This is a genomic window from Myxococcales bacterium (assembly GCA_016717005.1).
Lineage (GTDB): Bacteria > Myxococcota_A > Polyangia > Haliangiales > Haliangiaceae > UBA2376.
This window is the reverse complement of the sequence record JADJUF010000024.1, coordinates 1-57,671: the sequence shown is the minus strand read 5'-3', so window position 1 is coordinate 57,671 and position 57,671 is coordinate 1. Positions and strand designations below refer to the sequence as shown.

Here is a 57,671-nt window from a genome sequence, read left to right as displayed (position 1 = left end):
ACCTGGCCACGCTCGGCGGCAACCTCCACGCCGACACCCGCTGCCGCTACGTCAACCAGACCGCGCTGTGGCGCGACGCGCTCGGCGGCTGCCTCAAGTCCCACGGCGATCGCTGTCACGTCGTGCCCGGCGGCCAGCAATGCGTCGCGGCGCTGTCGAGCGACTGCGTGCCGGTGCTGATCTCGCTCGACGCACAGCTGGTGCTGCGCGGCCGCGGCGGGGAGCGCACGATCGCGCTGGTCGACTACTACCGCGCCGACGGCACCGCCCACACCGCCCGCGCCCCCGGCGAGCTCGCCACCGAGGTCCGGATCCCGATCGCGCCCGGGCCGCGGCGCGCCACCTACGTCAAGTGGACGGTCCGGCGCAGCATCGACTTCCCGCTCATCTCGATCGCGCTGGCGTTCGACCTCACCGCCGACCTGCCCGACGCGATGATCACGCGCGCCCGGGTGGTCGTCGGCGCGCTGGCCGCGACGCCGCGGGTGCTGCGCAAGACCGACGCGGTGTGTGGCCAGCCGCTGTCGGCGCCGGCGACCGCCGACGTGCTGGCGGAGCTGATCGCGCGCCAGTGCCGGCCGCTGCCGAACCTGCCCTACGATCCCGACTATCGCCACCAGGTCCTGCCGGTGCACCTGCGCCGCGGGCTGGCGACGCTGATCGCCGGGGCGACCTGAGCCAACCTGGGCGCGACTTGATCGCGATCAACTCGCGGGCCCGCGCGCGGTCGTTGTCGTCGGGCCGTGCCGGAGTCGTGACGTCATCCTGACGTGCGGACGCGCACCGTGGCGGCATGCGCATCCTCCTCGCTCACCCGGCGTTCCCGATCACCTACTGGGGCTTCCAGCACGCGCTGCCGATCATCGCCAAGCGCGCGACGTTGCCGCCGCTGGGCCTGATCACCGTCGCCGCGCACCTGCCGGCGTCGGCCGAGGTCCGGCTGATCGACCTCGCGGTGACGCCGCTCGACGACGCCGCGCTGGCCTGGGCCGACGTGGTGCTGATCGGCGGCATGCGCATCCAGCTGCCGTCGATGCTCGAGCTCATCGCGCGCGCGCGCCGGCTGGGGCGTCGCACGATCGTCGGCGGGCCCGCGGCCACGACCGCGCCCGACGACCTGGCCGCGGCCGACGTGGTGTTCTGCGGCGAGGTCGAGGGCCGCGACGACGAGCTGTGGCAGGCGATCACCGGCGTCACGGACGGCGTCGTGCCCGCGCCGAGCGCGCGCCCGGCCCTGGCCCAGACCCGGCTGCCGCGCTACGACCTGCTCGACCTCACCGCCTACGCGTCGATGAGCGTGCAGTACTCGCGCGGCTGTCCGTTCCGGTGCGAGTTCTGCGACGTGATCGAGATCTTCGGTCGGGTGCCGCGGGTCAAGGCGCCGGCGCAGGTGCTGGCCGAGCTCGACGCGCTGGACCAGCTCGGCTGGCGCGGCACGGTGTTCCTGGTCGACGACAACTTCATCGGCAACCGGCGCGAGGTCGCGACGCTCCTGCCGGCGCTGACCGCGTGGCAGGTCGCGCACGACTGGCCGCTGGCGCTCTACACCGAGGCCAGCGTCGATCTCGCGGGCGAGCCCGACCTCGTGCGCGGCATGGTCGGGGCCGGGTTCGGCGCGGTGTTCCTGGGCATCGAGACGCCGTCCGAGGAGGCGCTGCGCGGCGTCGGCAAGACCCAGAACCTGCGCATGGCGCCGGCCGAGGCGGTCGCGATCCTGGCCCGCGGCGGGCTCGAGGTCATGTCGGGCTTCATCGTCGGGTTCGACAGCGACGACCTGAGCGCGCTCGCGGCCCAGCGCCGGTTCCTCGCCGCGGCGCCGATCCCGCTGGCGATGGTCGGCCTGCTGACCGCGCTGCCGGGCACCGCGCTGTGGCGCCGGCTCGCGCAGGCCGGTCGCCTGCGGACGTCGGGCGGCGGCGATCAGTACGCGCACACCAACTTCGTGCCGATCATGGACGAGCGGGCGCTGCTCACCGGCTACGCCGACCTGCTGGCCGAGATCTACTCGCCCGACGCCTACCTGGCGCGCTGCCTGGCCCACCTGGCGCTGGCGCCGACCCCGACCGCGCGGGTCCGCGCCGGCGGCGCGCGCATCGCCGCGCGGGCCGTCTGGCAGCTCGGCGTGCGCGGCGGGCGCCGGCGTCAGTTCTGGCAGCTGCTCGGCGCGGCGATCCGCAAGTCGCCGGCGTTCACGTCGTGGGCGATCGAGAAGGCGATCCAGGGCGAGCACCTGATCCGCTACACCGCCGAGCAGGTCGTGCCCCGCATCCGCGCCGCCGCCGAGGCGATCCCACGCCCGACCGAGGTCGCCGTCGATCTGCCGGTGCCGCCGGGCCCGCGGGATCGCGCCCGACCGCGACCGGCCCCGACGGCGTGACTCGACGCGCCCCGAGACCGCCACACCCACACCCGGCCCACCGCGGGTGCTACCCGGCCCGCACCCCACCCCGGGGCTTTCGGGCCGCCCGCGACCGGGGCTACAATGGCCAGTGATGAGCATCCGGGGGACTGCTGCGCGCGTCGTGTTTCTGTCCGGGCTCGGTGGTGCGGCGACGCTGGCGCAGGCGCAAGCCACGCCGCCGTTCGACCCGGCCATCGACGTCCAGCTGTTCGACTACGCGATCGGCCCCAAGACCTTCTTCACGGTCGCCGACGCCTCGCTGATGGCGCCCAAGCAGGTCACGTTCGACTTCCTGGTCACGTTCCTGTCGAACCCGTTCACGGTCTACGACGTCGACGACAGCGACGACACGATCACCGGCCAGCGCACCGCGGTCGTCGAGCGCGTGCTCGCGGGCGATCTGTCGGTGGCCTACGGCCTCAACGACCGGTTCCAGCTCGGCGTCAGCCTGCCGATGACGTTCCAGATGTCCGGCGACGGCCTGATGCCGACCACCGCCGCGCCCGACCCCGAGGGCCTGAAGATCAGCGGCACCGGCGATCTCCGGGCCGAGGTCAAGATGCAGGCCTACCGCCAGGGCGCGCTGGGCCTCGCCGTCGCGCTCGGGACCACGCTGCCCACCAGCTTCGGCACCGGCGGCTCGAAGTTCATCGGCGACGACCTGCCGACCCTGCGCGGCCGCGGCATCGCCCAGTGGACCTCGCCCGACGGCAAGCTGTCGGCCGGCGCCAACGTCGGCTTGATCTTCCGCAAGCCGCGCACGATCTACGCGAGCACCGTCGGCCAGCAGCTCACCTGGGGCGCGGCGCTCAACTACCGCCCGGTCGATCGGTTCGCGCTCGTCGCCGAGACCTTCGGCCGCACCGGGCTCGAGGGGCTCGATCTCGATCAGAGCCCGGTCGAGGTCGAGGGCGGCGCCCGGATCAACGCGACCCAGGCGGTCGCGGTCGTCATCGGCGGCGGCGCCGGCGTGGTCCGCGGCATCGGCTCGCCCGACCTGCGGCTGTTCGTGTCGGTCGGCTACGCGCCCGACACCCGCGACAGCGACGGCGACGGCGTCGCCAACAACCGCGACCGCTGCCCCAACGCCGCCGAGGACAAGGACGGCTTCGAGGACGGCGACGGCTGCCCCGACGACGACAACGACGGCGACCGCCGCGACGACGCCCACGACAAGTGCCCCGACGTCAGCGAGGACTTCGACGGCTGGGACGACGACGACGGCTGCCCCGAGTACGACAACGACGGCGACGAGATCAAGGACCTCGAGGACAAGTGCCCGATGGACCCCGAGGATCACAAGGAGCCGTTCCCGACCGACGGCTGCCCGTCGGACAAGCACGACGCCGATCTCGACGGCCTGATGGACACCGTCGACCAGTGCCCGGTCGACCCCGAGGATCTCGACGGCTTCGAGGACGACGACGGCTGCCCGGATCCCGATCAGGACGGCGACGGCGTCCCCGACGACGAGGACCAGTGCCCGCTGTGCGCCGAGGACAAGGACGGGTTCGACGACGCCGACGGCTGCCCCGAGCTCGACAACGACGGCGACGGCATCCTCGACGCCGACGACCAGTGCCCCAACGAGATGGAGTCGATCAACGGCTTCGATGACTTCGACGGGTGCAACGACGACGGCGGCGCGCTCCTGCTCGAGGTCAGCGACGACCGGATCGGGTTCCTGCGGGCGCCGAGCTTCGACCGCCGCGGCCTGGATCGCGGCGGCAACCTGATCGTCGACCAGCTGGCGCTGACGATGCTGCAGCAGCGCCAGGTCACGAAGTGGACGATCGCGGTGATCGCGAAGACCAAGGCCGAGGCCGACCGCCAGGCCGCGGCGATCCGCGATCGCGTGGTCAGCCGCGGCGTCAACCCGGCCGCGCTGACGCTCCTGACCGACGCCGGCTCGGCGACGATCGGCGTGCTGATCAGCGAGCGCGCCGACGCCCCGCCCGGCCTGACCTGCCCGGCCGGCACCGAGGTCCAGCCGCGCAGTCGCCGGGGCGCGACCAGCGCGCCGGGCACCAGCGCGCCGGTCACCACCGCGCCGGGCATCGCCGACAGCCTCGGCAGCCAGCCCGAGCCCGCCGCGATGCCGCCGCCGCCGCCGGCCGACAGCGACGGCGACGACATCGCCGACGCCAACGACACGTGCCCCGACGAGATGGAGACCAAGAACGGGTACCAGGACGAGGACGGCTGCCCCGACTCGGTGCCGGCGCCGCTCAAGCAGTTCAGCGGCACGGTCAAGGGCATCAACTTCAAGAAGGGCTCGGCCGAGATCGAGCGCAAGTCGTTCAAGCTCCTCGACAAGTCGGCCAAGGCGCTGCTGGGCTTCCCCGACCTCAAGGTCGAGATCCAGGGCCACACCGACGACGACGGCGACGATGACTCGAACCTGGCGCTGTCCCAGGCCCGGGCCGAGTCGGTGCGGACCTACCTGATCGGCAAGGGCGTCGACGCGGCGCGCCTGACCGCCAAGGGCTACGGCGAGACCGCGCCGGCGGTGATGATCGACGGCCTCAAGCGCTCCAAGCTGAAGGCCGCGCGCGCGAAGAACCGCCGGGTCGAGTTCAAGCTGCAGTAGCGGGGGGCGGCGGGCGGGCGGGCGGCGGCGGCGGGTTCCGGCGCGGACTCCTGGTCAGACGCCGGTCTCGGCGCCGGGTTCTGGTTCCGGTTTCCGAACGCCGGCTCCGGCTCCGACTCCGGCTCCGGTTCCGGCTCCGGTGCCGGCTCCGACTCTGGCTCCGGCTCCGGCTCCGGCTCCGGCCCGGCTCCGGCTCCGGCTCCGGCTCCGGCTCCGGCTCCGGCTCCGGCCCGGGCTCGGCTCCGGCTCCGGCTCCGGCCCGGCTCCGGCCCGGCTCCGGCTCCGGTTCCGCTTCCGGCCGGCTCCGGATCGGGCCCCTCCGCCCCTTTGATCGTGTCAAGAATACGCCTTGCATTGTGTCCAGATGACACTAACATGAAGCCATGCTCGGTATCGCGTACCTCAAGGCTCCTCCCACCACCTACGTCCTCCACTACAAGGGCGGCCGCGTGAAGCGCCAAGGCGCCGGGCTGTCGTTCCTGTACTACCGGCCGACCTCGACGGTCGTGCTGGTGCCGGCCGGCAGCGCCGACATCCCGTTCGTGTGGAGCGAGACCACCGCCGACTTCCAGGAGATCACGATCCAGGGCCAGCTCACCTACCGGGTGAGCGAGCCCGGCAAGCTGGCGGGGCTGCTCGACTACTCGGTCGACGACCGCGGCCGCCACCGCTCCGACGACCCCGACAAGCTCGAGGAGCGCCTGGTCCAGGCGGCGCAGGTGCTCGGGCGGGCGGTGGTCGGGCGCCTGAGCCTGCGCGAGGCCTTGACCGCGACCGAGCGGCTGGTGCGCGAGGTCACCGAGGGCCTGCGCACGTCACCGGCGGTGGCGATGCTCGGCGTCGAGGTCCTGGCGCTGTCGGTCCTGGGCGCGCGGCCGAGCCCCGACATGGCGCGCGCGCTCGAGGCCGCCACCCGCGAGCAGCTCCAGCGCGAGGCCGACGAGTCGATCTACGCCCGCCGCAACGCCGCGGTCGAGCAGGAGCGCATCATCAAGGAGAGCGAGCTCGAGACCGAGCTGGCGGTCGCGGCCAAGCAGCGCGAGCTGCGCGAGCGGGCCCTGGCCGCCGACATCGCGATCGAGGAGCAGCGCACCGTGCTGATCGGCACCAAGGTCGCCAACGACAAGCAGGACGCCGACAGCAAGGCCTACGCGATCGACGCGCTGCTGACGCCGATCAAGAGCGTCGACTGGAAGACGCTGACGGCGATCTCGGCCTCGGGCGGCGACGCGCGCACCTCGATCGCCCTGGCCTTCCGCGAGCTGGCCGAGAACGCGCAGAAGATCGGCGAGCTCAACATGAGCCCCGACCTCTTGCGCACGCTCATGGGCAAGTGAGGAGGACGCCGTGTTCGAGAAGCTGGTCGTCGTCACCCGCAAGACCCGCCTGGCCCAGCTGCTCGAGCGCTGGGGCAGCCGCGGCCAGGCCCGCTACGCGATCGAGCGCACCGGCGGCGACTTCGCCGACTACCAGCGCGAGGACGACACCTACCGCGGTGCGCTGGCGACGATCGATCGCGGGCTCGACGAGCTCGGGCTCAAGCAGCAGCACCTCGAGCGCGCGGTCGTGCCGACCTACCTGTTCGCGCCCAGCGACCTGATCGTCACCGTCGGGCAGGACGGCCTCGTCGCCAACGTCGCCAAGTACGTCGGCGACCAGCCGGTGGTCGCGGTCAACCCCGACCCGGCGCGGTTCGACGGCGTGCTCTTGCCGTTCGCGGTCGAGCAAGCCCGGACCGCGGTCGCGCGCGTGCTCGGCGGCCGCGCCCGCACCCGGGCCGTGACGCTGGCCGAGGCCCGGCTCGGCGACGGCCAGCGCCTGCTCGCCTTCAACGACCTGTTCGTCGGCGCGCGGTCCCACGTCTCGGCGCGCTACGCGATCGCCGTCGGCGGTCAGCCCGAGGTGCAGTCGTCGAGCGGCGTGCTGATCGCGACCGGCGCCGGCTCGACCGGGTGGCTGTCGTCGATGTTCACGATGGCCCGGGGCCTGGCCGCGTTCGCCGGCGGCTCGGTCGGGCCGGCGCCGTCGCTCGGCTGGGACGATCCGCGCCTGGCGTACGTCGTGCGCGAGCCGTACGTCAGCAAGGCCTCGCACGCGACCGTCGTCGCCGGCCTCCTGCCGGCCGGCGCCAGCCTCACGATCGAGTCGCACATGCCCGAGGGCGGCGTGATCTTCTCCGACGGCGTCGAGCGCGACGCGCTGGCCTTCCCGAGCGGCGCGCGGGTCACGATCGCCGCCGCCGCGCAGCGCACGCGGCTGGTGGTCGGGTGACCGCGGCGGCGGTCCACCTCGCCGCCGCGCCCCAGCTGGTGGTCGGGTGACCGCGCGGGAGATCCACCTCGCCCCAGCGCCCCCAGGTGCTACGGTCGCGGGGCGACGGAGTCGCGCCAGTGAATCGAGATCTAAGCGCGATCGTGGCCAGGCACCACCACGACCGTGGCCGCCTGGTGCAGGTCCTCCGCGACGTCATGGCCGCGCACGGCCACATCGCGCCCCACGTCATCAGCGACCTGGCCGAGGCCCTGACCCTGCCGCGCGGTCACGTCGAGGGCGTCGCCGGGTTCTACGGGTTCTTCGCCACCGAGCCGCGCGGTCGGTTCTGGGTCCGCTTCAGCGACAACGTCACCGATCAGCTCGCCGGCAGCCAGGCGCTGATGCAGCGCCTGCTCGACGGGTTCCACGTCGAGCCCGGCCAGGTCAGCCGCGACGGCCAGATCTGCGTCGAGCTGACCTCGTGCACGGGGCTCTGCGATCAGGGGCCCGCGCTCCTGGTCAACGACCGCGCGATCGGGCGCCTCACGCCGCAGCGGATCGGCGCGATCGCGGCGCTGATCCGCGGTGGTTCGCCGGTCGCGCAGTGGCCCGAGAACCTGTTCCGCATCGACAGCCACATCGAGCGCCGCGACCTGCTGCTGGGCACACCGTTCGCCGCCGGCGACGGCATCGCCGCCGCCATCGCGCGCGGCCCGGTCGGCGTGCGCGCCGAGGTCCGGACGGCGGGGCTGCGCGGCCGGGGCGGCGCCGGGTTCCCGACCGCGACCAAGTGGGACGCGTGCGCCGAGGCGGCCGGGCCCAGCCGCTACGTCGTCTGCAACGCCGACGAGGGCGAGCCCGGCACGTTCAAGGACCGCGAGCTCCTGGCGCACCACCTCGACCTCGTCCTCGACGGCATGACCGTGGCCGGCCTCGCGGTCGGCGCCAGCCGCGGCCTGATCTACCTGCGCGGCGAGTACCCGTTCTTGATCGCGCCGATCGAGGCGGCGCTGGCGAGCCGCCGCGGCCGCGGCCTGCTCGGCGCCGACGTCGCCGGGCGCGCCGGCTTCGAGTTCGACATCGAGCTGCACGTGGGCGCTGGGGCCTACGTGTGCGGCGAGGAGTCGGCCCTGCTCGAGTCGCTCGAGGGCAAGCGCGGCATCCCCCGCAACCGGCCGCCCTACCCGGTCACGCACGGCTACCGCCAGCGCCCGACCGTCGTCAACAACGTCGAGACCCTCGCCGCCGCCGCGCTGATCGCGGTCCACGGCGGGGCCTGGTTCCGCGCGGTCGGCACGCCGAGCTCGGCGGGCACCAAGCTCCTGTCGGTGTCGGGCGACGTGGCGCGCCCCGGGCTGTACGAGTACCCGTTCGGCGTGACCGTGCGCGAGGTCGTGACCGCGGCCGGCGCGGTCGACGTCCAGGCGGTCCAGGTCGGCGGGCCCTCGGGCACGCTGCTGGCGGCGGCCGAGCTCGACCGCGCGATCGCGTTCGACGATGTGCCGTCGGCCGGCGCCGTGATGGTGTTCGATCAGCGGCGCGACATCCTGGCCGTGGTCGCGAACTTCGCGCGGTTCTTCGCGCACGAGAGCTGCGGCTTCTGCACCCCGTGCCGGGTCGGCACGACCCTCAACCACCACCTCATGACGCGCATCTGCGCCGGCCACGGCGGGCGCCGCGAGGTCGACGATCTGATCCGAGTGTCGCGGCTCATGCGCGCGACCAGCCACTGCGGCCTGGGCGCCACCGCCGGCAACCCCGTGCTCGACGCGCTCGCCAAGTTCCGGCCGGCGTTCGACGCCCGCAACCGCGATCGGGCCGGCAGCCCGGCGTTCGATCTGGATGAGTCCCTCGCGCCGGCGCGCGAGGTCACCGCCCGCGACGACGCCGGCGCGCACCTGGATCGAGGCCCGTGATGACCGCCCCGCCGCTCCCGACCTTCACCCTCGACGGCGTGGCCGTGCCGTTCACGCCTGGCCAGACCGTGGTCCAGGCGGCGTTGGCCGCCGGCCACTACGTGCCGTACCTGTGCTTCCACCGCGAGTTCGCGCCGCACGGCAGCTGCAAGGTGTGCACGATCGAGGTCAACGGCCGTCACGCCACCGGCTGCACCACGCCGGCCCGCGGCGGCGACGTGATCGCCGCGCGCACCCCCGAGCTCGACGGCCTGCGCCGCGAGCTGGTGCAGTTCCTCTTCACCGAGGGCAACCACTTCTGTCCGTCGTGCGAGCAGAGCGGGGCGTGCACGCTGCAGGCGGTCGGCGCCGAGCTCGGGGTCACCACCGGCCACTACAACCCGCTGTTCCCGACCCGACCGCTCGACGCGTCCCACCCCGACGTGTTGCTCGAGCGCAACCGCTGCATCCTGTGCGAGCTGTGCGTGCGCGCCAGCGCCCAGGTCGACCACAAGGACGTGTTCGCGCTGTCGGGGCGCGGCATCACCAAGCACATCATCGCCAACGCCGAGTCTGGCCGCCTCGCCGACACCGACCTGTCGGTCGACGACAAGGCGATGACGGTGTGCCCGGTCGGCGCGATCCTGCGCAAGCGCCGTGGCTTCCTGGTGCCGATCGGCGAGCGCCGGTTCGATCACCAGACCGTCGCCGAGTACGCCACCGCGCCGACGCCCGAGGAGCCGTGACGGTCGACGCCCCGGCCCGCAAGCTGCGCGTCGCGACGGCCTCGCTGGCCGGGTGCTTCGGCTGCCACATGTCCCTGCTCGACATCGACGAGCGCCTCGTCGATCTGCTCGAGCTGGTCGAGCTCGACGCGTCCCCCCTGACCGATCTCAAGCACCCGGCCCGGTGCGACCTCGGCATCATCGAGGGCGGGCTGTGCAACGCCGACAACGTCCACGTGCTGCGCACGTTCCGGCGCCAGTGCGACGTCCTGGTGGCGTTCGGCGCGTGCGCGATCACCGGCGGCCTGCCGGCCCAGCGCAACCACCTCGACATCCGTGACTGCCTGCAGACGGTCTACCTGACCGGGCTCGGCGTCGAGCGCGGCTTCATCCCCAACGATCCCGAGCTGCCGCTGCCGCTGGCCCAGGTCCACCCGCTCCACGACGTGGTCGAGATCGATCACTTCCTGCCCGGGTGCCCGCCGTCCGCCGACATCATCTGGCAGTTCCTGACCGACCTCATCGCCGGCCGCACGCCCCACCTGACGCCGGCCCAGCTCCGCTACGACTGAGAGCCAGAGGGTTCGTCGCCGAACCCTCCCCCATCGGGGGCAGGCCCCGACGGGGCCCCCACCCAAGACGCGAGATTCCCGGCGCGCGACTCGGTGCTCAACCGAATACGCTACAAGCTCTGAGTCTCAGAGGGCCTGTCGCCAGGCCCTCCCCCTCACGCTGCTGCTCGACGAGCACCACCGCGTCCGCCAGGCCCGGCTGCACATCGTCGAGTTCCGCGGCTTCGAGCGCTTCATCCAGGGCCGCCCGTACTGGGAGGTGCCGGTGATGGTGCAGCGGCTGTGCGGCATCTGCCCGGTCAGCCACCACCTGGCCGCGGCCAAGGCGCTCGACCACGTGGTGGGCGCGGTGCGCCTCACCGCCACCGCCGACGCGGTCCGGCGGCTCATGCACTACGGCCAGATCCTGCAGTCGCACGCGCTCCACTTCTTCTACCTGGCCTCGCCCGATCTGGTGCTGGGCTTCGCCAGCGAGGTCGGTCGCCGCAACCTGGTCGGCGTGCTCGCCGACTACCCCGACCTGGCCCGCCACGGCATCCTGCTGCGCAAGTTCGGCCAGGAGATCATCCGGATCACGGCCGGCAAGCGCGTCCACGGCACCGGCGCGATCGCCGGCGGCGTCAACAAGGCGGTGACCGCGGCCGAGCGCGACCTCGTGCGCGCGGCGGTGCCGGAGACGTTGGCCTGGGCCGAGGCCGGCGTCGACCTGATCGCCGCGCTGCACGCGCGCGACCCCGACACCTACGCGCGGTTCGGCACCGTGCGCAGCAACCTCCTCTCGATGGTCGGCCACGACGGCGAGCTCGATCTGTACGACGGCGTGCTGCGGGCGCGCGACGCCGACGGCGCGCTCATCTTCGACGGCGTCGCCGCCGTCGACTACCACGCCCGCCTGCGCGAGAACGTCCGGTCGTGGAGCTACATGAAGTTCCCGTTCATCGAGGCGCTCGGCCCCGACGACGGCTGGTACAAGGTCGGCCCGCTGGCGCGGCTGCAGAACTGCGACCGCATCGGCACGCCCCGCGCCGAGGCCGCGCGGCAGCGCTGGCTGGCCACCAGCCCCGGCCGAATCATGCACGCGCCGCTCGGGTTCCACTGGGCGCGGATGATCGAGCTGCTGCACGCGGCCGAGGTCATCGCCGAGCTGCTCGACGCGCCGGCGCTCCTGGGCGACCGGCTGACCACCAGCGGCCCGCGCGCGACCTCGGGCGTCGGGATCATCGAGGCGCCACGCGGCACGCTCATCCACCACTACGAGGTCGACGCCCAGGATCTGGTCACGATGTGCAACCTGATCGTGTCGACCACGCACAACAACCAGGCGATGAACGAGGCGATCCGGCAGGTCGCGCGCGAGCACCTCGACGGCCACGAGCCGACCGAGGGCCTGCTCAACCACATCGAGGTCGCGATCCGCGCGTTCGATCCGTGCCTGTCGTGCGCGACCCACGCGCTCGGCAAGATGCCGCTGGCCATCGAGGTGATCGACGCCACCGGCGCCGTGGTCGGGCGCCGGGTGCGCGACGGCGAGCACCTGGCGTGATCGCGCCGCTGCTGGTGCTGGGGATCGGCAACCCGTCGCGCGGCGACGACGCGCTGGGGCCGCGCTTCGTCGAGCTCGCCGCCCTGGCGCTGGCCGATCAGATCTCCGCCGGCGCGCTCGAGCTGCTCACCGACTTCCAGCTCCAGATCGAGCACGCCCTCGACCTCACCGGCCGGGCCCGGGTCGTGTTCGTCGACGCCAGCGTGCGGGCGGCGCCGCCGTTCGAGGTGACGCCGGTGGTGGCCGCGGCCGATCGCCGCGCGCTCACCCACGCGCTGGCCCCGGCGGCGCTCCTGGCCGCCCACGCCGACGCGTTCGGCCCGCCCCCGCCAGCCTGGGTCCTCGCGATCCGCGGCCACGGGTTCGAGCTCGGCGACGACCTGTCGCCGGCGGCCCGCGCCCACCTCGACGCGGCGCTGGCGTGGTTCGTGACCTTCGCCTACACCGCGCCCGCGGCGTGAGCCCGCGCGCCGACGCAGCTCGGTCGGCGGCCGGCGCGGCTCATCACCGTCGACGATCGCCGCGGCCACCGACGCGCGCGCGCGCGCGCAATTTTTTCAGATGGTCAATCGTGGTGCGTTGACTATTCTAGGTCGGTGAAGAAGTACACCTTGGCGGGCCCCGCCACGCTGGCGGCCGTCGCCCTGCTGAGCGCGAGCGCCGCGGCCGATCCGATCACGCGCGTCGCGACCACCACGCCCGCGCTCACCGACAGCGCCGCGCGGCCCGCGGCCTCGGCCGATGACGGCGGCGCCGACGACGGCACCGACGCGCCCGCGCCGCCGACGCGACGCCACGCCATCTACCTCGAGGGCATGGGCCGCGGCGGCCTCGGCGGGCTCGGCTACGGCTACCAGCTCGATCGCCGCTGGGGCGTCGGCGCGGTCGCGTCGTTCAACCTCGTCGACGGCCAGCGCCTCTACTCGCTCAGCCCGTTCGTCACGCTGTACCCGGTCGGCGGCGGCGCGCGCCACCGCTGGTTCGTCGAGGCCGGCCCGCACCTGGCCCGCCTGGTGACGCCGTCGCCGGTGCCGGAGTGGAGCGGCACCAGCTCGAACGGCATCGGCGGTCAGCTCGCGAGCGGCTACGAGTACCGCCACGGCGTGCTCGTGCGCGTGTTCGGCATGGTCGAGGCCGGCCGCGGCGGCGTCGCGCCGTGGTTCGGCGTCGCGCTCGGGTGGACCCTGTGAGCGCGACCGCACGCCTGCGCGGGTGCGCTCACCTGACCGTCCTGCTCGCGCTCGCGCTCGCCCTCGCGCTCGCGTGCGGGTGCGGCCTCGAGGTCGGCCCGTCGGCCGAGTGGGTCGAGGTCGAGACGATCACCGGGCGCCTCGCCCCCAAGGTCGGCGCGCCGGTCGACGCGATGATCCCGGTGTCGCGACCGATGACCGTGCGGGTCGTCACCTTCAACGTCGAGATGGGCGGCGACCCCGAAAACCTCGCCGCCGCGATCCGCGGCAACCCGGCGATCGCGAGCGCCGACATCTACCTCATCCAGGAGGAGGAGGACTACCCGACCGAGCCGGCGGCGCGCGCCAGCGGCTGGGCGAGCAGCTCGGGCTGCGCTGGCTCTACGTCCCGGGCCGGCCCAAGGCCGACGGCACCCACGGCCTCGCGATCCTGTCGCGCTATCCGATCACCGCGCCAGCGGCGATGTGGCTGCCGATGATCGAGCACGGCCAGCAGCGCATCGCGCTGCGGGCCGACATCCAGCTCGGTGACGTCACGCTGCCGGTGGTCGACGTCCACCTCGAGACCCGCCTGAACATCACCGACCGCATCCTGCACCTGCGCCCCGCGGTGATCGATCTGCCGCCGACCGTGCTCGTGGCCGGCGACGTCAACACCAACCCGTACCTGTGGCAGGACGGCACGGTGCCGCTGGTGCCGACCGCGCAGACCGTCGACACCGACCAGGCGCCGATCCTCGACGACTACATGGCCAGCCTCGGCTTCGACGCGCCGGCGGCCGACGTCGGGCCGACCGAGCGCAAGTACGGCGTCGAGTCGCGGCTCGACGCGATCTACACCCGCGGCCTCGTCGTCAGCCCGGCCCACGTCGAGCGCAGCGTCGCCGGCTCGGATCACTGGCCGGTGTGGCTCGACGTGACGCTGCCGTGACCCGGTCGCCGGCGCCGCCGCGCCTCGACCACGCGCCCTCGCCCCGCGGCGGGGATCGCCCCAGCCGGAGCGTCCTGGCCCGCCCCCGCCAGCGCGATCAGCGCTCGATCGCGAGGCCGACCTCGAGGCCGAGGTCGCGCTGGCGGCGATCGTACTCCTGCCACGTGCCCCGCCGCAGCGACGCCTCGAGCGCCAGCGTCAGCCGGGCCCACGGCGCGACCGTGAACGCCCGCCCGAGCGTCAGCCGGCCCCGCGCCCGGGTGTCGGTGACGCCGTGCGGATCGTCGGGGCCGCCGTCGAGCTCGAAGCGATCGTAGCCGTCGATCGACCACAGCTGCCCGGCGATCCCGTCGAGGTCGAGCGACCACGGCGGCACCGCCATGCGCAGGCGCGCGGTGACCGACGCCCCGGACCCGTAGTAGTAGCCGCGCGTGCGCAGCACCGCGGTCTGCGGCAACGGCGCGAACGGCAGCGTCGGCCCGAACCCGTACGCCTGGATCGCGCCGACGTCGTAGTAGCCGGCCAGCTCGAGCGCCAGGTAGCGCTGGGGCCCGGCCCAGCGCCCGGCCGTGAAGCGCGGGCCCACCAGATGGAACACCGCCTGGCGATCCCACTCGCCGCCGTCGAGCTGGCGGGTGTCGTAGTGGAACCCGCCCGCGACCTGGATCGACCAGCTGGTGCCTCGGCCCTCGGCGTCGATCGTCCGCGTGAGCCAGCCGACGTAGTCGGTGAGCGTGTCGAAGCGGGTGTTGGTCAGCCCGTCGGCGCCGACCCGCACCGACGCTGCCGCCGACGACCAGCCGGCGGCGCGGATGCGGGTCGTGCCGGTGCCGGGCGTGGTGTGGTGTGGGGCTCGGAGCCGGTCGACCTCGACGCCCAGCCGAGCCTCCCGCCGCACGCCGTCCCCAGGCGCGAACGCGCCGCCCGCCAGCTCGAACTCCAGGCGTCGCCACGAGTTGCGCCGCTGCCGCCACGACCGGACGCCGGTGCCGACGTGGAGCCGGTGCACCGGCGACGCCAGCGCGCCGACCGCGAGCCACGCCGAGTCGTCGCCGTCGTCCTCGCCGATGAAGCCGATCTGGAACATCGGCTCGCCGATCAGGAAGCCAGCCGCGGTGTTGGTCACCACGTCGTTGAGCGAGACCTGCTCCTGGTACTCGACCAGGTACTCCCAGATGATCGTCACCGCGACGTCGGCCACGGTCGAGCCGATCGGGGTGAAGCCGTTGGCCCGGGCCATCTGGTACGCCAGCGCGCCGTGCAACGGGTGGCGGAACGTGTTCGAGGTCCAGTTGCCGGTGTCGAGCGAGACCGCGTCGAACGAGGTCAGCTTGGTCTTCCAGCTCGGCCAGTCCCACGCCAGCTCGAAGTCCTCGCGCTGCAGGTTGGTCGTCGCGAAGTAGTAGGTCGCCGGCACCGCCAGCACCGCGAACTCCTCGGCCAGGAACCGTGGCCAGCGCCACGAGGTCGGGAGCGGCCGGTCGATCTCGTCATCGGTCGCGCCGACCTGCGGCGCCGGGTGTCCCTCGTCGAGCCACAGCGGCGCCTGGGCGCTCGCGACGCGCGCCGCGCTCGGCAGCAACGTCGCCGCGATCACCAGGGCGAGGCACCTGCGCACGGTCAGAGGGTCTTCACGATCCGTGCCGGCGCAAGGGGCCGTCGGGAAGAACCCAGGCGCGCAAGGCTTGCGGCTCGGCGCGAATCAGGGCGGCGCGGTGATGATCTTGGCGCCCGCGCGGGTCAGCTCGAGCGCCTGGTGCGGACCGCCGTAGAGCTTGGCGAGGCCGACGTCGATGCGCCAGACCTTGTCGTCGCACGCGCTCGAGATGCCGCTCGGCTGCACGGTGTGCCCGACCACCATGCGGGCGACGCCCAGCTCGGCCAGGGCCTGGTCGAGCGCGGCGCAGTCGGGCGTGCCCTGGGCGTACGATCGATCCCACAGCGGGCCCTCGTCATCGGTCAGCGCCCGCGGCGGCGCGCCGTCGCCCGCCAGCCAGCAGCGCGCGCCGCTGGTGTCGGCCGGGATGCCCGCGGCCTTGCCGGGCCGGATGCCGCCGTGGACGAACACCGTGTCGCCGACCACGACCGCCAGGCCCTGGCCGGCCATGATCTTGGCGTACGGCCCGCCCGGCGCCAGCGCCGCGACCCGGGCCCGCGCCTGCGTCGGCACGTCGGCGAAGCGCGCCAGCGGCAGGTCGGGCACGTCCTCGAAGTCGCGGAAGCCGCCGGGCGTCACGTACCGGAGATCGCCCGCGGCGTTCATGAGCTCGTGGTTCCCGAGCAGCCACACGAACCGACCGCCCGCGGCCGCGGCCCCGACCTCGAGCCGCTCGAACCAGTCGAGGATGGCCTGCTCGTCGTCGCCGCGATCGAGCACGTCGCCGGTCTGCACGACCCAGGTCGCGCCGCCGATCCACGCGCCGGCGCGGTCGACCACGCCCGCGGCCTCGAGCACCGCGGCGATCGCCGCGAGATCGCCGTGGACGTCGCCGATGGCCACGACCCGCGGCACCGCCGGATGACGCCAGGCCAAGGCCGGCAGGCCGCACGCCGGCGCGACCGCGTCGGCGGCGACCGCAGGCGCACCCTGGCTCGGCCCCGGCGTGCCCGGCGGCACCGGCCGCGGCCCGGTCACGACCGCCTCGGGCGCGACCTCGCGCTTGGCGTCGCGCCCGCACGCGCCGATCGCCAGCGCCGCCAGCGCCAGCGCGCGCCCGCGCCGGGTCACGGCGGGCCCGCGTCGTTGGCCGCCAGGACGACGATCACCGTGCAGTTGTCGTCGCCGCCGCGCTGGTTGGCCAGATCGACCAGGCGCTGGGGCGCGCGCCGGAACCAGGTCGACGCCAGGATCCGCTCGAGCTCGCCGCTGCCCAGGTGGTTCGACAGCCCGTCGGAGCACAACAGGAAGCAGTCGCCGGCCTCGACCGCGATCGTGCGGGTGTCGGTCTCGACCTCGCGCTCGAAGCCGACCGAGCGCGTGATCACGTGGCGGTAGCGCGACTGCTTGGCCTCGGCCTCGGTCATCGTGCCGCTCTTGACCTGCTCCGCGATCCAGGTGTGGTCGTCGGTCAGCTGGCGGACGGTGCCGTCGCGCATCAGGTAGCAGCGCGAGTCGCCGGCGTGGCACAGGTGGACGCGGTCGTCGGCGAACAGCATCGCGGTCAGGGTCGTGCCCATGCCGCGCAGGTGCGGGCTCCCCAGCGCGGCGTCGAACACCGCCCAGCTGGCGCGTCGGGCCGCGTCGCGGATCACCGCGACCGCCGGCGGCACGACCATCTCGATCAGCGGGCTGGTCGGCGTGTTGCCGCCCCAGGTGTCGCCGTCGCCGCCCGCCGCCATGCGCTCGATGATCTGCTCGCGCCGCTCCTGCTCGATGGCCTTGGCCGCGGTCACCAGATCGCCGCGGGCCTCGGCCACGCGCTGGTACAGCACCTGGAGCGACAGCTTCGACGCGTGCTCGCCGCCCTGGTGGCCGCCCATGCCGTCGGCCACCGCGAACAGCCCGAGGTCCTCGGCGACCAGGTAGCTGTCCTCGTTGTGGTCCCGCTTCTTGCCGGTGTCGGTCTTGGCCCAGGCCAGGAGTCGCATCGCGTCCGCCTAGCCCGGGTACTCGGCTGACTTCTCGGTCAGCGTGTCGCCGTCGCACCGGAGGACCTTGCCCTTGCCGTCGACGCGGGTCAGCAGGTTGACCGGGCGGGTCCAGACCCGGGCCAGCGCCCGCAGGGTGTCCTTGGCCTGCCCGAGGTCGAGGTCGACGCCGTCGTGGCGGTGGCGCAGGAGCAGCTCGGCCTTGTTGTCGTAGTTGCCGTCCTCGACGTAGATGAACGGCTGGCCGCGGTTGGTCAGCGAGCGCAGGAGCTGCTCCTTGACCTTGGCGAACTCGCGCGACTGGATCTCGTAGCTCGACGACTTCTCGTTGTAGCCGACGCTGTAGAACTTCTGCTCGACGCAGAAGTCGAAGGTGAAGAACTCGTCGAGGAACGTGATGTCGTTGTGCAGCCGGCGGACCTCGAAGATCTTGCGCTGGCCCAGGCCGAGGCGGCGATCCCAGTCGCGCTTGACGTCGAGCCGGTCGCACTCGTCCCAGTCCTTGCCGAACTGGCCCTTGTTCCACCGCTGCTCGATGTGGCGGAACAGCTCGACCCCGAGCTTGTAGGGGTTGAGCCGGCCCGGCGCCGTCGCCAGCACGCCCGAGCAGGCGTCGGCGTAGTCGATGATCTCGGCGGTCGTCAGCGCCCGCTCGGTCATGATCTTCGAGTGCCAGTACGTGGCCCAGCCCTCGTTCATGATCTTGGTCATGGCCTGGGGCGCGAAGTAGTAGGCCTCGCTGCGGACGACCTCGAGCACGTCGCGCTGCCACGGCTCGAGCGGCGCGTGGGCCAGCAGGAACGCGAGCACGTCGCGCTGCGGCTCCTCGGGGAACCGCCGCCGCGCCTTCTTCTTCTCGTCCTCCTTCTTCTTGCGCTGGGCCTCGAGGTACTCGGGCGGGTTGATGAACTTGTCCATGTACTGCTTGGCGCGCAGCCGCGGCACGTCGTCGTCGGGCTCGTCGTCGGGCCGGGGCTCGCGGGCCCGGGCGATGTACGGCGACATCGGGTCGATCAGGTTCTCGAGCGACAGGCACGTGTCGATGAAGTCCTCGACCAGGTCGCCGCCGTGGCGCTCCATGTGGCGCCGGACCAGCGCCGCGTGGTTGGCCATCCCGTCGATCATCTTGCGGTTGGTCTTGCCGAAGTAGTAGTTGTGCTTGAAGAAGTCGACGTGGGCGCAGACGTGCGCCATCACGATCTTCTGGTCGACCAGCGAGTTGCCCTCGAGCAGGTAGGCGTAGGCCGGGTTGGTGTTGATCACCATCTCGTAGATCTTCTGCAGGCCCCACTCGTAGCCCTTGGCGAGCTGCTCGTAGTCCATGCCGAACCGCCAGTGCGGGTAGCGGATCGGGAAGCCGCCGTACGCGGCGACCTCGTTCATGGTCTTGTAGTCGAGGACCTCGTAGATGATCGGGAAGAACTCGAGGCCGAAGTCGCGGGCGTGCCCCTCGATCGCCTCCTGCATCTCGCGCAGGTACTCGGGGAAGCGGCGCGGGCCGGCCACGCTACTTGCCCTTCCCCAGGAACTCCTTGATCGAGTCCATGATGGCGTCCTTGCCCTTGATGTCGCTGGTGACGACGCGCTCGTCGTCGCCGAAGTGCTCGGCCAGGTCCTTGATGAACTGGCCCGAGCCGTAGGGCGACTCGACCTGGCCGTACGCGAACAGGTTCACGTGCGGCAGGATCTTGGACTTGAGCAGCTCGACGCAGGTGTGGGTGTCGTCGATCGACCAGTTGTCGCCGTCGGAGAAGTGGAACGGGTAGATGTTCCACTGGGCCGACGGGTACTCGTCCTCGATCATCTTGGCGCACAGCTTGTACGCCGAGCTGATCATCGTGCCGCCCGACTCGCGGGTCCGGAAGAACGTGTCGCGATCGACCTCCTTGGCCATCGCGTCGTGGATGATGTAGCGGCTCTCGATGCCGTGGTACTGGGAGCGCAGCCAGGTGTCGATCCAGAAGCTCTCGATCCGGACGATCTCCTTCTGCTCGTCGCCCATCGAGCCCGACACGTCCATCATGTAGATGATGACGGCGTTGGACTGCGGCAGCGGCTCGCTCTTCCACGACCGGTAGCGGCGGTCGTCGCGGATCGGGATGATCACCGGATCGGTGGGCTTGTACGTCCCGACCGCGATCTGGCGCCGCAGCGCCTGCTTGAACGTGCGGCGGAAGTGGCGCAGCGACTCCGGCCCGGTGGTGCGGATGCCGGTGTACTTGTCCTTCCACGCGACGATCTTCTCGGTGCCCTTGGGCTGGATCCGCGGCAGCGCCAGCTCCTCGCCCATGATCTCGGCCAGCTCGGCCAGGCTGACCTCGAGCTCGACCATGTGCTCGCCGGGGCGCTCGCCGGCCGGGCCCGGGCCGGGCGGGCCCTGCCCCGGCTGGCCGCCGAGCGGATCGCCGACGTCGCCGGCGCCCTGGCCGACACCGCCCTGCTGCTTGTCGCCCCAGCGGAACCGGGGCAGGTCGACCTGCGGCAGCGGGATCGAGACCTTGTCGCCGCCCTTCTTCGCGATCATCTCGCCCTGCGAGATGTACTTGCGGAGGTTCTGCTTGATCTTGCCGCGGATGATCTGACGGAAGCGGCCGTGGTCGAGGTCGATGCGCTGACTCATGCGAACCTCCGGCCGAGCGGCGCCTTCAAAACACGACCTCGGCGGCCTCGCCGCGCTCGTTGACGAAGCACAGCGAGCCGCCGCCGCGGCGGGTGCGCTGGGCCAGGTCGTAGAGCCCGAGCGCGCGCGACAGGACGCCCAGGTAGTCGTCGGTGCCCTGCTCCGCGCACAGCCGGGCCAGGAGCTCCGCCAGCGTGGGGTTGAGCTCGATCGCGACCGGGGCCTTACCGCGTGGATCCATCGGCCCGGGCTCAGCTCTTGACGTCGCCGCGCGCGAAGATCGACGCGACGTAGTTGAGCACGTCGGTGGCCGAGACCTCGTCGTAGCCGAAGTTCTTGATCAGCCGCTGCTTGACCACGTCGATCTTGGCCTGGGTCTCGCGGTCGACGACGCTCGACACCAGCGACGTCAGCTTGATCGAGTCCTTCTGATCCTCGAACAGCTTGGCCTCGAGCGCCTTGTGCAGCCGCTCGTTGGTCTTGTAGTCGAAGGTCCGGCCCTCGACCGCGAGGTAGCCGATGTAGTTCATGATCTCGCGGCGGAAGTCGTCCTTGCGGCTCTCGGCGATGTCGATCTTCTCCTCGATCGACCGCATCATCCGCTCGTCGGGCTCCTCGTCCTGGCCGGTGTACGGGTTCTTGACCTTCTCGCGCTGGGTGTACGCCTTGATGTTGTCGATGTAGTTGGCGCACAGCTTCTGGATCAGATCCTCGTCGGCGGAGATGGCGCGCTGGACCTCGTTCTTGACGATGTCGTCGTACTCCTGCTTGACGACCTGGAGCAGGTCGCTGAAGCGCTTGCGGACGTCGTCCGACGAGATCAGCGAGTGGTGGCGCAGGCCGCTCTCGAGCTCGTTGATGACCATGAACGGGTTGACCGCGCCCTCGCCCTTCTCGGACACGAGCGCGTTCGAGATCTTGTCCTGGATGTAGCGCGGCGAGATGCCCTCCATGCCCTCGCGCGCGGCCTCCTTGCGCAGCTCCTTGATGTTGTCCTGGGTGAAGCCGGGCAAGGTCTTGCCGTCGTAGAGCTTGGCCTTCTGCAGCGGGCTGAGGTTGCCCTTCTTGGGGTCCTCGAGCCGGGTCAGCACCGCCCACAGCGACGCCACGTACAGCGTGTGCGGCGCGATGTGCTTGCCGACGCGATCCGAGGTGTAGTCCTTGGTGTAGATCTTCACCTCCTCGGACACCCGCGTGATGTACGGGATGTCGACCTTCACGGTGCGGTCGCGCAGCGCCTCCATGAACTCGTTCGACAGGAGCTTCTTGTACTCGGCCTCGTTGGTGTGGCCGAGGATGACCTCGTCGATGTCGGTCTGGGCGAACTTCTTGGGCTTGATCCGGCGCTCCTGGGTGGCGCCGAGCAGGTCGTAGAGGAACGCCACGTCGAGCTTGAGGATCTCGACGAACTCGATGATGCCGCGGTTGGCGACGTTGAACTCGCCGTCGAAGTTGAACGCGCGCGGATCCGAGTCGGCGCCGAACACCGCGATCTTGCGGTAGTTGATGTCGCCGGTGAGCTCGGTCGAGTCCTGGTTCTTCTCGTCCTTGGGCTGGAAGGTGCCGATGCCGACCCGGTCCTGCTCGGACAGCAGCAGGCGGCGGACCCGGACGTGGCTCATCACCTTCTCGAAGTCGCCCTGGTGGTGGCGCATCAGCTCCTTGAAGATGAGCCGACAGGCCGGGTTGACCTCACCCTCGATCTTGACCTTGAAGTCCGAGTTGCCGAGCGTCAGGCGCTTGATCGTCTCGGCCCGCCACTCGTGCGGGATCAGCCGCAGCGGCTCGTCGTGCATCGGGCAGTGGAACGTGTCCTGGCCACCGGCCAGCTCGCCCAGCTCCCCCGGCAGCGACCAGTAGTACGTGTAGAGCGCGCCCTCGGGCGAGCGCGAGTACTCCTCGACGCCCTTCTTGAGCAGGCGCGCGATCGTCGACTTGGCCGAGCCGACCGGGCCGTGCAGGAGGATGATGCGGCGCTCGGTGCCGTAGCCCTGGGCCGCGCTCTTGAGCACGTTCATCAGGCGCATCAGCGGCACGTCGAGGCCGAAGATCGCGTCCTTGCCGCCGTGCTGCTCGTCCTTGAAGAAGCGGTAGCGCACCAGCTTCTTCTTGTTGTCGATGTACTCCTCGACCCCGTGCGACAGGACCATGTCGTACAGGCGCTGGTAGGCGTTGCGCGTGACCTGCGGCCGACGCCGGACCAGGTCCAGGTAGTCCTCGAAGGATCCCTCCCACGCCAGCTCCTTGTAGACGTCGTAGTTCTGGAGCGACGCGATCTGACCGACCAAGCTCATGGGACAAGGCTACCACGACCCTCGCCAGCGTCGCCCCGCCGGCGCCGGCTCCGCCCAGGCTGTGCCTCACGCCCCCGCGACCGATCGTCGCCGTCGATGGACACCGCGATCGCCTTGACGTGCGCGCGGGTCGCGGGCTGCAGGTCCGCCAGCGCCCCCCCGGCCCGCGTCGGCGCCGACCGCGGGCCCCGCCGCGCCCGCGACGCCGCCCCCGGCACCCGCGTCGCCACCGCCGCGTCCGCCCGTCCGCGCTCAGCCGCCGTGGACGGCGATCTGCCCGGCCGGATCGACCGTCACCGAGAACGCCAGCGGCACCACGTGCTTCGAGCTGGTGAAGTACGTGTGGTGGCCGGTGACCCGGACGCGGTAGCCGTCGGGCCCGTCGTGCTCGTCGGTCAGGCACAGCTCGGCGCCGATGTGCACGTAGGTCGCGATCACCCGCGCGTGCAGCAAGAACTTCACCAGCGCGCGGCCGCCGATCTTGCCCAGGCCCAGCTCGGTCAAGCCGCCGACCGGCGCGTCGACGCCGGCGTCGAGCCGGGTGGCGTCGACCACGGCCAGGTCCGACAGCACCGCGGCGTTGACGACCGCGGCGGTGCGCCCGACGTTCCACCACAGGAGCGGCGTCGCGCCGATCTGGTAGGCCCGCACGGCCTCGACCGGCACCTGCACGTCGGGGTCGAGGTACGCGGCGGCGAACGCGGTCTGGAAGTCGTCGGCGCGCGGACCGACGCGGCGCTGCTCCGACAGCACCGAGGCGCTGTGCTCGACCGCGAGCTGCTCGAGACACGCGGGCGCGGCGGGTGGCTGCATGGGTGGTCCCTCCGAGGCCGTGATGGGCGCCGGCGCCGGCGCTGACCGACACGCGGCGGCGAGCGCGACGAGCGCGAGGATCGGGCGCGACATCGCCGCGAGCGTACCGCACCTGGCCCGGCCCCGGCCGCGACCCGACGCCGCACGCTTGCTCCGCCGGGCCGCGACGGCAACAATCGCCGCATGTCGCCCGCGCCTTGCGCCCCGCGCCGCGCCGTGGCCCTGGCCCTGGCGCTGGCCGGCGCCGGCTGCGCCCACCGGCAGCACAGCAACCGCCAGGTCGCTTCGGGCGCGATCGCGGTGCTGGCGGTGATCGGGATGATCGTGCTGCTGTCGTTGCAGTGCAACGAGCTGACCGAGACCTGCGAGTAGTGCGGTCAGCGGCCGAGCAGCGGCCCGGCGTCGAGCGCGCGGTCAGCGGCCGAGCAGCGGCGGCCCGGCGTTGAGCGGGGCCGGCTGCATGCCGAGCGCGAGCCGCTCCCAGGTGGTGGCCCAGGCCTCGGTCGCGATCGGCTCGCGGCCGAACAGCGCGTGGTGGCCGCCGAGCTTCGGCGCGTCGTGGCTCCAGGTCGGGCCGTAGACCGCGGCCGGCTGGCCCGGCGCGGTCAGGTCGTAGACCAGCTCGACCTCGAACTTCGCGCCCGGCCACACCACCAGGCGATCGTCGGCGAGATCGTAGGCGACGCCGGGCAGGCCGCCGTCGGCGAGCACCGCCTCGAGCTGCTCGCGCACGAGGTCGATGCCCGACAGCTTGTAGAACCCCGCCAGCGCGATCTCGACGACGCGCCGCTGGTCGCCGTCGAGCGCCGCCAGCCAGCCGCGCTGCGGCACGCTCGCGACCAGCCAGCCCGACTGCTCCTCGATCGCGATCGTCGCCCGGCCCGGGCCGACGCTCGGGCACGCCAGCTCGATCCGCAGGCGGTTCGAGCCGACCTCGACGTGGGGCACCGCGACGTCGGTGGCGCGGAAGATCAGGTCCTGGTTGAGCAGCGCGACCAGCTGCCGATCGACGAAGTGGCGGACGGCCTCCTCGGCGTGGTGGACGCCCTCGCGGGCCTTGGCCACCGCCCGGGCGTCGCCCTTCCAGGTCGCGCGCCGCAGCCGCGCGAACAGCTTGGGCAGCGTGCCCGAGTGGAAGCCCGGCCGCAGCAGCGCGCCCATGGTCTCGCCGTGGCTGCCGATCTTCTCGGGCTCGAGCACCGCCGGGCGGTTGGCCTGGTAGAGCTTCCAGTTGCTGTTGAGCTCCCAGGCCAGGAACCCCGCGATGCCGGGCAGGACCAGCACGGTGAACGCGGCGAACGACGCGCCCAGGGTCGGGCCGACCACCGCGCCGATCGGCCCGGCGATCGCGGTGGTCATCTGCGGCAAGAACGGCAGGATCAGCTTGGCGGCGACGGTCACGACCGGGAAGTGCTTGACCGGGTTCACGGTCGGCTCGATCAGCAGGTTGACGTAGATGCGCAGCACGTACGCGATCGCGAACCAGATCGTCGCCAGCACGCCCTTGATGATCGCCATCCGCCGCGACTGGTTCGGGCGGAACCGCAGGGCCTCGTCGACGCGGTAGATGCCGCGCTCGACCAGCTCGATCAGCCAGCCGAAGAACTCGAGGCTGTACTTGACGAGCCCCGGCAGGATCCGGTGGGCCAGCTGCCGGCTCGAGCGCAAGAGCCAGTCGCTGACCACCTCCTCGGCCGCGGCCGAGTTGATGAACGCGGCGGTCACGACCAGCGTCGCCGCCGCGCTCGGCCACCGGGCCACGCCGGGCACCAGCCACGCCACGAGCGCGGCCGGGATCGCCGGCAGGATCACCCACCGCAGCGCCTGGCGCACGAGCGCGATCCGCCACAGCCGCGCGGCGGTGTCGACGAACACGACCTTGAGCACGCGCCCGATCGCGCGCAGGCCGACCAGCACCGCCCGGCGGAACCAGACCGCGTGCAGGAGCAGGAACACGAACACCGCCATGCCGATCAGCACCGGGCGGGTCGAGATCTCGGGCGGCTCGCCGTGGAACATCCTCGCCACCGGCGCCGCCATGTGGTGCGCGCCCTCGACGACGAAGAACGCGCCGACCACCGGCAAGAGCACGTACAGCGACAGCAGGCGCCCCAGCCCCGTGCCCGACAGCACCGACGACACCTTCTGCAGGAACCGCAGGTAGATCTCGCCGCGCCGGTAGACCCCGTCGAGCTCGGTCGCGAGCAGGTGATCGGCGCGCAGCAGCTGATCGCGCGTGACCAGCGCGCGCACCGTCAGATCGGGGAGCTTGAGGTCGTTGTGCGCGAACGCGTCGCGCAGATCGCCCAGGGACAGCCGCCCGACCGCGACCGCGCGATCGAGCAGCTCGTCGACGAGCTTCTTCTGGGCCACCTGGCCCGGCAGGTGCCGCGGCACCAGGCCGACCTCGGCCAGGGTCCGCTCGATCACCGGCCGCAGCACGGTCCGCACCTGGGCGTTGGCGCGCTCGACCAGCGCGTGGACCAGATCGGCGACGGCGTCGCGCGCGTCGTCAGTGTCGAGCTCGCAGCGCACCAGCTGCCGGGCCGCGGCCCGGACCCGGCGCGCGACCCGGACCTCGCGGGTCGCGGGCAGCCGCCGGACGATCGTGCGCCGCCCGCGCGACCGGAGCCAGCTGCCGACGTCGACCACCTCGACGTCGCGCTCGCCGTCGGTGCACGCGGCCTGGAGATCGAGCAAGAGCCGGGTGTTGGCGGTGTGGCGCAGCACCCGCTCGGTGGCCGCGGTCTCGGCCAGGGCCAGGAGCGTGTCGGTCCAGCCGGCGGCGGGCGCGTCGCCGAGCGCCCGCGCCAGGCGCGTCACCAGCAGGTCCAGGTCGGCGCGGGCGGCGGCGCGCTCGCCGATGCGCAGCGCGCCGATCGCGGCCCGCACGTGGTTGCCCTGGGCCCGGGCCGACGCGGCCGACCGGCGGATCGCGCGCTCGCCCAGCCGGACCGTGACGGCGCGCCGCTCGGCGGTGCGGCGCGGCGACGCGACCGCGCCCCCGCCCTCGAGCATCGCCTCGCGCGGCGCCCGGGCCGGCCGCGACGCGACCAGCAGCGCGGCCGCGTCGACGTCGGCGGCGATCAGCGGATCGATGTGGGCGCCGCCGCCGAGCACCGGGAAGGTCTCGTCGAGGGTCCGCGGCGCGAAGTGCCGCAGCTCGAGGTACAGCGCCACGAACTCGACGTAGGCGTCGGTGTCGCCGGCCGGCGGCAGCAGCAGGTCCTCCTGCCGCAGCACCAGCCGCACCTCGTCGAACTCGGTCTGCCCGATCGCGCTGATGCGCTGCCGGACCTCGGCCGGCGTGAGGTCGCGCCGCTCGAGGGTCTCGTGCACCCGGGCGTGGAAGACCGCCCGCCACACCTGCCGCCAGGCCGAGCTGGCCCCGGCCGCGAGCGCGGTGCGCACGCCCGAGATCAGCGCGACGTGGTCGGGCAGGCGGTCGAGCGCGATCGGCAGCGCGTCGGCCTCGATCAGCTCGGCCAGCTCGGCCCGGGGCAGCGCGTACGACCACGCGTGCGGGACCTGGAGCCCGATCCCCGGCAGGTGGCGGTGCCGCTTGATGATCCGGCGCAGCACCCGATCCTCGACCAGGATCGCCCCGACCGCGGCGAGCTCGGCATCGACCTGATCGGCGGGCGTGGCCATGGGCAGCTCCCGAACATGTCGGGGCTCGCGCGTCGGCGCAACCGGGCGCGGGCGACATTCGCCACGGAAGCGATCGCGCCCGGCGGGGCGGCCGCGATCGCGCCCGGCGAGGCGGCTACGGGCCGCCGCTCTGGCGCCACTGCAGGTACTGCTGCACGGCGCGCTGGTGCTCGGCCACGGTCTTGGAGAACGCGTGGTGGCGGGCGTCCTTGGCGACGAAGAAGTAGTAGTCGCTGCCGTCGGGATCGATCGCCGCGGCGATCGACGAGCGGCCGGGGTTGGCGATCGGCCCCGGCGGCAGGCCCTCGTGCGCGTACGAGTTGTACGGGTTATCGGCGTCCTGCAGCTGCGCCTGGCGCAGGCGCTCGCAGCCGGGCTGATCGGGCGGGCACATCGCCAGCCAGTCGCGGCACGCCTGGCTCTTCTTGACCGGCACCAGGCAGCCGTAGCGGATCGTCGGGTCGGTCTCGAGCTTGCGGGGCTTGAAGGTCGGCGAGGTCAGGCGGTTGATGAACACCTGCGCGATGCGCGGGCGCTCGCTGGCCTCGACCGCCTCCTTCTCGACGATCGACGCCAGGATCAGCACGTCGCGATCGCTCCACTTGAGCTTGTCCTTGAGCTTGCCCAGCGCCTTGGCGTGGGTGCGCGCGGCCGAGTTCCACTCGCGGCGGTGGGCGTTGATCAGGCGCTCGAGCACCTTGGCCGGCGGCGTCGGGGTCACGAACTGGTAGGTGTCGGGGAACAGGTAGCCGTCGACGCTGTCGCCGGCGATCGCGTGGGCGGAGAGGAACTGCGGATCCCGCGCCAGCACCTCGAGCTCGCTGGCCTTGGCCACGCCGGCCGCGTCGAGCAGCGCGAAGAACTCGAGCATGTTCTTGCCCTCGGGCAGCGTCACCGCCACCGAGCGCTCGCGCACCCCGGCGACGAGCGTGTCGAGCACCTCGGCCGGCGTCAGGTTGTCGCGCAGCACGTAGTCGCCCGGCTTGACCGCGGTGGTCGCGCCCCGGCGCATGCCGTAGATGCGGAAGTACAGCGGGTGATCGATCACGCGCTTGTCGGCCAGCGCCCGCGTCACCTGCGGGAACGTCATGCCGCGCTTGATCGTCACCTCGACGTCGGCGCCGCGGCCGCCGTGGCGCGTGGTCGGGTACGTGTAGACGCGGTAGGCGAAGAACCCGCCGATCACCACGGCCAGGGCCACGGTGGCGAGGACCACCATGAGCGCGATACGGAACGGCGAGCGGGCCACGGCGGGGACTGTAGCAAGGCGCGAGGGCGGACGGTTATTCGTGGCCACGGCGGCCGTCGAGCCAGCCCTGGAGGATCACCGCCGCCGCCTGCTTGTCGATCACGTCCTTGCGGCGCGCGCGCGACACGTCGCCGGCCAGCAGCACCCGCTGCGCCAGCGCGGTGGTGAAGCGCTCGTCGACCTCGTGGATCGGGATCGCCACCGGCAGCGCGCGGCGGAGCGCGTCGATGAACACCTGCACGCGCCGGCCGCGCAGCCCGACCGCGCCCGAGAGCTCGAACGGCATGCCGACGACCACCGCGGTGACCTCGCGCGCGGCACAGAGCGCGAGGACGGTCGCGACGTCGGGCCCGGTGCCCTTGCGCGCGATCACGTGCTCGGGGTGCGCGGCCAGGCCGAGCTCATCGGACACGGCGACGCCGATGGTCTTGGAGCCGACGTCGAGGCCGAGGGCGCGCATGCCGCCGGTAGGTAGCACATTGTCCGATGCCACCGCCTGACCGCAGCGCCGCTCAGGTGAGGTGACGACCGATCAGTGGCGAGTCCGCTAGCCATCACCCTGATGACTCGCCACCGCAGGGGTGTGGCGTCTCCCCTAGCCACTTCGTCACCAGATGGTGACGGTATGACACAGGAGGCCGGCTAAGGCCGCGAAGCCTGGTGTGCTGATCGCGGTTTGCGAGTTGGAACGCGAGTTGCTCTGTATTCGATGCACGAAGAGACGCGAACGAAGACCTGCCGCTCGATGAGCTGAAATTCTTCTCCCCGCGCTCCGGTTCAACGCAACGTTCCCCGCAGTCCAGCCCTCCAATAGAGGAGTCATCCCCTTACCCACGCGCGACACGGCACGCGAAAATTTCGACTCGGTGGCGCCGACTTGGTCCCTCCCCTCATCCCTGTCGGCATCCCCCTCCACTTGAGGCAACCAGTAGCGTGTCGTGATCTGCGCAGGCGCTGCACCGTCCCCCCGGTGCAGCGTTTTTTTTCTCCCGCGTTCGCGCGCTCGGCGCGATGCGCTCGTCAAGAATGACGGCGATCCGCCGGGGTTGACGATCGAGCGCCGGAGCCGGAGTCGGAGCCGGAGTCGGAGCCGGAGCCGGAGCCGGAGTCGGAGCCGGAGCCGGAGCCGGAGCCGGAGTCGGAGCCGGAGCCGGAGTCGGTGTCGGAACCGGAGTCGGAGCCGGTGCCGGAGCCGGTGTCGGTGTCGGAGCCGGTGTCGGTGCCGGAGTCGGTGTCGGAGTCGGTGTCGGAGTCGGTGTCGGAGTCGGTGTCGGAGTCGGAGTCGGAACCGGAGCCGGAGCCGGAGCCGGAGCCGGAACCGGAACCGGAGTCGGTGTCGGAGTCGGAGTCGGATCCGGAGTCGGATCTGGAGTCGGTGTCGGAACCGGAACCGGATCCAGAACCGAGCCGGTGTCGGATCCGGAGTCGGTGTCGGAGTCGGTGTCGGAGTCGGTGTCGGAGTCGGTGTCGGAGTCGGATCCGGAGTCGGATCTGGAGTCGGTGTCGGAACCGGAACCGGATCCAGAACCGAGCCGGTGTCGGAGAGTCGGCGCCGGCTCGGCAACCGGAGTCGGGCGCAACCGGAGTCGACGCAACCGGATCCGAAACCAAGAACGCCCCCGATCCTCGATGAGGATCAGGGGCGTCTTGGGTCTACGCCGACCGACGCCGACCGACGCCGGGCGCGCGGCGACCGTCGCGATCTCGACTCAGCGCGCGAACACTACGCCGAAGTTGAAGAACGCGCCCATGTCCCAGGCCGACGGACCGGTCGGCGTATCGCACGGCCCCGCGCAGGTGGGCATGTCCTTGGCGGGGAACGGATCGCGCGCGACCAGGCCGCGGAACGCGTAGTAGAAGCCGAGGTAGTTGGGGCGCTTGCCGCCGCCGACCCGCACGGTCATCTGGCCGCCGACGCCGAACGCCAGATCGCGACGCGACAGCTCGCCGCCGCCGTGCCACTGCACGAGCTGGTTGCCGACGCCGCCCTCGAGCCAGACGTCGCCGCGGATCGGCACCGAGTGCCCGCCGAACGCCGCGACCGAGTAGCGCGCGTTGGCGCCGATGCGATGGAGCACGCCGCGGATGGGGTTCTCGTAGGTGTACGCGTCCTGGCCGATCGACAGGAAGTCGTACTCGCCGAGCAGGGCCAGGCGCCCCATGCGCACGCCGCCGTCGACGTGGAGCCCGACGCCACCGCCGCTCACCGACGAGACCGTGTAGCTGCCGGCGAGCAAGCCGAAGCCGCCCTCGAACCGGGGCCGCGACCACTCCTTCGCGCGGGCCTCGCGGCAGCTGTCGTCGTAGCAATCGGCCGACGCGGTGGTGGCGGTGACGAGGGCGGCGGCGGACAGGGCCGCGGCCGTGAGGACGAGGGTGCGAGCGGACATGGGGCTCCCGGAGGCGAGGTGTGGTGGGTTCGTACGCACCAACGCCGGAGCCGATCCAAACTTTCGCCCGACCTGGGGTCGCGCCCGCTCAGCGCACCGCGGCGTCGAGGATCGCCACGCGCCCCGCGGCGTCGACCTCGACCCGCGCGCCCATCGGCACCGCCAGGTTGCGCGGACCATGGCCGATCGGCGCGCCCCACCAGCCCGCCACGCCGAACCGCGCCAGGCGATCGGCGACCGCCGCGCGCGCCGGCCCCGGATCGTCGATCACGCCGCGGGCGTGCGGCGGATCGGTGCAGCGCGTGAGGTCGCCCAGGATCACGCCGCGCGCGCCGTCGAGGAGGCCGGCCAGGTGGAGCTGCGTGAGATCGCGATCGAGCATGTACGGCTTCTCGTCGACCTCCTCGATCAGCGCGACGGCGTCGGTGAGATCGAGCTGCCACGGCGTGCCGACCAGGTGGGCCAGGAGCGTCAGGTTGCCGGGCACCAGCGGACCGGCGATCGGTCGGCTCAGGCCGAGCGCCGCGAGCGGATCGGGCAGCGTGCCCAGCGGGCGCGGATCGGTCAGCGCCGCGACCAGCGCCGCCACGTCGGTGGCCGGCAGATCGCCGAGCTGGCTGACGACCGGCCCGTGGATCGCACGGACGCCGGCGACCGCGGCCCAGGCCAGGAGCGCGGTCGCGTCCGAAAACCCGACGATCGGCTTGGGGTCGGCGCGCAAGAGCGCCGGGTCGAGGTCGGCGAGGATGCGCGTCAGGCCGTAGCCGCCGCGCGCGACCACGATCGCCCGGACGTCAGGATCGCGCAGCGCGCGGGCGAGCTCGTCGGCCCGGCGGCCGTCGTCGCCGGCGAGGTACCCGGCCTCGGCGGTGACGTCGTCGCCCAGCCGCAGGTTCAGGTGCGGCCCCAGCAAGGCCAGCCCGCGCTCGAACCGCGCCGCGCGGATCGGCCCCGCCGGCGCGCAGATCGCGACGACGTCACGGGGCCGCACCGCCGGCGGCACGATCCACTCGATCGCGGCCGGGCGCACGCCGGCGGTCACCGGCCGCGCCGGCGCTTACCGCGCGCGCCCTTCTTCTTCTCGCCGCCGGCCGGGGCGGCGCCGTCGTCGGGCCCATCGGCCGCGGGCGCGTCGTCGGCGCTGGCGGCGACGATCGCCTCGATGTCGACGGCGGCCATCACCGTCGTGCGCCGGCCGTCGTCGGCGAGCTCCTCGGGCACGGCCTCGGGTGCGGGCGCCGCGTCGGGCGCCCCGTCGGGCGCGGCCGCCGCGATCGGCGCGACGCCCTCGGGATCGGTCGGATCCTCGGGCGCGGTCACCGCGGCCATCACCTCGGTCGGCCGCGCGTCGTCGGCCGTGGGCGCCGCCGCCGGCGCGGACGTCGCGGGCACCGCCGCCGCCGGGACGGGCGCCACGGCCGCGGGCGCCGCCGCCGCCGCGATCGCCTGGGCCAGCTCGGCCGGCGGGCTCGTGCGGGTGCGCGGCCGGCTCGCCGCCGCCGCCGCCGCCTCGGCCGCCGTCGCCGCCTCGGCCGCCGCGACCGCCGCCGCGTCGACGCGCGCGCGCCACCAGGTCGCCGCGTCGCCCGTCGCGGTGAACGTCAGGTCCATGCCGGGCGGCTCGGCGCGGCCGCCGATCTGCTCGCGCACCGCGGCCACGACCGCGGGGAGCTGCAGCCCCTCGGCGGTCGTGACGGTCAGCGCGGTGCCGGTCGGCATCGGCGTCCCGTGCTCGAGGTGGCCACGGCCGCCGGCGTCGCCGCGCAGCCGAGCCTTGCGCGCGACCTCGAGGCCGCGCCAGGACACGTCGACGAAGTCCTCGCTCATCGCGCTCGACGCTACCACGCGCGCCCGCGGGTTTGACAGCCGGACCGGCCTTGGGGAAGCTGCCGCTCGATGGCCGTCTCCGACTGGATCCGCCGGCGCCTCGCCGACGTCGCGCGCGCCAGCGACCGCGCGGACGAGGTCGACGAGCGGACGCGCGCGCTGGTCGTGCGCGAGAACGAGTACGGCTACGACGAGTTCGGGATGGGCCGCGACCAGATCGCGACCGCGATCCGCGTCGCCGGCTGGATGTACCGACGCTACTTCCGGGCCGAGGCCCGCGGCCTCGAGCACCTGCCCGCGAGCGGCCGCGTGCTCGTGGTCTCGAACCACTCGGGCCAGCTCCCGTACGACGGCATGGTCATCGCGTCGGCCTGCGTCCTCGACGCGCCGACGCCGCGGCTGGTCCGCTCGATGGTCGAGCACTTCGTGCCGACCGTGCCCTTCGCCAGCTACCTCATGGCGCGCTGGGGCCAGATCATCGGCACGCCCGAGAACTGCCGGCGCCTGCTCGAGGAGGACGAGGCGATCCTGGTGTTCCCCGAGGGCGCCCGCGGCATCTCCAAGCCGTTCTCGCGCCGCTACCAGCTCGAGGCGTTCGGGCTCGGGTTCATGCGCCTCGCGCTCCAGACCGGCACGCCGATCGTCCCGGTGGCGGTGATCGGCGCCGAGGAGCAGGCGCCCGCGATCAACCTGCGCGCGGTGGCGCGGCTCCTGGGCACGCCGTCGTTCCCGGTGGTGCCGTACCCGCCGTTCGTGCCGCTCGTGCCGCTGCCGGTCAAGTACCGCCTGCACTTCGGTGAGCCGATGATGTTCACCGGCGATCACGACGACGACGACGAGGTGATCGGCGAGAAGGTCACCGCCGTGAAGCGCCGGATCGAGTCGCTGATCCACATCGGGCTGCGGGAGCGCAAGCATGTCTTCTGGTGACCGGACCCCGCGCAAGGTCGTCATCACCGGCATCGCGGGCCGGCTCGGGCGCGTCGTCGCTCGGGCGCTGCACCACGATCCCAGGTTCGTGATCGAGGGGCTCGATCGCCGGCCGTTCCCCGAGCGGCCCAAGGACATCGTCCACCACCGGGTCGACGTGCGCAGCAAGCGCGCCCGCGACGTGTTCCGCCACGGCCAGGTCGACGCGCTCGTGCACATGGGCCTGATGCACGACCCCCGGGCCTCGGCCGCCGACGTGTACTCGTGGAACGTCGCCGGCACGATGAAGCTGCTCGAGTACTGCCAGACCTACGAGGTGCCCAAGGTCGTGGTGCTGTCGTCGGCCGACGTCTACGGCCCGCGCCCCGAGAACACGCAGTTCCTCACCGAGGACGCGCCGCTGCTCGCGGCGCAGCGCTTCCCGCAGATGCGCGACCTCGTCGAGATCGATCACCTGGCGTCGACGTTCTTGTGGAAGGCCCGCGACGTCGAGACGGTGGTGCTGCGCCCGGTCCACATCCTGGGCACCGTCCACAACGCGCCGTCGAACTACCTCCGGCTCGATCCGGTGCCGACCTTGTTCGGCTTCGATCCGATGGTGCAGGTGATCCACCAGCGCGACGTCGCCGCCGCGGTCGTCGCGGCCCTGGCGCCGGGCGTGCGCGGCATCTACAACATCGTCGGCCCCGGTCAGGTGCCGCTGTCGGTGATCTTGCGCGAGCTCGACCGCCGGACCCTGCCGATCCCACACCCGCTGGCGAAGCCGCTGTGGTCGCTCGCGTTCCGCGCCGGCGTCTCCAGCTACCCGGTCGCCGAGTTCGACTTCATCCGCTACATCTGCATGGTCGACGGCGCGCTGGCCGAGGCCGATCTCGGCTTCACCGCCCGCGCGACCCTGCGCGAGACCATCCTCGCGGTCGACGAACCGGGCTGACCAGCGCCCGATCGGCGCCCCGATCCGGGTCCCGCTCCCCGTCCGCGATCCCCGCTCCCGATCCCGATCCGGCCCCCGATCCCGATCCGGCCCCCGATCCCGATCCCCGCCCCCGATCCCGATCCTGATCCGATCCGGCCCCGATCCCCGATCCCGATCCGCTCCGCTCCCGATCCGGCCCCCGATCCCGATCCCGCTCCCGCTCCCGCTCCCGATCCGGCCCCCCGATCCCGATCCCGATCCCGATCCGGCCCCCGATCCCGATCCCGATCCGGCCCCCGATCCCGATCCCGATCCGGCCCGATCCCGATCCAACCCTCGGCCCCAGCTCCGGACTCTCGCTCCCGCTCCGGATTCCCGCCCGCCTGTGACCTGCGTCGCCACCACCGTGGCATCTACTCCCACCGGGTGTGAACAGATTGCTACAGTCGACCGTGGACAGACGTTGACGCAGATCCGTGGGTCGCTTCGTGCGTTCCGGGCTGACACGCCGCCACGCCGCGTCCTGATCACCAGGCCCTGCGGAATCCCGGACGTTTGTGTCATGGATCTGGCGCGATCGGCAGGATCCGCACGCCGCGCCCGCTCAGGACCACCAAGATTTCAAACGGTTCGATCTCTCTGCCAGGATGGCACGCCAAGTGCTTTGTCAGCGACTCATCGTCACCTCGCTCCCCCACCGCTCACCGTCTCTGGAGATGCTGTCATGAACAAGCTGCTCGCCTGCCTCGGCCTCGTCGTGGCCTCCTCCCTCTCGGGCTGTACCCTCTACTTTGGCGACGAGCATCACGGCGGTAGCGACTGCCCGCCGGGCACCTACGAGAGCTACGACGACTGGGGCAACGCGGTCTGCGTCCCGGGCGGCGGCGACGGCTACTACTGCACCACCGACGACCAGTGCGCCGCGGGCTGCTACTGCGATGACAGCACCGGCACCTGCAACGAGGCCGGCTTCTGCGGCACCGACGCCGACTGCGGCGCGGGCATGACCTGCGACTGCTCGAGCTCGTGCGTCCCCGCCGGCACCGAGACCCGCACCTGCGGCGGCTCATGCTTCGAGACCGGCTGCCCGTTCGGCACCGTGTGCTCGGCCGACGGCACCTGCATCGTCGACCAGCCGACCTGCAACAGCGACAGCGACTGCGCGGCCGGCTGCTACTGCGCCGGCGGCCAGTGCGAGGAGTCGAACATCTGCGTCAGCGACGCCGACTGCCCGGCCGACCAGCACTGCGATGGCCCGCGCTCGACCTGCGTCCCCGGCGCGCCGATCCCGACCCCGACCTGCGACGGCCCGGTGACCTGCACCTTCGGCGCCCCGACCTGCCCCGCCGGCCAGGTGCCGCTGATCGACGAGGGTTGCTACACCGGCGCCTGCACCCCGCTCGCGAGCTGCACCGGCGCCCCGGTCTGCGCGGTCATCAACACCGAGAGCCAGTGCCTCGGCCGCGGCGACTGCGGCGCGGTGTACAGCGGCCAGAACTGCACGAACCCCGACGGCACCGCGTGCACCATGGGCTCGAGCGGCTGCACCTGCGAGACCTTCACGTTCGACCACTGCGCGACGAACTGAGCGTTTTTCTGGGAGGAGCTTTCGCAAAGCTCCTCCCCCATCGTTCGCTGCGCGAAGATGGGGCCCCCGCCTGAAACGGCCCGGCACGTTCAGCGTGGTGGCGGATTCGCAGAACTCGGGACCTGAAGCCTGGCTGGGGCGGTGAGACGGTGGTGAACGGGGTCGACCGCGAGGTCGGCCCCGTCGACGTTTTTCGGAGTACAGTCCGCCCATGGCTGGCTTCGGGTTCGCCGAGACGATGCGGGGCAACTGGACGCGGTGCGACGGCGGCCGCGGCGGCGGCCGGTTCGAGTTCTCGGTGCGCGCCAGCACCGACTCGCTGGCGGCGTTCGGGCGGTCGCGGCTGGTGGAGATCACCGGCACCGTCGACGGCGACGGCCTGGCGACCCAGCGCCCGCTGCGCGGCACGATGGAGCTGCGCCCGTGGATCCGTCGGGTCATCCGCTACCGGTTCGAGTTCGAGGGCGACGACGGCGCCCGCTACGCGTTCGCCGGGCAGAAGGACATCCGCTGGCTCGATCCGGTCCGCACGTGGACCGAGCTGCCCGGGCAGATCACCGACGAGGGCGGCCTGGTGATCGGCAACGCGATCACGCGCTTCGACGTGCGCGGGCAGTCGGTCGCGTTCGTCCGCTCGTTCCACCTGGCCTGAGCCTCGGGCGGCGGTCACCGTGCCGCAGGGCGCGGACCGTGAGATCGTGAGCGCCGCAACGGAGCCAAGCCTGTGATCCAGTCCCCGCTGCTCGAACACCGCACCGGCTACGTCGCCGGCGCGTTCCTCCCGCCGCACGCTGGGCCGCGCTTCGTCGTCCACGATCCCGCGACCGGCGAGCCGCTGGCCGAGCTGCCGAGCTACGGCGCCGCCGACACCGACGCCGCGATCGCCGCGGCGGCCACCGTCCTGGCCGCGCCGCCCGCCAGCCTCGAGACCCGGGCCGGCTGGCTCCGCGCGATCGCGGCGGCGCAGCTCGCGCACCAGGACGAGCTGGCCCGGATCATCACGCTCGAGAACGGCAAGCCGCTGGCCGAGGCCCGCGGCGAGGTCGCGTACGCGGCCGGCTTCTACCAGGTCGCCGCCGACAGCATCGACGCCCTGGCCCCGCGCACCCTGGCGCAGCGGCCCAGGGGCCTGACCTGGACCGTGTACGCGCGCCCCGCCGGCGTCGCCGGGCTGATCACGCCGTGGAACTTCCCGCTGGCGATGCTGGCCAAGAAGCTGGCCGGCGCGCTCGCGGCCGGCGCGCCGGCGGTCATCAAGCCGGCCGAGCTGACGCCGCTGGCGCCGCTGGCGCTGGTGCACCTGATCGACCGCCTCGACCTGCCACCCGGCATGGTCAACCTGGTGTTCGGCGACGCCCCGGCGATCGGCGCGGCGCTGTGCGCGCACCCGGCGGTGCGGGTGATCAGCTTCACCGGCTCGACCCGGGTCGGCCAGCTGCTCGCGTCCCAGGCGGCGCCGCACGTCAAGCGCCTCGCGCTCGAGCTGGGCGGCAACGCCCCGCTGATCGTCTTCGACGACGCCGACGTGGCCGTGGCGGTCGAGCAGCTGATGGCGAGCAAGTTCCGCTGCGCCGGCCAGACCTGCGTCTCGGCCAACCGGATCTACGTCCAGGCCGGGATCGCCGAGGCCTTCACGCACGCGATCGCCGCCCGCGTGCGCGCGCTCAAGGTCGGCCACGGCCTCGAGCCCGGCACCCAGGTCGGGCCGCTGATCGATCGCGGCGCCGCGGCCAAGGTCGACCGCCTGGTCGGCGACGCCGTCGCCCGCGGCGCGCGCGTCGTCGTCGGTGAGCCGGCGCAACCCGACACCGGGTTCCGGGCGCCGACGGTGCTCGCCGACGTCCAGCCGGGGATGGCGCTCTTGACCGAGGAGGTGTTCGGCCCGGTCGTGCCGCTGGTCACGTTCGCGACCGAGGCCGAGGTGGTCGCGGCCGCCAACGCGACCGAGTACGGCCTGGCGGCCTACGTGTTCACCGCGGACCCGGCCCGCGGCGCGCGCGTGGCCGCCGCCCTGCGGTTCGGGCACGTCGCGCTCAACAACGCCAGCGGCCCGACCCCCGAGGCGCCGTTCGGCGGCATGAAGTCGTCGGGCTACGGACGCGAGGGCGGGGTCGAGGGCCTGCTCGAGTTTGTCGAGCTCCAGACCGTCCCGTCGGCCTGAGCTGCGCGGGGGCGATCACCCGCGCGGCACTGGGGGTCGCCGAGGCTCGTCGATCGGGTAGGTCCGCGAACTTCCTGGCCTCCAGCGATTGACGCCAGTGGAGGGATGGTTAGCTTCCGCCCACGGCGACGTGTTAATACACGCCGCCTTGGACCGACCGTCGTCGGCCCGAAACACGATCGGAAGCACCATGGGATTCCTCGAGAAACTCTTCGGCAGTCGGAACCAGCGCGAGGTCAAGAAGCTCCAGCCCCGGGTGGTGAAGATCGGCGAGCTCGAGGCGTCGATGAAGGCCGAGTCGGACGCCGAGCTGAAGGCGCTGACCGGCGAGCTCCGGGGCAAGCTCGACAACGGCGCGACGCTCGATGACATCCTGGTCGAGACCTTCGCGCTGGTGCGCGAGGGCGGCCGGCGCGCGCTGGGCATGCGCCACTACGACGTCCAGCTGATCGGCGGCATGGTGCTGCACAGCGGGCGCATCGCCGAGATGCGCACCGGCGAGGGCAAGACCCTGGTCGCGACCCTGCCGCTGTTCTTGAACGCGCTGGCCGGCAAGGGCGTCCACCTGGTCACGGTCAACGACTACCTGGCCCGGCGCGACGCCGAGTGGATGGGGCGGCTCTACGGCTTCCTCGGCCTGTCGACCGGCGTCGTGGTCCACGGCCTCGACGACTACGAGCGCCAGCGCTCGTACAACAGCGACATCACCTACGGCCAGAACAACGAGTTCGGCTTCGACTACCTGCGCGACAACATGAAGGAGGCGCCCGACCGGATGGTCCAGCGCCCGCTCAACTACGCGGTCGTCGACGAGGTCGACTCGATCCTCATCGACGAGGCCCGCACGCCGCTGATCATCTCGGGTCGGTCCGAGGACTCGGCCGACTGGTACGGCAAGGTCGACAAGATGATCCCGCGCCTCAAGCGCGAGGTCGACTACACCGTCGACGAGAAGGCCCACTCGGCCATGCTCACCGACGAGGGCGTCGAGCGGATCGAGAAGCTGCTCGCCGTCGACAACCTCTACGACGTCAAGAACCTGCACCTGAACCACCACGTCAGCCAGGCGCTGCGCGCCCACGCGCTCTACAAGCGCGACGTCAACTACCTGATCGAGGACGGCAAGGTCGTCATCATCGACGAGTTCACTGGCCGCAAGATGCCGGGCCGGCGCTGGTCCGACGGCCTGCACCAGGCGATCGAGGCCAAGGAGGGCGTCGACGTCGAGGAAGAGAACCAGACCGTCGCCACGGTGACGTTCCAGAACTACTTCCGCATGTACAAGAAGCTGTCGGGCATGACCGGCACCGCCGACACCGAGGCGACCGAGTTCCACCAGATCTACAAGCTCGACGTCACGGTCATCCCGACCAACAAGCCGATCGTCCGCAAGGACCTGCCCGACCTCGTCTACAAGAACGAGAAGGGCAAGTTCAAGGCGGTGCTGGCTGACATCGAGGACTGCCACAAGCGCGGCCAGCCGGTGCTGGTCGGCACGATCTCGGTCGAGAAGTCCGAGGTGCTGGCCCAGCTCCTGCGCGACAACGAGATCCCGTTCAACGTGCTCAACGCCAAGCAGCACCAGCGCGAGGCCGGCATCGTCGCCCAGGCCGGCCGCAAGGGCTCGGTCACGATCTCGACCAACATGGCCGGCCGCGGCACCGACATCTTGCTCGGCGGCAACGCCGAGTTCATGGCCAAGGAGAAGCTCAACGCCGAGCGCCAGAAGGTGGCCGAGGACGCGGCCGCGGCCGCGGCGGCCCGGCCCGAGCCCGACCCGGCCACCGGCGAGGCCGCCGAGGCGCCCGACGGCGACCCCTACCGCGGCTCGACCCAGCCGGCCTTCGACGAGGAGGCCACGCTCAAGGCGTACCTGGCCGAGTACAAGACCGCGTGCGAGGCCGAGCGCGAGGAGGTGCTCGCCGCCGGCGGTCTCAAGATCATCGGCACCGAGCGCCACGAGTCGCGCCGCATCGACAACCAGCTGCGCGGCCGCGCCGGTCGCCAGGGCGACCCCGGCGTGTCGCGGTTCTACCTGTCCCTCGAGGACGACCTGCTGCGCATCTTCGGGCTCGATCGCATGAGCGGGCTGATGGAGCGGCTCGGCCTCGAGGAGGACGTGCCGATCGAGAGCGGCATGGTCACCCGCTCGATCGAGGGCGCCCAGAAGAAGGTCGAGGGCCGCAACTTCGATCAGCGCAAGAACGTCCTCGAGTACGACGACGTGATGAACCAGCAGCGCAAGACCATCTACGCGCTGCGCAAGGCCGTGCTCGAGGGCAAGTACAGCCCGGAGCCGTCCGAGGACGAGGAGAAGCGCGGCGTCGTCCTGCCCGAGATCGTCGAGAGCGGCGACTGGACGATCCCGACGCTGTCGGAGCAGATCAAGGACAAGCTGGCCGAGCAGGTCGACCTGGTCCTGCAGAAGGTGGCCGACCGCGACGCCAAGGCCGCGGCCGGCGAGCCCCAGAGCGACGTGCGCCCGGCGTGGCGGGTGCTGCGGTCCGAGCTGTGGCGCCAGCACGGCGCGCTGCTCGACGTCGAGAAGAAGGTCGACGGGCCGCGCCCGGCGCTGCACGAGTTCGTGACCACCATGATCGCGAAGTCGCTGATCCAGCAGCGCGAGCGGATCTACGACCTGTGCGAGGGCCTGATCGACGCGTCGATCCAGCAGTTCTGCTCGACCGACAAGCCCGACGACGAGTGGGATCTCGACGGCCTCGAGGAGGCGCTCGAGGAGCAGTTCGCGTGCGAGTTCGAGCTCGAGCACGGCAACCGCCAGGAGCTGGCGGCGAGCGCGTGGAAGATCGTCGAGGGGCGCCTGCACGCGCGCGAGGACGAGATGTCGCGCTCGTGGCTCATGTACTTCGCGCGCCGGTTCTTCCTCGAGGAGATCGACAACCAGTGGGTCGAGCACCTCAAGTCGATGGACGCCCTGCGCGAGGGCATCGGCCTGCAGGGCTACGGCCAGAAGGACCCGAAGAAGGAGTACAAGAAGATCGGGTTCGAGATGTTCCAGGACATGATGGTCCACATCTCCTCGAACGTCGGGACCAAGCTGTTCCGGGTCGAGATCCAGCGCGACGAGGAGGCGGTGCCGGTGCTGCAGGCGGCCCGGCGCCAGGTGGTCGAGGCCGGCGCCGCCGGCAAGGTCGACGAGGGCGAGCAGCTGATGGCGGCGGTCGCCCGCGCCAAGGCCGCCCGCGGCCGGGCCGCGCAGGTGCCGGGCAAGGCGGCGCAGCAGGCCCGCGCGGCCGACCCCGAGGCCAAGGTCGAGACCGTGCGCCGCGACAAGCCCAAGGTCGGCCGCAACGATCCGTGCCCGTGCGGCTCGGGCAAGAAGTACAAGAAGTGTCACGGCAAGGACGAGGCCGAGGCCGCGGCGGAGTGACGGCGCCCGCGCAGACGCGGTAGCGTCCGCGCGATGATCGTCACCGGGTTTCGCTTCGCCGGCGTCGCCGCCGGCATCAAGAACAAGGGCGGCAAGGACGTCGGGCTGATCGCCGCCGACGCGCCGGCCGCGTGCGCCGCGGTCTTCACCGGCAACCGCGTCAAGGCGGCGCCGGTGCTGCTGTCGGCGGCGCACCTGCGCGCCGGCAAGGGCCGGGTCCGCGGCGTCGTCGTCAACAGCGGCAACGCCAACGCCTGCACCGGCAAGGACGGCGCCGCCCACGCCCGCACGATGGCGGCGACCGCCGCGACCGCGATCGGCGGCCGGGTCGGCGACGTGCTCGTCGCGTCGACCGGGGTGATCGGCCAGCCGCTGCCGATCGAGCGGGTCCGCGCCGGCATCGCCGCCGCGGGCGCGGCCCTGGCCCCCGACGGGTTCGCCGACTTCGCCGCGGCCATCCTCACCACCGACCGCGGCCCCAAGACCGCGCGCCGCGAGGTCACGATCGGGCGGTCGCGCGTGACGCTGGTCGGCTGCACCAAGGGCGCCGGCATGATCGCGCCCAACATGGCCACGACGCTGACGTTCGTCGCGACCGACGCGGCGCTGCCGCCGGCGGCCCTGGCGCGCGCGACCCGGGGCGCGGTGGCCTCGACCTACAACGCGATCTCGGTCGACGGCGACACCTCGACCAACGACATGCTCGCGGTGCTGGCGTCGGGCACGGCCGGCGCGCCCCTGACCGGCGCGGCGGCCACGAAGTTCGCCGCGGCGCTGACCGAGCTGCTGGCCGACCTCGCGACCCAGCTCATGCGCGACGGCGAGGGCGTGCACCACGTCGTCACGATCGACGTGCGCGGCGCCGCCAGCGAGCGCGCCGTCGTCGCCGTCGCGCGGCGCATCGCCACCTCGCCGCTGGTCAAGACCGCGATCGCCGGCGGCGATCCCAACTGGGGCCGCGTGCTGTGCGCGATCGGCAACGCCGGCGTGCCGATCGATCCGACGCGCCTCGGCCTGCGGATCGGCCCCGTCGAGGTGGTCCGGCGCGGCGCGGCGGTGCGCGGCTACGACGAGGCCGCCGCCGCCGCGGTCATGCAGGCGCCCAGCTACACCCTGACGATCGACCTCGGCGCCGGCCGCGGGCGCGCCCACATGCTCGCGTGCGACCTGTCGCACGAGTACGTGTCGATCAACGCCGACTACCGGTCGTAGCCCCCGGCGGGCCCGGCGCGACGATCACAGGCGCGATCAACGCCCACTACCGGTCGTCGCGCGGGGCGACGATCACAGCCGCGCGACGTCGACGCACGCGCGGTTCTCGGGCAACGCCGCGGTGGCCGCGGCGGTCGCCTTCGCGCACAGCCGCGTGACCCCGACCGACAGCGCCGGCGTGAACGTGCACGCGCCCGCGATCGGCGCGCAGGTCGCGGTCGCGCCGTCCTCGCCGATCTCGATCTCGATCGGCTCGACCTGGCGCGGATCGAGCGCGAGCGTCAGCGCCGCCCCGTCGGCGAGCACCAGCGGCGCCCCCTGCCAGCTGGGACCGCGCCAGGCCGCCGGCGCCGCCGGCCGCGGCTCGGGGCCGTCGAGGCGGACCCGGCCCAGCCCCGCGCCGAGGCCGCCGCGGACGTCGACGATCTCGGCCGCGGCGTCGACGAGGTCGAAGCCGGCCTGGGCCTGCAGGATCACCGCGCCGCCGGAGCCGCCGCCGCCCCGGGGGCCCACCGCGGGCGCCGGCTCGCCGCCGCGCGCGGTCACCCGCGCGAACTGGCCGAAGCCGATCCGCCCCGACGCCGCCAGCAGCACCGAGCCGCCGCCGTGGCCGCCGAGCGCGGCGCCGTGCGCGCCGCCGGCGTGGCCGCGGTTGTCGTCCGCCGGCAACCGGCCCGGCCCCAGCGGCACCAGCGTCGGGGTCCCGGTCGCGGCGCCGCCGAGCGCGCCGGCGCCCGCCGTGCCGAAGCCGCCGCCACCGCCGGCGTCGGTCGCCGAGCCGCCGCCGTCGCCGTCGCCGCACGGGCGCTCGAGCCCGGCCAGCGCGCGGCAGCCGCCGGGACCTGGCCGCGCGGCGGTGGCGTCGGCGGACACGACGCCGGCCAGCACGATGTCGCTGGTGGTCTCGATGACGATCGGCTCATCGCTGCCGAACCCGGCCACGATCGCCGTCGGGACGATCGCGCTGGCGTAGCGCCCCTGGGTCCACGGGTTCACCGACCCGAGCACCAGCTCGCCCAGGCCCTCGGCGACCAGCTCGACCGTCGTCGCGTCGCCGCCGGCGGTGAGCGTCACGACCAGCGGGTAGCGCGCGGGCGCCAGCGCCGTCGACACCGGGATCCGGACCGCGACCGCCGTGCGGTCGACCGCGCCGGTCGTCCGCGCCAGCACGTCGACGGTCACCGGCACGTCGACGCCGGCGATCGCCGCGCGGACCTCGTCGATGCGCGCGCTGGTGTCGAGCACCAGCAGCGCCGGCCGACGGCCGTCGGTGCAGCCGCTGGCGTCGCAACGCGCGGCGCAGCCATCCGCGGCGCAGCCCTGGCCCTCGACCAGCTCGACCTGGTAGTGCGCGCGCACCTGCGGCGGCGCGGGCTCCGCGCACCCGAGCACCATCACCGGCAGGCCTGCGGCGAGCGCTCGGCGCATCCGTCGACTGTATGCGGGCCCGTGCCAGACTGCACGCATGCGCTACCTGCACACCATGATCCGCGTGCGCGATCTCACGGCGACCTTGCGCTTCTTCTGCGAGGGCCTGGGCCTGCGCGAGGTCCGGCGCCGCGACTACGAGGCCGGCCGCTTCACGCTGGTGTTCCTCAGCGCCGACCCGACCGAGGACGACGGCCCGCAGGTCGAGCTCACGCACAACTGGGATCAGGTCGAGCCCTACCCCGGCGGCCGCAACTTCGGCCACCTCGCGTACGAGGTCGACGACATCTACGCCGCCTGCCAGCACCTGCGCGACCTCGGCTACGTCATCAGCCGCCCGCCCCGCGACGGCCGCATGGCGTTCGTGCGCTCGCCCGACCTGATCTCGGTCGAGCTGCTCCAGCGCGGCGACGCCCTGGCGCCGCGGGAGCCGTGGTCGACGATGGCCAACGTCGGCGAGTGGTGACCGGTCGATCAGACCGACACCTCGGGTCGTGCGTCTGACACTCCCTGGGCATTCCTCCTTGGGAGTCACCGTGCCATCGAACACGCGCTGGAAGCTCGCGTGCGCCGCCCTCGCGGCCACGACCCTCGTCACCACCCTGGCCTGGCAGCGCCGCGGCGCGCCCCCCGCCCGCCAGGCCGCCACCCACGCCCAGGCCGCCGGCGATCCGACGCCGCGCCGCCCGATCCGCGTCGCCGCGCGCACGCTCGGGCTGTCGGAGGAGCGGCTGATCGCCCAGGTCCAGGCCGCGCGCACCGTCGGCCAGCTCGCGGCGCCGCTCGAGCAGCTCGCGGTGGTCGGCACCGACACCGCGGTCGACGCGCTCGCGCCGATGATCGGCGATCGGCGGCCCGGGGTCCCCGAGGCGATCCTGACGCTGATCGGCAAGATCGGCACCGATCGCGCGTTGGCTCGGCTGGTCGCGCTGCTCGACGACGAGCGCCCGCGCGTGCGCACCGGCGCGATCGTCGCGCTGGGCTCGACCGGCCGCGACCAGGCCCGGGCCGCGCTGCTCGCGGTGGCCGGCACCATCGGTGACCCGGCCCAGACCTCGGCGATCTACGCGCTCGGCGAGATGGGCGGCGACGACGCGGCCGCCGGCCTGGCCGAGCTGGCGCGCGGCGACGATCACCGCGCCGCCACCGCCGCGGTCGAGGCCCTGGCGCGGATCGCCACCGCGACCGCCGAGGGCTACCTGATCGCGCTGGTCGGCGCCGACGACCGCCACGTCCGGGCCCAGGCGATCGCGCACCTGCCGCCGATCGACGACCCCGAGCTCCTGGCCACGCTCGCGGCCCTGGCCGAGCAGAGCGACCCGGCGACCCAGGCCGCGGCGGTGGGCGCGCTCGCGCGCTCGCGCGGCGACGGCGCGCTGCCGCTCTTGGTGCGCGTGGCCCGCACCGGCGCCCCCCAGGCGCGGTGGGCCGCGATCACCGCGCTCGGCGAGGTCGGCGGCGCCGACGCCGTGACCGCCCTGGGCGAGCTGATCGAGTCCGGCGATCCCAGCGTCACCGGCGCCGCCGCGCAAGCGCTGCTGACGCTCGGCGGCCCCGACGCCCGCGCGGCGCTGATCGGCGCGGCGCTGGCGACCGACGTCGACACCTCGGCCGCGGTCACCGCCTTGCTCCAGCTCCAGGGCGATGACGCCGCCGACGCGCTGCGCGAGATCGTCCGGCACGGCGGGCCGCGCAACCGCGATCTGGCGCTGCCGCAGCTGGTGCGCCTGGGCGATCCCGACGCGCTGGCGCTGGCGATCGACCTGGCCAACCAGGGCCCGCGCGCCGCGCGCTACGCGGCGCTGCGCGCGCTCGCCGACGCCGGCACGCCCGCGGCCGCGACGGCGCTGATCGAGGTGGCGCGCACCGCTCACGGCCAGACCCGCGCCCAGGCGCTCGACCTGGCGCTCCAGGCGCGGCCCGACGATCCGGCGCTGACCCAGCTGCTGATCGAGGCGATGACCACCGGCCGTCGCGACGAGGCCAACACCGCGGTCTGGACGCTGGCCCGCGTCGGCACCGCGCCAGCCCGCGCGGCGCTCCTCGCCGCGGCCACCAGCCACGACGCCGCCGTCGCCCAGGCCGCGGTCGGCGCGCTCGGGCAGCTCGGCAACACTCCCGAGGTCCGCGCGGCGCTGGTGGCCGCTGCTCGCGACGGCGGGCCCCAGGTCCGCGGTCAGGCCCTCAACCAGCTGCTCGCGAGCGGCGCGCCCGAGGGCGCCGAGCTGGCGCTCGCGGCGATCACCAGCGGCGACGCCGACGCCGCCCGCAGCGTGGTCTGGGCGCTGGCCAACCGCGGCAACGCCGACAGCGCCGCGCTGCTCGCGCGCGCCGCCACCGCCAGCGACAGCCAGGTGCGCGCCGCCGCGGCCCAGGCCCTGGCCCAAGGCGGCGACGCGCACGGCGCCGAGCTCCTGCTCACGCTCGCGCGCGACCCCGATCAGCAGGTGCGCGGCGCGGCGCTGTCGTCCCTGGGGCAGCTCGGCACCGCCGCGGCGACCGACGCGATCCTCGCGGCGACCCGCGCCGGCGCGCCCGAGGCCCGGGCCGCGGCGATGTGGCCGCTGGCGCAGCTCGACGACCCGCGCGCCGAGAGCGCGCTGACCCAGCTGATGCGCGATCCCGACGACCAGGTCGCCCAGGCCGCGATCGGCGCGTCGTACAACGGCGGCGCGGTCGTCGACCGGGCGCTGGCGGACCTCCTCGCCGACGAGCGTCAGAGCGAGGCCCGACGCGTCAACGCCGCCCAGCAGCTCCGCAGCCGCGGCGCCGCCGTCGACGCGGCGACCCAGGCGCGGATCGACGCGCTGACGCCCGCGGTCGACCAGGCCCAGTTCGGCACCGGCTTCGGCTGGGCCTTCGGCGACGGCTGACCGCGGCGCGGTCGGTCACGCCAGCGCGGATCGGGACTGTCGTCAGCGACACGTTGCCACGGGCGCCGCCATGACGCATCGCAGCGCGAAATGATCGCGGTGATCGCCTGCGCGTCCTCGGGCGGCGCCATTGACTCCGACGCGGCGCCGGCTCGATAGTTCGCGCCACATGCGCATCGGCGTCCCCAAGGAAATCAAGACCCAGGAGTTTCGCGTCGGCATGACCCCGGCCGGCGTAGCGACTCTCACCAGTCGAGGTCACACCGTCCTCGTCGAGCAGGGCGCGGGCATCGGCTCGAGCATCCCCGACGATCACTACGTCAAGGCCGGCGCGCGCATCGTGCCGACCCGCGACGAGGTGTGGGGCGAGGCCGACATGATCGTCAAGGTCAAGGAGCCGATCGCGCCCGAGTACCCGCTGATGCGGAAGGGCCAGATCCTCTTCACGTACCTGCACCTCGCCGCGGCCCAGGAGCTGGGCCACGAGATGCTCAAGCGCGGCGTCGACGGCGTCGCGTACGAGACCATCGAGCCGACCCCCGGCGATCTGCCGCTGCTGACCCCGATGAGCGCGGTCGCGGGCCGCATGGCGGTCCAGGCCGGCGCGACCTACCTCGAGCGCGAGCGCGGCGGCAAGGGCGTGCTCCTCGGCGGCGTGCCGGGCGTGCGCCGCGGCCGCGTCACGATCATCGGCGCCGGCGTGGTCGGCGCCAACGCCACCAAGATCGCGGTCGGCCTCGGCGCCGCGGTCACCGTCCTCGACGTCAACCTGAAGACGCTGGCGTACCTCGACGACGTCTACATCGGCCGCATCGCGACCCAGTACTCCGACCCGGTCAACATCGAGCGGTGCGTGCTCGAGAGCGATCTGGTGATCGGCGCGGTGCTGCTGCCCGGCGCGCGCGCGCCGCGGCTGGTGTCCGAGGCGATGATCAAGGAGATGGAGCCCGGCTCGGTGATCGTCGACGTGTCGATCGACCAGGGCGGCTGCGTCGAGACCGCGCGCGTCACCTACCACGACAAGCCGACCTACGTGGTCCACGACGTCATCCACTACGGCGTGGCCAACATGCCGGGCGCGGTGCCGCGGACCTCGACCTACGCGCTCACCAACGCCACGATGCGGTACGCGGTCAAGCTGGCCGATCGCGGCCTCGAGGGCGCGATCAAGGAAGACCCGGTCTTCATCAGCGGCCTCAACACCTACCGCGGCACCGTGCCCCACGCCGCCGTGGCCGAGGCCCTCGGCGTCGAGCACACCCCGTACAAGGCGTAACCATCTGAAGTCCCGGGGCGAGTTCCCGGGAATGCGGCGGCGGGTGGGGTCGGTACACTAGACACATGCTGGCCGGTAAGAGCGCGCGACGGAGCGACTTCGAGGCGGTGGCCCTGCCCCACCTCGACGCGCTCTACGGCGCCGCGTTCCGGCTGGCCCGCAACCCGCGCGACGCCGAGGATCTGGTGCAGGAGGCCCTGCTGCGGGCGTACCGCTTCTGGGACACGTTCGAGGCCAACTCGAACTGCAAGGCCTGGCTGCTCAAGATCCTCACGAACACGTTCATCAACGAGTACCAGCGCCGGCGCCGCCAGCGCGAGGTGCTCGACGCCGCGACCGCCGAGCAGGACGCGGTCGACGGCGTGCTCCACCACGAGCTCCGGCCGAGCCAGCAGAGCCCCGAGAAGGCGCTGATCGAGCGGTCGGTGTCCGACGACGTGCAGCGCGCGCTCGAGGCCCTCCCCGCGGACTTCCGCACCGCCGTCGTGCTGTGCGACGTCGAGGGCCTGTCCTACAAGGAGATCGCCGACGCCATGGACTGTCCGGTCGGCACCGTCATGAGTCGCCTGTTCCGCGGGCGGCGGCTGCTCGAAGCCCAGCTGCGCTCGTTCGCGGTGGCCGAGGGCTACGTGCGCGAGGACGCCGCCACCACCAACCCCGCCGATCGCACGGGCGCCGCCCCGATCGATCTGGCAGCCTACCGCCGCAAGAAGTCGTGACCATGCTCAAGCTCTGCGACGACATCGACACGCTGTCCATGATGCTGTGCGACGGCGAGCTCGCGGCGCAGGAGCTGCGGGACGTCGAGCTGCACCTGATGGACTGCCCGGCCTGCCGGACCCTGGTCGAGCGCGACCGCGGCTTCCTCGACGACCTGCGCCAGCAGCTCGCGCCGCCGCCGGCGCCGGCGCTGTTGCGCGCGCGTCTGGGCCGGGCCCTCGACCAAGCCGACCGCGCCCGGCGACCGTCGTGGCGCACGCTGGTGCTGCCGGCCAGCGCCGCGCTGGCCGCGGCCGCGGCGCTGCTGGTGTTCGCGACCAGCGGCGCGACGACGCCCCGCCGGCACGCGCCGACCACCCGCACGGCGGTCGGCCCGGTCATCGAGCACCAGGTCGGCGCGCCCCACGCCTACTCGCCCGACGTGCTCGTGCTCAACGACCTGACGATCGAGTTCACCGGCACCGAGCGCATCGGTCAGGACGTCGCGACGCTCAACTACTGGCTGGTGACGCCCGAGAACGCGCGCATCCCCCTCTACGCGACCGTGCACGACGCCGCCCGGCTCGACGCTGACCCCAGCACGCGGATCCTCGTCGGCGGCTACGACGTCTGGGCGATCCAGGGTGGGCTGGTGGTGCGCGATGGCCCCCGCGCCATCCGGCTGTCGTCGCCGCTCCTCAACTTGAACGACCTGAAGGCGATCATCGGCGGGACCCCGCTGATCGCGCGCATCGGCGCCGACGACCCCCGCCGCTGACGCCCCCGACGGCCCCCGACGCGGACGCCCCGCCGCCGCCGACGACGCCCCGCCGCCGACGCCCCGACGCCGACGCCGACGCCCCCGACGCCGACGCCCACGCGTGCCCGCCTCCGACGGTGCGCGCGCCCATCGACCCCGGCGCGCCCCGACGCTGACGCGCGCCCGCGCGCCCCATTCGCGGGATTCGATGGCGCGAACCGCGCGCCGCGCGGTGCGACCAGATACAATTTCCTGGCCGCCCTATGAGCCAGCGCCCGATCCTGCTGATCGATCCGGACCGCGACTTCCACGCCCTCCTCACCCGAGAGCTCGGACCGTACGGCTTCACGATCGTCGTCGACGTCGGCCCCGACGCCCTGGCGCAGGTCGCCAAGCTCGAGGTGGTCGCGGTGATCATCTCGGTCGACGAGCCCGACAAGCGGGGCTACGCGACCTTCAACAAGGCCAAGAAGGGCGTCGCCGCCAACGTGCCCGTCGTCCTGGTGACGGCCTCGGTGCCGCCCGACGCGTTCGCGGCGCACCGCAAGCTCAAGGTCCACGCCGACGAGTACCTCGACAAGCGCGAGCTCTCGACGGCCGAGCTCCTGGGCAAGCTCGACAACCTGATCGGGCTGGGCGATCTGACCAGCGACGGCGAGCTGGCGATCCCGATCGAGGTCGACGAGGTCGCGATCGACGACGACGTCCTCGTCGACGAGGTCGACCAGGCCGCGCTCGATCTCGGCGACGCCGACGACTTCAGCGAGGGCGCCCACACCGTCCACGCCGCCAACGCGTTCGACGACCTGATCGACGCGGAGACCGACGCCGCCTTCGCCGCGCTGACCGACGCGATGCCGTTCGAGGTCGCCCAGGAGGCGCTGGCCAAGGCGCCGTCCGCGCCGCCGCCGCCGTCCGCGCCGCCGCCGCCGCTGCCCGAGCCCGAGCCGTTCGAGGCCGCTCCTCCCGAGCCGGAGGCCGTGCCGGAGCCCGTGCCCGACGCGGTGCCCGCGCCCGTGCCCGAGCCACCACCGATCGAGCTCGCGCCACCCGCGCCCATCGAGTCCCTGGAACCGATCGAGTCCCTGGAGCCGATCGAGTCCCTGGAGCCGATCGAATCCCTGGAGCCGATCGAGTCCCTGGAGCCGATCGAGTCGCGCGCGCCACGCGCGTCGCTCGACCCGCTCGACCCGCTCGACCCGCTCGAGTCGCTGGAGCCGCTCGAGTCGTTCGAGTCGGTCAGTCAGTCGCTCAGCCTCACCGATCTCGAGCCGCTGGGTCTGAGCGAGCCGGCGCTGGAGGTGCCCCCGGTCGAGGAGGCGCCCGCGCCGCCGCCGAAGCGTGGACGCGCGACCGCGCCGCCGCCACCACGGGGCCGCGCAACCACGCCACCGCCGCCGCCACAGCCGCTCGCCGCGGTCATCCCCGAGGTCGAGGCGCCGCCGATCGAGGCGCCGCCGGCGCGCGCCTTCGTCACCGAGCCGGCCCCGCCCCGGGGCTATGTCACCGAGCCGGCCCCGCTCCCCGACGACCCCGCCGCGCCGCCGCCCCCGGACGCGCCGCCGCCGCCCGCGCCCACGCCGATCGCGGCCGCCCTCACCGAGCCGCCACGGCGCCGCACCTCGGCGACGACGTCGTCGCCGCCCATCGATCCCAACGGCCTGGTCGACCTCGGCCTCGACGAGCTCGCGGCGCGCGCCGACGCCGAGCAGTCGGGGCTGCACGATCGCAAGTCGTTGCAGAAGCTGCACACGCTCGAGCGCGACAACCAGCGCCTGCGCGCCGAGCTCGAGAAGGCCAAGGCCAGCGAGCCGACCAGCAAGCCGGTCAGCCGCGAGCGCGAGTTCCTGAACCTGCGCGAGATGCTGGCGTCCAAGGACAAGGAGCTCTTGAGCTTGCGCGACGAGGCGTCGCACAAGGAGCGCGAGGTCCTCGAGGCGCGGGAGAAGACCCGCCAGCTCCAGCACGCCAAGTCCGCGGTCGAGAGCAAGAACGTCGAGCTCGAGGCCCGCCTGCTGGGCGACAACGACCGCGCCGAGGCGGCCGAGCAGGCCGCGATCGAGGCCCGGAGCCGGATCACCGCGCTCGAGGCGCGCCTGGCCAAGATCACGGCCGACGCCGAGGCCGCGCGCAGCCAGCACGCCGAGTCGACCGCGGCCCGGCGCGAGGCCGAGGCCCAGATCGCCGAGCTGACCACCAGCCATCAGGCCCAGCTGACCAAGCTCGAGCGTGAGCACGCGGCCGCGCGCGAGCGCGCCCGGGTCGAGGCCGATCAGGCGCTGGCGACGGCGCGCGCCGAGGCGGTCCAGGCCGTGGCCACGGCGCAGGCCGACGCCGCGCACGAGCGCGAGAACGCGATGCTCGCGGTCGCGGCCGATCTGGCCGCGCAGCACGCGGGCGCGCTCGCCGGCGCGACCGCCGATCATGAGGCGCGCTTGCAGGCCCGCGCGGCCGAGCACGCGGCCGCCCTCGACGCCGCGCTCGCCGCCGAGCGCCAGCGGGGCGAGGCCGCGCTGGCCGAGCTGACCGCCGCCCACGACGCCGCGCTGGCCCGCCAGGCCGGCGAGCGCGCCGAGGAGCTGTCGACCGCGCTGGCCCAGCGCGAGGACGCGCTGCGCGAGGCCGAGGCCCGCCACCACGCCGCCTTCGATCAGGTGGTGCGCGAGCGGTCCGAGGCGATCGCGGCGATCGAGGCCGAGAGCAAGCGTGCGATCGCGGCCCGCGCCGACGCCGCGCGCGCGACCGAGGACGAGCTGCGCACGCTGCACGAGCAGGCGGTGGCCAAGCTGGTGGCCGATCACCAGGCCGCCCTCGAGGAGGTCAAGGCCGAGGCCGAGTCGGTGCGCGGCGATCACGTCGCGCGCCTGCGCCTCGAGCACGAGCAGGCGACCGCCGCGGCCCGCGACGCGCACGACGAGCAGCTCGCGACCGCGCGGGCCGAGCTGGCCGCGCACGAGGCCGAGGCGCTGCGCGAGCTCGAGGCCCGCCTGGTGGCCGAGCAGCAGTCGCTCGAGGCGCGCCTCGCCGGCGAGCGCGACGAGCTGGGCCGTCGCCACGCCGCGGCCCTGGCCGAGCTCGACGCGGGCCGGGTCGTGGTCGCGGCCGAGCTGGCCGAGGCGACGGCGGCGCGCGATCGGGTCGCCGGGGACCTGGCCACGACCCTCGCCGAGCTGACCTCGGCCCGCGCCGAGCTGCTCGAGCTGCGCGGCGCGCTCACGACGACCCGCGCCGAGCTGGCGACCGCGCGCGCCGAGACCGCGGCGGTCCAGGGCGAGCTGGCCGCGGCCCGCGCCGAGATCGCCTCGACGGCGGCCGCCCGCGACGAGGTCGAGCACGAGCGCCAGGAGCTCGAGCGCGGCCTGACCTCGGCCCGGGGCGCGCTCAAGCGCGTCGAGGACGAGCTCGCGGCCGCCCGGACCGCGATCGCCGACCGCGACCAGGCGCTGACCGAGCACCAGGGCGCGATCACCGCGCGCGACCAGCGCCTGACCGAGCAGGCGACCCAGCTCGACGAGCTCGAGCGCGAGAACGCGACCTACCAGGAGCAGGTCCTCAAGGCCTACCAGAAGATCAAGACCGACGAGGCGACGGTCCTGCGCGCCAAGAAGGCGCTGGCGATCGCGCTGACCGCCCTCGACGATCCCAAGCCGGCGGCGTGATCCTGAGCCGCGCCGGCGCGTGATCCGCGCCAGCCCCGCGCGCGCGGTCGTCGATAGGCCGTCGGGACCGAGCGCAGCCACGGCCGGGCGACGCGCGCGGCCGAACCGCGGTAGAAGGTGCGGCATGAGCGAACCACCGCAGCGCAACCTCCTGGGCCGGCCGCTCGAGCTGTGCTCGGACCGCCCGCGCACCGGGTACTTCCGGACCGGCTGCTGCGAGACCGACGCCACCGATCACGGCAGCCACACCGTGTGCGCCCAGGTCACCGCCGAGTTCCTCGAGTTCAGCCGCGCGCGCGCAACGACCTGAGCACCGCCCGGGGCGGCTTCCCGGGGCTGCGGCCCGGCGACCGCTGGTGCCTGTGCGCCGCCCGCTGGCAGGAGGCCTTCGACGCCGGCGTCGCCCCGCCGGTCGTGCTCGCCGCCACCCACGAGCGCGCCGCCGACGTGGTCCCGCGCGCGGCGCTCCTGGCCCACGCGCTCGACAGCGACGCGTTGAACTGACCCGCGACGGCGCTACTCGACGCCGAGGCCGTCGAGGTCGCCGAGATCGTCCTCGTAGATCGACCCGACCTTGCGCGCGATGAACAGCTCGATCAGCTCGGGGTCGAACATCGTGCCGGAGTTCTTGCGCAGGAGCCGCTCGCACTCGGCCAGCGGCAGGCCCTCCTTGTAGGGCCGATCGGTGGCCATCGCGTCGAACGCGTCGGCGATCGCCACGATCCGCGCCGCCAGCGGGATGTCGGCGCCCTTCATGCGATCGGGGTAGCCGGTGCCGTCCCAGCGCTCGTGGTGGTTGCGCACCGCCGCCATGATCGGGTGCAGGATCTCGATCCGGCGCGCGATCTCGTGGCCCTTGACCGGGTGCTCGCGCATGTGGACCCACTCGGCCTCGTCGAGCGGGCCCGGCTTGAGCAGCACCGCGTCGCGGATGCCGATCTTGCCGATGTCGTGGAGGAACGCGCCGAACTCGAGCGTCTCGAGGCCGTCCTCGGGGTAGCCCGCCTCCTTGGCCAGCACCAGCGCGTAGGCCGCGACCCGCCCGCAGTGGCCCTTGGTGTACGGGTCCTTGGCCTCGATCGCCTCGGCCAGGCCGAACAGCGCTTGCCGGTGGGCCTCCTTGAGGCGCAGGTAGCTGTCCTCGAGCTCCTTGGTGCGCTCCTTGACGACCACGTCGAGCAGCGTGCCGCGGCGCTTGAGCCGCTCGTGCTCGCTGGCCAGGCGCCGGACCAGCATGCGCTGCTCCTCGACCAGCCCCAGGAGCTTGATCGCCTCGCCCACCAGCGCGGTCAGGTGGGTGCGCTCGCCGGCCCGGGCGACGAAGCGGACGATCGCCGGCGCGTGGGGCGGGCGGGTCTCGAGCTCGACGCCGACCGCGGTCGACTCGACCACCAGCACGCGCAGCGCGTCCGGCACGGCCCCGACGGTGCCGTCGAGGAAGCGGATGCCGTCGAGGCCGGGCGGCGCGTGACCGGCGATGATCGCGTGCGGCGGGTTCAGCCGCACCAGCCGGCTGGCGTCGGTCGCCGAGTCGGTCGCGTCGACGGCGAGATCGAGGTGGGCCAGCAGGTCGGTCAGCTCGGCGATGACCGCGCGGTCGGGATGCAGCACCAGCGCGCGGAACCTCGGCACCCGTCGACTATACCGCCCGGGTCGATCCTCGTCCGGGTCACGTCCCGCGACCTACACGCCGGGACAAAACCGTATCGTGCCGTATAGTCCCGCCCGCGTATGTCCGAGGCGGTCACCGGCAACATCGCCGGCCTCAAGTCCAGTCAGGTCCAGGCGCTCGAGCGCCTGTACCGGCGGCGGGTCACCCCGTCGGAGATCGTCAGCGCCGAGCTGGCGACGACGATGTGCGAGCTCGCGTTCGAGCTGCACCGCCAGGTCGGCGTGCTGATCGATCGCCGCGGCAGCATCACCCACGTCGTCGTCGGCGACGCCTCGAAGCTGGTCCTGCCCGACGTCGGGCGCCTGCGCGGCGCCGCCGGGCGCTTCCGCGGCCTGCGCCTGGTCCACACCCACCTGCGCGGCGAGGCGCTGACCCGCGACGACCTGACCGACCTCGCGCTCTTGCGGCTCGACCTGGTCGCGGCGATCGTCGTCGACAGCGGCGGTCGGCCCGGCCGCCTGCACGCCGGTCACCTCCTGCCCGACGGCCCCAGCGATCGGCCGTGGCAGGAGCTGGCGCCCGAGTCGGTGCACGCGCCGACGATCGACTTCACCGCGCTGATCGCCGACCTCGAGAGCGCCTACGGCAAGGTCGCGCGGCGCGGCGGCGCGACTGCGCGCGAGCGGGCCCTGGTGGTCCACGTCGCGATCGGCCGGGTCACCGACTCCGAGGCCCGGATCGCCGAGGTCCACGAGCTGTGCCGCACCGCCGGCGTCGCGGTGGCCGACGTGCTCGAGCAGCGCCGCCCCGCCGTCGACCCGAAGTTCCTGGTCGGGCGCGGCAAGCTCGACGAGATCCTGCTGCGGGCGATGCAGCTCGGCGTCGAGCTGGTCGTCTTCGATCACGACCTCACGCCCGGCCAGGCCCGCGCCATCAGCGAGACCACCGAGCTGCGCGTCATCGACCGGACGATGCTGATCCTCGACATCTTCGCGCAGCACGCCGAGAGCGCCGACGGCAAGCTCCAGGTCGAGCTGGCGCAGCTGCGCTACACGCTGCCGCGGCTGATCGAGAAGAACACGATGATGTCGCGCCTGACCGGCGGCATCGGCGGGCGCGGGCCCGGCGAGACCAAGCTCGAGATCTCGCGCCGGCGCGCGCGCGATCGCATCCACCTGCTCGAGAAGAAGCTGACCGCGCTGTCGGGCGACCGCCGGCTCCGGCGCCAGCGCCGGACTGGCCGCGGCCTGCCGATCGTCGCGGTGTGCGGCTACACCAACGCCGGCAAGTCGACCTTGCTCAACGCGCTCACCGACGGCGCCACCCGGGCCGAGAACAAGCTGTTCGCGACGCTCGACCCGGTCAGCCGCCGGCTGCGCTTCCCCGACGAGCGCGAGGTCATCTTCACCGACACGGTCGGGTTCATCCGCGACCTGCCGCGCGATCTCCGGGCCGCGTTCACGGCCACGCTCGAGGAGATGGCCGACGCCGATCTGCTGGTGCAGGTCGTCGACGCCAGCGATCCCGATCGCGACCAGCACGTGGCCGCGGTCGACGGCATCCTGGTCGATCTGGCGCTGGCCGAGAAGCCGCGCCTGGTGGTCTGGAACAAGGTCGACCGCCTCGGCGACGCCGACGCCGACCACCTCGCCCAGCACGGCGGCGGCTTCGCCGTGTCGGCGCTCGACCGCGCGACCTTCGGGCCGCTGCTGCTGGCGATCGAGCGCGAGCTGTGGCGCGAGGGCAAGGCCGAGGCGTTCGCGCGGCCCGTCGATCGCAACGCCTGAACTTCGTCCGGAACAAGCCGGCGGCCGCGCGCTCTGCTCGGGTGCCCTGGCCCCAGGGCTCGCCTGGGTTGATCTCGGACCGCACAGCATCGTGCGCGAGGTCGAGGCGCGGCGGGCCCGCTACCGGGTTGACGAGGCCGCGACGAAGCGATCGCGCACGAGGCGCAGCGCAGCGGGTCAGCGCAGGTGCGCCCTCCGGTCAGCGCTTGATCGGCGCGGTCGCGAGCTTGCCGTCGGGGCCGATCCAGAACACGCCGCCGATGCGATCGTCGTCCCACGGCACGTGGATCGGCTCGGCGTCGGGCGCTGGCGCCTCCTGGTAGCTGTCCTCGTCCCAGCCCTCGGCCGCCTGGGCCCGGACCTCGAGCACGCGCCTGGCGCCGCCCGACACCTTGGTCCAGGCCTTGCCCGGCGCCACCTTCCAGGTGCTCACCAGCCGCCGGTCGCCCTGCTCCTTGCCGATCTCGACCGCGCCGATCGGCTCGAGCTGGCCGCGGCTCGCCGACCACAACATCAGCACGTCGCGCACGCCGCCGCCGCCGCGCTGCCGCACCCGGGCCGCGATCACCCGGGTGGCGTCGCCGCGCAGGTCCACGAGCTCGACCTTGAGCACGTCGAGGGCGCGCGCCACCGGCAGCTGCACGAACGAGAACTGATCGGTCAGGAGCGCGATCCGATCACCGGCCGCGACGATCCGCTCCTTGCCGGGCGCGGTCGGATCGACGTCGGCCTGGACGTCCAGCGTCACCGCGGCCGGGGTCAACCGGGCCGCCGCCAGGAAGGCGGCGAGGAGGTCGACCTTGCCGCCCAGCGCCAGCGCGCCGGTCCAGGTCACGGTGTGCTCGAT

At 73.1% G+C, this 57,671-nt stretch carries 44 protein-coding genes and 2 pseudogenes (1 of these 46 running past the window's edge); 29 read left to right on the top strand and 17 right to left on the bottom strand.

The window, feature by feature from the left end:
- The 13 genes and pseudogenes from IPL61_21090 to IPL61_21030 form a co-directional block, all read left to right on the top strand.
- Positions 1 to 677 carry the 3' portion of an FAD binding domain-containing protein gene (locus IPL61_21090; protein ID MBK9033727.1) on the top strand. Its footprint begins 316 nt before the window's first position, so only the last 677 of its 993 coding nucleotides appear in the window; its start codon lies beyond the left edge, outside the window; the stop codon is at positions 675 to 677.
- Between the two features lie 116 nt (positions 678 to 793).
- On the top strand, positions 794 to 2,377 hold the full coding sequence (locus tag IPL61_21085; protein ID MBK9033726.1) for a B12-binding domain-containing radical SAM protein: 1,584 nt from the start codon (positions 794 to 796) through the stop codon (positions 2,375 to 2,377).
- Positions 2,378 to 2,492: 115 nt separating this feature from the next.
- Positions 2,493 to 4,991 (top strand): OmpA family protein, encoded by a 2,499-nt coding sequence (locus IPL61_21080; GenBank protein MBK9033725.1) that lies wholly within the window; start codon positions 2,493 to 2,495, stop codon positions 4,989 to 4,991.
- A 383-nt stretch (positions 4,992 to 5,374) separates the two neighbouring features.
- Entirely contained in the window at positions 5,375 to 6,328 is a 954-nt protein-coding gene (locus IPL61_21075; protein MBK9033724.1) for an SPFH domain-containing protein, read from the top strand.
- 10 nt (positions 6,329 to 6,338) lie between these two features.
- A complete protein-coding gene (locus IPL61_21070; protein ID MBK9033723.1) occupies positions 6,339 to 7,262 on the top strand; it encodes an NAD(+)/NADH kinase in 924 nt (307 codons plus the stop codon).
- Positions 7,263 to 7,402: 140 nt separating this feature from the next.
- A pseudogene (locus IPL61_21065) lies at positions 7,403 to 9,160 on the top strand (NAD(P)H-dependent oxidoreductase subunit E).
- The gene (locus IPL61_21060; protein ID MBK9033722.1) at positions 9,160 to 9,885 is read left to right on the top strand and encodes a (2Fe-2S)-binding protein; all 726 of its coding nucleotides are present in this window, start codon (positions 9,160 to 9,162) and stop codon (positions 9,883 to 9,885) included. The pseudogene IPL61_21065 and the gene IPL61_21060 overlap by 1 nt, the downstream one beginning before the upstream one ends.
- Before the next feature lie 68 nt (positions 9,886 to 9,953).
- On the top strand, positions 9,954 to 10,436 hold the full coding sequence (locus IPL61_21055; GenBank protein ID MBK9033721.1) for an NADP oxidoreductase: 483 nt from the start codon (positions 9,954 to 9,956) through the stop codon (positions 10,434 to 10,436).
- Positions 10,437 to 10,596: 160 nt separating this feature from the next.
- Positions 10,597 to 11,979, top strand: a complete 1,383-nt coding sequence (locus tag IPL61_21050) for a Ni/Fe hydrogenase subunit alpha (protein MBK9033720.1) — start codon at positions 10,597 to 10,599, stop codon at positions 11,977 to 11,979.
- Entirely contained in the window at positions 11,976 to 12,440 is a 465-nt protein-coding gene (locus IPL61_21045; GenBank protein MBK9033719.1) for a hydrogenase maturation protease, read from the top strand. Before IPL61_21050 ends, IPL61_21045 begins: the two co-directional genes overlap by 4 nt.
- A 135-nt stretch (positions 12,441 to 12,575) precedes the next feature.
- Positions 12,576 to 13,169 (top strand): hypothetical protein, encoded by a 594-nt coding sequence (locus tag IPL61_21040; GenBank protein ID MBK9033718.1) that lies wholly within the window; start codon positions 12,576 to 12,578, stop codon positions 13,167 to 13,169.
- Positions 13,166 to 13,648: a hypothetical protein gene (locus IPL61_21035; protein MBK9033717.1), complete on the top strand. Its 483-nt coding sequence runs from the start codon at positions 13,166 to 13,168 to the stop codon at positions 13,646 to 13,648. Before IPL61_21040 ends, IPL61_21035 begins: the two co-directional genes overlap by 4 nt.
- On the top strand, positions 13,633 to 14,100 hold the full coding sequence (locus IPL61_21030) for a hypothetical protein (protein ID MBK9033716.1): 468 nt from the start codon (positions 13,633 to 13,635) through the stop codon (positions 14,098 to 14,100). The genes IPL61_21035 and IPL61_21030 overlap by 16 nt, the downstream gene beginning before the upstream one ends.
- Before the next feature lie 97 nt (positions 14,101 to 14,197).
- Here IPL61_21030 and IPL61_21025 read toward each other — a convergent pair whose 3' ends face one another.
- The 8 genes from IPL61_21025 to IPL61_20990 all read right to left on the bottom strand — a co-directional run bounded on the left by IPL61_21025 (position 14,198) and on the right by IPL61_20990 (position 23,415).
- On the bottom strand, positions 14,198 to 15,718 hold the full coding sequence (locus IPL61_21025) for a DUF3943 domain-containing protein (GenBank protein MBK9033715.1): 1,521 nt from the start codon (positions 15,716 to 15,718) through the stop codon (positions 14,198 to 14,200).
- An 84-nt stretch (positions 15,719 to 15,802) separates the two neighbouring features.
- On the bottom strand, positions 15,803 to 16,828 hold the full coding sequence (locus IPL61_21020) for a metallophosphoesterase (GenBank protein MBK9033714.1): 1,026 nt from the start codon (positions 16,826 to 16,828) through the stop codon (positions 15,803 to 15,805).
- Positions 16,825 to 17,688: a serine/threonine-protein phosphatase gene (locus IPL61_21015; protein ID MBK9033713.1), complete on the bottom strand. Its 864-nt coding sequence runs from the start codon at positions 17,686 to 17,688 to the stop codon at positions 16,825 to 16,827. The genes IPL61_21020 and IPL61_21015 overlap by 4 nt, the downstream gene beginning before the upstream one ends.
- A gap of 9 nt (positions 17,689 to 17,697) precedes the next feature.
- Positions 17,698 to 19,155, bottom strand: a complete 1,458-nt coding sequence (locus tag IPL61_21010) for a SpoVR family protein (GenBank protein ID MBK9033712.1) — start codon at positions 19,153 to 19,155, stop codon at positions 17,698 to 17,700.
- A 40-nt stretch (positions 19,156 to 19,195) separates the two neighbouring features.
- Positions 19,196 to 20,308, bottom strand: a complete 1,113-nt coding sequence (locus tag IPL61_21005; protein ID MBK9033711.1) for a DUF444 family protein — start codon at positions 20,306 to 20,308, stop codon at positions 19,196 to 19,198.
- A gap of 25 nt (positions 20,309 to 20,333) precedes the next feature.
- A complete protein-coding gene (locus IPL61_21000; GenBank protein ID MBK9033710.1) occupies positions 20,334 to 20,549 on the bottom strand; it encodes a hypothetical protein in 216 nt (71 codons plus the stop codon).
- Between the two features lie 10 nt (positions 20,550 to 20,559).
- A complete protein-coding gene (locus tag IPL61_20995) occupies positions 20,560 to 22,602 on the bottom strand; it encodes a serine protein kinase (GenBank protein ID MBK9033709.1) in 2,043 nt (680 codons plus the stop codon).
- 252 nt (positions 22,603 to 22,854) lie between these two features.
- Positions 22,855 to 23,415, bottom strand: coding sequence for a hypothetical protein (locus tag IPL61_20990; GenBank protein MBK9033708.1), 561 nt, complete (start codon positions 23,413 to 23,415; stop codon positions 22,855 to 22,857).
- A 183-nt stretch (positions 23,416 to 23,598) separates the two neighbouring features.
- Between IPL61_20990 and IPL61_20985 the strand changes: the two genes are divergently transcribed.
- Positions 23,599 to 23,787 carry a hypothetical protein gene (locus tag IPL61_20985; GenBank protein MBK9033707.1) on the top strand — a complete coding sequence of 63 codons (189 nt, stop codon included), beginning with the start codon at positions 23,599 to 23,601 and terminating at the stop codon, positions 23,785 to 23,787.
- Positions 23,788 to 23,829: 42 nt separating this feature from the next.
- Here the strand turns inward: IPL61_20985 and IPL61_20980 are convergent, their stop codons facing one another.
- From IPL61_20980 to IPL61_20955, 6 genes are all read right to left on the bottom strand, one after another.
- Positions 23,830 to 27,066 (bottom strand): hypothetical protein, encoded by a 3,237-nt coding sequence (locus IPL61_20980; GenBank protein MBK9033706.1) that lies wholly within the window; start codon positions 27,064 to 27,066, stop codon positions 23,830 to 23,832.
- Positions 27,067 to 27,181: 115 nt separating this feature from the next.
- Positions 27,182 to 28,315 (bottom strand): endolytic transglycosylase MltG, encoded by a 1,134-nt coding sequence (gene mltG / locus IPL61_20975; GenBank protein ID MBK9033705.1) that lies wholly within the window; start codon positions 28,313 to 28,315, stop codon positions 27,182 to 27,184.
- Between the two features lie 34 nt (positions 28,316 to 28,349).
- Positions 28,350 to 28,775, bottom strand: coding sequence for a Holliday junction resolvase RuvX (gene ruvX / locus IPL61_20970; protein ID MBK9033704.1), 426 nt, complete (start codon positions 28,773 to 28,775; stop codon positions 28,350 to 28,352).
- Between the two features lie 1,249 nt (positions 28,776 to 30,024).
- Positions 30,025 to 30,705, bottom strand: a complete 681-nt coding sequence (locus IPL61_20965) for a hypothetical protein (GenBank protein MBK9033703.1) — start codon at positions 30,703 to 30,705, stop codon at positions 30,025 to 30,027.
- An 88-nt stretch (positions 30,706 to 30,793) separates the two neighbouring features.
- The gene (locus IPL61_20960; protein ID MBK9033702.1) at positions 30,794 to 31,747 is read right to left on the bottom strand and encodes an LD-carboxypeptidase; all 954 of its coding nucleotides are present in this window, start codon (positions 31,745 to 31,747) and stop codon (positions 30,794 to 30,796) included.
- Entirely contained in the window at positions 31,744 to 32,532 is a 789-nt protein-coding gene (locus IPL61_20955; GenBank protein MBK9033701.1) for a hypothetical protein, read from the bottom strand. The genes IPL61_20960 and IPL61_20955 overlap by 4 nt, the downstream gene beginning before the upstream one ends.
- A 69-nt stretch (positions 32,533 to 32,601) precedes the next feature.
- Between IPL61_20955 and IPL61_20950 the strand changes: the two genes are divergently transcribed.
- The 7 genes from IPL61_20950 (at position 32,602) to argJ (ending at position 42,730) form a co-directional block, all read left to right on the top strand.
- Positions 32,602 to 33,462, top strand: a complete 861-nt coding sequence (locus IPL61_20950) for an acyltransferase family protein (protein ID MBK9033700.1) — start codon at positions 32,602 to 32,604, stop codon at positions 33,460 to 33,462.
- Positions 33,449 to 34,396, top strand: a complete 948-nt coding sequence (locus tag IPL61_20945; protein MBK9033699.1) for an NAD-dependent epimerase/dehydratase family protein — start codon at positions 33,449 to 33,451, stop codon at positions 34,394 to 34,396. Before IPL61_20950 ends, IPL61_20945 begins: the two co-directional genes overlap by 14 nt.
- A 706-nt stretch (positions 34,397 to 35,102) precedes the next feature.
- The gene (locus tag IPL61_20940) at positions 35,103 to 35,966 is read left to right on the top strand and encodes a hypothetical protein (GenBank protein ID MBK9033698.1); all 864 of its coding nucleotides are present in this window, start codon (positions 35,103 to 35,105) and stop codon (positions 35,964 to 35,966) included.
- A gap of 211 nt (positions 35,967 to 36,177) precedes the next feature.
- Positions 36,178 to 36,618 carry a hypothetical protein gene (locus IPL61_20935; protein MBK9033697.1) on the top strand — a complete coding sequence of 147 codons (441 nt, stop codon included), beginning with the start codon at positions 36,178 to 36,180 and terminating at the stop codon, positions 36,616 to 36,618.
- A 72-nt stretch (positions 36,619 to 36,690) separates the two neighbouring features.
- Positions 36,691 to 38,127 carry an aldehyde dehydrogenase family protein gene (locus tag IPL61_20930; GenBank protein MBK9033696.1) on the top strand — a complete coding sequence of 479 codons (1,437 nt, stop codon included), beginning with the start codon at positions 36,691 to 36,693 and terminating at the stop codon, positions 38,125 to 38,127.
- 190 nt (positions 38,128 to 38,317) lie between these two features.
- Complete coding sequence (gene secA, locus IPL61_20925) at positions 38,318 to 41,518, top strand: preprotein translocase subunit SecA (GenBank protein ID MBK9033695.1); 3,201 nt, start codon at positions 38,318 to 38,320, stop codon at positions 41,516 to 41,518.
- Positions 41,519 to 41,551: 33 nt separating this feature from the next.
- Positions 41,552 to 42,730: a bifunctional glutamate N-acetyltransferase/amino-acid acetyltransferase ArgJ gene (gene argJ, locus IPL61_20920; GenBank protein ID MBK9033694.1), complete on the top strand. Its 1,179-nt coding sequence runs from the start codon at positions 41,552 to 41,554 to the stop codon at positions 42,728 to 42,730.
- Positions 42,731 to 42,802: 72 nt separating this feature from the next.
- Here the strand turns inward: argJ and IPL61_20915 are convergent, their stop codons facing one another.
- Positions 42,803 to 44,158 (bottom strand): hypothetical protein, encoded by a 1,356-nt coding sequence (locus IPL61_20915; protein MBK9033693.1) that lies wholly within the window; start codon positions 44,156 to 44,158, stop codon positions 42,803 to 42,805.
- A 37-nt stretch (positions 44,159 to 44,195) separates the two neighbouring features.
- Here IPL61_20915 and IPL61_20910 point away from each other — a divergent pair, with 37 nt between their 5' ends.
- The 7 genes and pseudogenes from IPL61_20910 to IPL61_20880 all read left to right on the top strand — a co-directional run bounded on the left by IPL61_20910 (position 44,196) and on the right by IPL61_20880 (position 53,929).
- Positions 44,196 to 44,624, top strand: a complete 429-nt coding sequence (locus tag IPL61_20910) for a VOC family protein (protein MBK9033692.1) — start codon at positions 44,196 to 44,198, stop codon at positions 44,622 to 44,624.
- 70 nt (positions 44,625 to 44,694) lie between these two features.
- On the top strand, positions 44,695 to 47,031 hold the full coding sequence (locus tag IPL61_20905) for a HEAT repeat domain-containing protein (protein ID MBK9033691.1): 2,337 nt from the start codon (positions 44,695 to 44,697) through the stop codon (positions 47,029 to 47,031).
- A 169-nt stretch (positions 47,032 to 47,200) separates the two neighbouring features.
- Positions 47,201 to 48,307: an alanine dehydrogenase gene (ald, locus tag IPL61_20900; protein ID MBK9033690.1), complete on the top strand. Its 1,107-nt coding sequence runs from the start codon at positions 47,201 to 47,203 to the stop codon at positions 48,305 to 48,307.
- Between the two features lie 65 nt (positions 48,308 to 48,372).
- Positions 48,373 to 49,026 carry a sigma-70 family RNA polymerase sigma factor gene (locus IPL61_20895; GenBank protein ID MBK9033689.1) on the top strand — a complete coding sequence of 218 codons (654 nt, stop codon included), beginning with the start codon at positions 48,373 to 48,375 and terminating at the stop codon, positions 49,024 to 49,026.
- A gap of 2 nt (positions 49,027 to 49,028) precedes the next feature.
- Positions 49,029 to 49,784, top strand: coding sequence for a zf-HC2 domain-containing protein (locus tag IPL61_20890; protein ID MBK9033688.1), 756 nt, complete (start codon positions 49,029 to 49,031; stop codon positions 49,782 to 49,784).
- 245 nt (positions 49,785 to 50,029) lie between these two features.
- Positions 50,030 to 53,425 (top strand): hypothetical protein, encoded by a 3,396-nt coding sequence (locus tag IPL61_20885; protein MBK9033687.1) that lies wholly within the window; start codon positions 50,030 to 50,032, stop codon positions 53,423 to 53,425.
- A 124-nt stretch (positions 53,426 to 53,549) separates the two neighbouring features.
- Positions 53,550 to 53,929: pseudogene (locus tag IPL61_20880) on the top strand (DUF2237 domain-containing protein).
- Positions 53,930 to 53,941: 12 nt separating this feature from the next.
- Here the strand turns inward: IPL61_20880 and IPL61_20875 are convergent.
- The gene (locus IPL61_20875) at positions 53,942 to 55,057 is read right to left on the bottom strand and encodes an HD-GYP domain-containing protein (protein MBK9033686.1); all 1,116 of its coding nucleotides are present in this window, start codon (positions 55,055 to 55,057) and stop codon (positions 53,942 to 53,944) included.
- Positions 55,058 to 55,156: 99 nt separating this feature from the next.
- On the opposite strand from IPL61_20875, the gene hflX reads away from it, so the two are divergent.
- Positions 55,157 to 56,824 carry a GTPase HflX gene (gene hflX, locus IPL61_20870; protein ID MBK9033685.1) on the top strand — a complete coding sequence of 556 codons (1,668 nt, stop codon included), beginning with the start codon at positions 55,157 to 55,159 and terminating at the stop codon, positions 56,822 to 56,824.
- Between the two features lie 199 nt (positions 56,825 to 57,023).
- Here hflX and IPL61_20865 read toward each other — a convergent pair.
- On the bottom strand, positions 57,024 to 57,671 hold a 648-nt coding region (locus IPL61_20865; protein MBK9033684.1), incomplete at its 5' end, for a hypothetical protein.

What these genes read in the sequence shown, in the direction of transcription:
- IPL61_20915 (MBK9033693.1), bottom strand. Translation starts at nt 44,158, where the DNA reads ATGCGCCGAGCGCTCGCCGCAGGCCTGCCGGTGATGGTGCTCGGGTGC.
- IPL61_21055 (MBK9033721.1), top strand. Translation starts at nt 9,954, where the DNA reads ATGTCCCTGCTCGACATCGACGAGCGCCTCGTCGATCTGCTCGAGCTG.
- IPL61_21075 (MBK9033724.1), top strand. Translation starts at nt 5,375, where the DNA reads ATGCTCGGTATCGCGTACCTCAAGGCTCCTCCCACCACCTACGTCCTC.
- IPL61_21015 (MBK9033713.1), bottom strand. Translation starts at nt 17,688, where the DNA reads ATGCGACTCCTGGCCTGGGCCAAGACCGACACCGGCAAGAAGCGGGAC.
- IPL61_21030 (MBK9033716.1), top strand. Translation starts at nt 13,633, where the DNA reads ATGTGGCTGCCGATGATCGAGCACGGCCAGCAGCGCATCGCGCTGCGG.
- IPL61_20890 (MBK9033688.1), top strand. Translation starts at nt 49,029, where the DNA reads ATGCTCAAGCTCTGCGACGACATCGACACGCTGTCCATGATGCTGTGC.
- IPL61_20980 (MBK9033706.1), bottom strand. Translation starts at nt 27,066, where the DNA reads ATGGCCACGCCCGCCGATCAGGTCGATGCCGAGCTCGCCGCGGTCGGG.
- IPL61_20910 (MBK9033692.1), top strand. Translation starts at nt 44,196, where the DNA reads ATGCGCTACCTGCACACCATGATCCGCGTGCGCGATCTCACGGCGACC.
- ald (MBK9033690.1), top strand. Translation starts at nt 47,201, where the DNA reads ATGCGCATCGGCGTCCCCAAGGAAATCAAGACCCAGGAGTTTCGCGTC.
- IPL61_21010 (MBK9033712.1), bottom strand. Translation starts at nt 19,155, where the DNA reads ATGCAGGAGGCGATCGAGGGGCACGCCCGCGACTTCGGCCTCGAGTTC.
- ruvX (MBK9033704.1), bottom strand. Translation starts at nt 28,775, where the DNA reads ATGCGCGCCCTCGGCCTCGACGTCGGCTCCAAGACCATCGGCGTCGCC.
- IPL61_21000 (MBK9033710.1), bottom strand. Translation starts at nt 20,549, where the DNA reads ATGGATCCACGCGGTAAGGCCCCGGTCGCGATCGAGCTCAACCCCACG.
- IPL61_20885 (MBK9033687.1), top strand. Translation starts at nt 50,030, where the DNA reads ATGAGCCAGCGCCCGATCCTGCTGATCGATCCGGACCGCGACTTCCAC.
- argJ (MBK9033694.1), top strand. Translation starts at nt 41,552, where the DNA reads ATGATCGTCACCGGGTTTCGCTTCGCCGGCGTCGCCGCCGGCATCAAG.
- secA (MBK9033695.1), top strand. Translation starts at nt 38,318, where the DNA reads ATGGGATTCCTCGAGAAACTCTTCGGCAGTCGGAACCAGCGCGAGGTC.
- IPL61_20990 (MBK9033708.1), bottom strand. Translation starts at nt 23,415, where the DNA reads ATGCAGCCACCCGCCGCGCCCGCGTGTCTCGAGCAGCTCGCGGTCGAG.
- IPL61_20995 (MBK9033709.1), bottom strand. Translation starts at nt 22,602, where the DNA reads ATGAGCTTGGTCGGTCAGATCGCGTCGCTCCAGAACTACGACGTCTAC.
- IPL61_20940 (MBK9033698.1), top strand. Translation starts at nt 35,103, where the DNA reads ATGAACAAGCTGCTCGCCTGCCTCGGCCTCGTCGTGGCCTCCTCCCTC.
- IPL61_21005 (MBK9033711.1), bottom strand. Translation starts at nt 20,308, where the DNA reads ATGAGTCAGCGCATCGACCTCGACCACGGCCGCTTCCGTCAGATCATC.
- IPL61_20950 (MBK9033700.1), top strand. Translation starts at nt 32,602, where the DNA reads ATGGCCGTCTCCGACTGGATCCGCCGGCGCCTCGCCGACGTCGCGCGC.
- IPL61_21060 (MBK9033722.1), top strand. Translation starts at nt 9,160, where the DNA reads ATGACCGCCCCGCCGCTCCCGACCTTCACCCTCGACGGCGTGGCCGTG.
- IPL61_21080 (MBK9033725.1), top strand. Translation starts at nt 2,493, where the DNA reads ATGAGCATCCGGGGGACTGCTGCGCGCGTCGTGTTTCTGTCCGGGCTC.
- IPL61_20935 (MBK9033697.1), top strand. Translation starts at nt 36,178, where the DNA reads ATGGCTGGCTTCGGGTTCGCCGAGACGATGCGGGGCAACTGGACGCGG.
- IPL61_20945 (MBK9033699.1), top strand. Translation starts at nt 33,449, where the DNA reads ATGTCTTCTGGTGACCGGACCCCGCGCAAGGTCGTCATCACCGGCATC.
- IPL61_21085 (MBK9033726.1), top strand. Translation starts at nt 794, where the DNA reads ATGCGCATCCTCCTCGCTCACCCGGCGTTCCCGATCACCTACTGGGGC.
- IPL61_20985 (MBK9033707.1), top strand. Translation starts at nt 23,599, where the DNA reads ATGTCGCCCGCGCCTTGCGCCCCGCGCCGCGCCGTGGCCCTGGCCCTG.
- IPL61_20965 (MBK9033703.1), bottom strand. Translation starts at nt 30,705, where the DNA reads ATGTCCGCTCGCACCCTCGTCCTCACGGCCGCGGCCCTGTCCGCCGCC.
- IPL61_20955 (MBK9033701.1), bottom strand. Translation starts at nt 32,532, where the DNA reads ATGAGCGAGGACTTCGTCGACGTGTCCTGGCGCGGCCTCGAGGTCGCG.
- hflX (MBK9033685.1), top strand. Translation starts at nt 55,157, where the DNA reads ATGTCCGAGGCGGTCACCGGCAACATCGCCGGCCTCAAGTCCAGTCAG.
- IPL61_20895 (MBK9033689.1), top strand. Translation starts at nt 48,373, where the DNA reads ATGCTGGCCGGTAAGAGCGCGCGACGGAGCGACTTCGAGGCGGTGGCC.